Below are 57,671 nucleotides of genomic sequence, written 5' to 3'. Positions count from 1 at the left end.
GTGCTGGCCTGCGCGTTGGGGTCGCTTACGCAAACGGTGATGAATTCCATGTTGGGCGGCGTGAGCGCGGATTTCGGCGTCGATGCCAGCGTGGGGCAGTGGCTTACCACCATTTACATGCTTGCGCTGGGCATCACTGTTCCCGCCGTCACGTTCTTGTCGCAAAAGCTGTCTGTGCGCAACGTCGTGTATCTGGCGCTGTGCTTGCTCTTGGCCGGCGGCATCGTCGATGTGCTGGCGCCGTCGTTTCCCGTGTTGGTGGCGGGGCGTGTGCTGCAGGCCGTTGGCGCGGGTGTCACGCTTCCCGTGGTGCAGTCCATTGCCATGACGCGCTTCCCTGCGGGGCAAAACGGTACGGCCATGGGCATTGCGGGCATTGCCATGGGCTTTGCGCCGAACATCGGCCCGCTTATCGGCGGCGCACTGGTGGATTCGTATGGATGGCGAAGCTTCTTCGTGCTGTTCGATGTGGTGGTGGTTGTGCTGATCCTTGCCACAACGGCCTTGGTCAAGCGCGAGGATGCGCCGTGTCGGGACGCGCGTTTCGAGGTGGTTTCGTTTCTGTACTCGACGCTGGGCTTCGGCGGGCTGCTGCTGGCGTTCTCGAATGCGGCAAGCATGGACATCGCCTCTGCGCTGGTGTGGGCGCCCGCGCTTGTGGGCGTTGCGTGCTTGGTGCTGTTCGTGGTGCGCCAGAAGCGCATCGAGCACCCGCTTATCACCATGCAGATTTTCCAGTTCCCGCATTTCCGCATCAGCTTCATTGCGCAGAATTGCCTGTTCGCGTCGTTTATGGGCATCACGCTGATTGTTCCTTTGTATGTGCAGGGGCTTTTGGGCCTGAGTGCCGTTGAGGCGGGGCTCGTGTTCGTGCCCGCCACCATTTTGGCCGTGGTGGTCAATCCGCTTGCGGGAATCCTGTCCGATAAAATCGGCGCGCGTTCGGTTGTGCTGGTGGCATCTACGCTGCTGACGGTGGGCGCCGTTTCCATGGCGTTCGCGGACGAATGCACGCCTTTGTGGTTGCTGACCCTCATGCAGACGGTGCGCGGCATGGGCGTGAGCGCGCTCATCGGCCCGCTGAATTCGTGGGGCATGAGCGGTCTTCCGGGCCAAATCATGATGGACGCCAGCGCGTTTTTCGCGGCGGTACGCCAGGCGTGCGCGTCGCTTGGCACGGCGGTCATGGTGCTTGCGATTACGGCGCTTTCCGCCGCGGCAGCAACAGGGGCCGTTGGTGCGCAGGTGGCCTATCAGGCGGCGTTCGGCATTTCCGCGGTCCTTGCGGCCTGTGTGTTCGTGGTGGCGGTGACGAAGGTGCGTTAGCGCGCGGCGTGCGTTAACGGGACGTGCAAGTCTGCTGGCCTTGAAATTGACGTTGACGAAGGCCGTGCTTGGGAAGGGCGCGGCCTTTTCGTATGCCTGTTGTGATTGGCGACGACGCGTGCGGTATCTGGTGTGCGGTCAGCACGTCTGATGGGGGTGTGCTCGATTTGTTGATGTCTAACGTTTGCGGTTGTCGCGCGCATGGCGCGCAAGGCGTGTAGCGCTTGCGGCAGCGTGCAGCGCTTGCGCCGTTCGCGGTCGTTTTCGTCACGATGGTTGCCATGTGCGGTCCGTCTGGTATACTGCACTTCAGCACTCTACTGTAGTAAAGTGGAAGAAACGGGAACGCGCCAGGCGAATCGGCGATGAGCGGGCGCAGAAGGGAAGGCACCATGAAGAAGAAACTTCTTGGCCTGGTGGCATGCGCCGCCACGCTGGCGCTGTCCGGCGCGCTGCTTGCGGGCTGCGCTGGCTCGGGCAGCAATGACAAGGCTGCTGACAACAACGCCGCATCCACCGACAAGACCACGCTGACCGTGGGCTTCGATCAAAGCTACCCGCCGTACGGCTTCGTGGGCGACGACGGCAAGTACACCGGTTTCGACCTTGACCTGGCCAAGGCCGTGTGCGACAAGAACGGCTGGAGCTTCGAGGCTACGCCTATCGACTGGGATGCCAAAGACGCGCTGCTGTCGCAGGGCAACATCAACTGCATCTGGAACGGCTTCACCATGGAAGGCCGCGAGGATGGGTATACATTCTCCGATCCGTACATGCTCAACGAGCAGGTGGTGGTTGTGAAGGCCGGCAGCGATATCAGCGATTTCGCGGGCCTGTCCGGCAAGACGGTCATGACGCAGGTTGACTCCGCGGCGCTTGACGTGCTTGAGGGCGACCAGGCCGAGGTTGCCGCTACGTTCAAGGGTGGCGCGGCCCAGACCATCGGCGACTACAACAACGCGTTCATGCAGCTTGATTCCGGCATGATCGACGCCGTTGCGTGCGACCTGTCCATCGCGCAGTACCAGATTTCCGCGAACCCGGGCAAGTACGTGCAGCTGGAAACCCCGCTGTCCACCGAGCACTACGCCGTGGGCTTCAAGAAGGGCAACACCGAGCTGGCCAACCAGGTCACCGAAACGCTGAAGCAGCTTGACGCCGACGGTACCGTGAAGAAGCTGTGCGAGAAGTACGCCAGCTACGGCATCAGCTACGACAACTGGGTGCTGGGCAAGTAAACGGTTTTCCCTGTTCACAGGGGTAGAAACGGTATTCAACGCTGCGCAGGTCGGGGGTGTGCTTCCGACCTGCGCAGCGGTTTGCATGCGTATGGGGCACCGTGAACTAAAGTTGCTTCGACGCAAAGAATGCGCAACGGCCGTCGCCTGATAAGGCGGCGGCTTTCGTGCGAAAGGAGATTCATGGAATTCGGAACCATGATGGGGCTGCTGCTTTCGGGCTTGCAGTTTACGGCCATCATCTTCGTGGTTACGCTCGTAGGCGCGCTGCCGCTTGGCGTGCTGGTGGCGCTTGGCCGCATGAGCAAGTTCAAGCCGCTGTCGCTGTTGGTGCAGTTCTACATTTCGGTCATGCGCGGCACGCCGTTGATGCTGCAGCTGATGATGTGGATGTTCGGCCCGTACTACATTTTCGGCATCTCCATGGGGCCGGATTGGAAGTATGGCGCGTGCTGCATCGGCTTCATTCTGAACTATGCCGCGTACTTCGGTGAGATTTACCGCAGCGGCATCCAGTCCATCCCGCGCGGGCAGTACGAGGCCGCCGAGGTGCTGGGGTACTCGCGCACGCAAACGTTCATGAAGATCATCCTGCCGCAGGTGTTCAAGCGCATCCTTCCCGCCATGGGCAACGAGATTATCACGTTGGTGAAGGACACGTCGTTGGCGTTCGTGCTGGGCATCATGGAGATGTTCACGCAGGCGAAGGCCATCGCCGCAGCTCAGACAAGCATGATGCCGTACGTCATCGCGGCGCTCATCTACTGGGTGTTCAACTTCGTGGTGGTGATGGTGCTTAACCGCATCGAGAAGAAGATGGACTATTATCATGACTAACCCTCTTGTTTCGCTTTCGCATGGTCGTAAGAGTTTCGGCCAGACTGAGGTGCTGAAGGACATCTCGCTGTCTGTTGAGAAGGGGCAGGTTGTTGCCATCATCGGGCCTTCTGGCGGCGGCAAGTCGACGCTGTTGCGTTGCATGACGTTGCTTGAGACGCTTGATGGCGGCAGCTTGTCGTATGGCGACCTTTCGGTGGCAACCGATTCCGGGTCGGGCGCCGTGTATGGCGGCAAGGCCGTGCTTGCGCAGGCGAAAACCCGCTTCGGCCTGGTGTTCCAGAACTTCAACCTGTTCCCGCACTATACGGTGCTGAAAAACGTTACCGACGCGCCGCTTTCGGTGCAGAAGCGCCCGAAGGACGAGGTCATGGCCCAGGCGCGCGAGCTTCTGGCGAAGATGGGGCTTGCCGGGAAAGAAGATATGGTGCCGTGCGAGCTTTCCGGCGGCCAGCAGCAGCGCGTTGCCATTGCCCGTGCGCTGGCACTCAACCCCGACGTGCTGTTCTTCGACGAACCTACCAGCGCGCTTGACCCCGAGCTGACGAAGGGCGTGCTGAAGGTTATCCGCGACTTGGCCGACGAGCACATGACCATGGTCATCGTGACGCACGAGATGTCGTTCGCGCGCGACGTGGCCGACCACATCATCTTCATGGACGGCGGCTATATCGTTGAGGAAGGCCCTGCCGAGCAGGTCATCAACAACCCGCAGCATGACCGCACGAAAGCATTCTTGGCCAACTACGGGGATTAGCATGGACGTAACGTTTTACATCACGCGGCACGGGCAAACCGTGTACAACGTGGCCAGCCGCGTGCAGGGCTGGTGCGACTCGCAGCTTACCGACGAGGGCATTCGCGTGGCGCGCAAGCTAGGCGAGGGTTTTGCGAACGTCGAGTTCGCGCAGGCGTATTGCAGCGATGCCGGTCGCGCCGTGCAGACGCTTAACACTGTGCTGGCGGCGCGTTCGAAGGCGAACCCTGCGGCGCAGCTGCCGCACATCCACGTGCCCGATCCGCGGCTGCGCGAGTGGTGCTACGGCAACCTAGAAGCGGGCCCGGGCGAGGAATTGCACGCGGCCCTGGCGCGCGGCTTTGGCGAGGATTTGCCGTTCGACGAGTTGAACCGCCGGCTGCCGCAGGTGGCAGGCGTGCTGGCCGACCAGGACACTACGGGCCGCGCCGAGCGTTTCGACCAGGTGCGCGAGCGCCTGACCAGCTTCTTCAACGATGCGGGGCAGCAGGCGCTTGCTGCTGGCGGCGGCAACGTGCTGGTAGTGACGCACTCGTTCGTGGTGCGCAGCGTCATGCACCTGCTGGATTCCTCGCGCGTGAACGACCCGCTGAAAATCAAAAACGCCAGCGTCACGCAGGTAACCTACGACGGCGAAACGTTCACGTTGGGCGAAACGGCCTCCACGCGCTGGCTGGGCGAAGAGCCCGAAGAAGCCAACGCCATCCCGTTCGGCTTCAAGATGTAGCGCCGACGCGCGTTTGGCGTAAGGCTGCGTCAAGGAGTCGGAGGCGAGAAACCGCATTTGGCATCGCATGCACTGCAAGACTGTTGCAGGCGCCGTTCGCTTCCGCAAACATAAAGAAGGCCCGCATCGGAATATCCGGTGCGGGCCTTCGTGTTTTAGCTTGCGAGTGCCTAGCTCTCGTGGTATTTCGTGAGCGTGGGCGTGGTAACAAGCTGCAGGTCGCCTTGCACGTCGGCGGGCAGCGTTACGGTGTACGTGAACGTTGCCGTGGTGCCGACGGGCAGCGGGTTGTTCGGTTTCGCTACCATACCGCCGTCGACATCGCATGTGTACGTGACATCAATGCCCCGGTACGTGGCCTTCCCCAGCGTTGCGCCGTTCGATGCGACCACGTCGGAGATGCTGCCGCCAACAGGCGCATAGAAGTACAAGAATGGGTTCATATTGCCGCGGTTCGAGTCTTCGGACATGATGTAGTCGCCGCCGGCAAGCGCCTCCTGTTCAGTGAGGAAGTTCGTGAGCGTGGTGGTGACGTGGTACGTGCGCGAGCCGTCAGAGCCGGCAACCGGGCCGCTGATCTGCGTGTCCATGCCAAGCCACCAGCCAAGCTTGCTGCCCAGCCAGTAGTTGATGAACACGCCGAGCGTCGGCTGCTTCTGCGTGGCGGCCGTCATGGATCCCGAGTAGCCCATATCCTCGATGTTCTGCTGCTCGGTGGGGTTTGCAAGCCAGATCATGACGCGGCGGTCGTCGAGTCCGCCCATCATGACGTTGACAAGCTTCATGAGCGATGTCGCGTTCATGTTGTCAAGCGCGGCGTCAAATGCGTATCCAGCTGCTTCGGAGAACAGCGCGTCGACGATGTCGTTGCCATCGGCCATATTCGCGCCGCTGGAAAGGTATTTCCAGTACAGGTCGTGTTGCAGCACCTCAGTGGCATTCGTGCCGTCAATGTAGGTGCCGTCGGACAGCGTGAAGCTTTCGCCTGTTGCGGCAAGCAGGTCCTGCACCATGGTGGGCGTGATAGAGATGACGCCGTCAACGGCCTGGCCGGATTTCTCTTGATAGGCGGTGGCCCAAATGCTGGCAACGCGCGGATAGTCGGGGTTGAAGCCGTTGTCCCATGAATACTGCGTGTACCACGGGTAGAACAGGGTGTTTTCCTCGTCGGTGATATTGCACTGCGCTGGCGTGTCTTCGACCATCATGTCGTAGACTTTCGTGAAGTCTCCCAGCTCGATCTGGCCGTTGTCGATGGACAGCGTGCCCATGGAGCCGGGGAAGCCGCCCGATGCGCGAATCTCGGCGCTGTTCTGCGCGGCAAGCAGGTACGTGCGGTTGCCGTCGGCACCAAGCAGCGCGCCGATGATAGGCGCGAACGTGTTCGCCTGCTGGAACGTGGAGTTGATGTTTGCGAGCTTGTCTTTTGCGGGGCTGAGCATCTTCTCAAGCTGCTCGATATGCATGGAGGGCAGCGCATTGAGCTCGTCGGCGCAGCGCTGCATGGTCGGTGCGCAGCTTTGGATGGAGCCGAGCAGCGTGGAGATAGCTGCGATGTTCAGCGAGCCGTCTTGGCCGATGCATTCCGAGGGAGGCGTTTGCACCAGGCTTTGTGTCAGTGGCACGATGGCGTTGTCGGAGGCGTCGGTGAGCACGTCTGCGATGGTCTGGGCACTTTTTACGTCTTCGCCGATGACCGGAATCATGCCGGCAACGTTCCATAGGGGCGATGAAAGGGCCTCGTCGAGCGTTTTCGCAGACGCTTGCAACTTGGTTGCGCTTTGGGCGGCGCCGGCGAAGTCCTGACCGGTGATGGCGGTTTGGACTTCGTTGACGGTTGAAAGGATGCCGGAAGCCTGCGCCTTCATGTCCTTCGCCGACAGCGCAAGAGCCGCACCATAGCCGCCAACGCCCACGATAAGGCACACGATGACGACGATGGCAACGATGAGCCCGGTACGCTTCTTCTTGCGCTTTTTCTTCACGCGGATCATACCGTCGTGGTTATGGTTGCTCGGCGGCAGGGGTTGGAAGTTGTAGTCCCTGTTTCCGTAGGCATTGGCGTTGTAGTTGCTTTGCGGCGCGCCGAAATTGCAGCCGTAGGGCTGCTGACCGAATTGCTGCGTCGGTTGCTGCGGTTGGTAGGGCCGCTGCTGATGCGGCTGCCCATACGGTTGGTTTTGCTGTGGTCGCGGCGCCCCCGCGCGTGACTGGCCGGGTTGTTGGCCGAAGCCGGGCTGGTTAGGCCGCGAGTGTTTTCCTTGGTTCTGCATTGCACTCCTGACTCGTTTGTGCGTACGGAGTAGAAGTCTAGCACGCTGGACGCAAGGTTCCAGGGGCTTGAAAATGAAGCCATAAGGTTGATTGAACTGCGCGGATAAACGAAGGAATGCATGTAACGTCCGCCGGTGCTGTAGCGTTTTGAGCACGGCGAAACGGAGGCTTGGGACATGAAAAAGCCCGGAAGGCGGTGCCTTCCGGGCTGGTAAGTCAGCGTGCCTTCGATGCGCTACTTCGTGAAGCGGCTGTAGTCGTAGCCGCCTTCGCCGCCGCGCTTTTTCTTGTTAGCGGGCTTGTTCTGCTTGTAGGAGCCGGCCTGCGCCTTGCGCTCCTTCTTGTGCAGGCGCGACTGGGCGTTCTTCGCGTTGCGGCGCGCGCGGTATTCCTCGTCGGAAAGCCACTCGCGGTTGTTGTCGCGGCCGCCGCGGAAGTCGCGGTTGCCGCCCTTGCCGCGCCCGTTGCCGCCGCGGTTGTCGCGGTCGTAGCGTCCGCCGCGATCGTTGCGCGAGCCGCGGCCCGGACGGTCGTCGCGACCCGGGCGCCCGCCGCGGAAGTCGCGGTCGTCGCGCTCATAGCGGGGCTTGCGGGCATCGCGGCGCTCGTCGGTGTTCGGACGGCGGCCTTCGCGCTCGGCACGCTCCGCGCGCTTCTCGCCCTGACGGCGTGCGCCGGCCGGCTTGCCGCCGCCGCGACGCGTGCCGCCCTTGCGCTCGCCGCGCTTGGGCTTCTCCAGGATGGACGGGTCGGTCTCGTAGCTTTCGATGGTGGTGAACGGGATGTCCTTGCCGATGAGCTTCTCGATTTCGCGCAGCGTCTTCACCGTTTCGCGCGTGACGAACGAGATGGCGAAGCCCTCTTCGCCGGCGCGGCCCGTGCGGCCGATGCGGTGCACGTAGTCCTCGGCCATGTCGGGCAGGTCGAAGTTGATGACGTAGTTCACGTCGGGCACGTCGATGCCGCGGGCCAGCACGTCGGTGGCAACGAGGATGTCGGTCTTGCCGCGGCGGAAGTTCTCCAGGGCGCGACGGCGGCGGCCCTGGGTCTTGTCGGAGTGGATGGACTCGGCGTGGAAACCGTCGGCCTCAAGCGCCTCGGCGCATTCCTCGGTGCGGTTCTTCGTGCGGGCGAACACGATGACGCGCTCGTGGCCTTTCTCGTTGAGCACGGCCTCAAGCAGCTCCTGCTTCTTGCGGTTGGCGATGGGCATGATGTATTGCGTGACGGTTGCGGCCGTTTCGCCGTTGCGAGCGATTTCCACGATGGCCGGGTCCTTCAGCAAATCGCCCAGGTTCTTCTGGATGGAGCTGTCGATGGTTGCGGAGAACAGCAGCGTTTGGCGGTCTTCGGGCGTGTGCTCGACGATTTTGGTGACGTCGGGCAAAAAGCCCATGTCAAGCATGCGGTCTGCCTCGTCAAGCACCAGCACGGACACCTCGGACAGGTCAACGACGCCGCGGTCCATCAGGTCGTTCAAGCGGCCAGGCGTGGCAATGAGCACGTCGGTGCCGCCGCGCAGCTCGCGAATCTGCGGGCCGTAGGGCGTGCCGCCGTACACGGTGGTCACGAAGTGGCCCGTTTTGCGGGAAATCTGCATGCACGTGCGGGAAATCTGCTGCGCAAGCTCGCGCGTGGGGCTGACGACGCACACGCGCGGCGCGCGGCCGCGGCCCTTGACGCGGGGCAGCGTGGACAGCGTGGGCAGCAGGAAAGCCGCCGTCTTGCCCGTGCCGGTGGAAGCGGCGGCGATAACGTCGCGGCCTTCCAGAATGTAGGGGATGGACTGCTCCTGAACAGGCGTGGGAGCGTCGTAGCCCATGCGCTCGACGGCGGCAAGCGCCGCCTCGGACAGGCCGAGTTCTGCAAATGCGGTCATGTGAATCCGTTTCTCTTCGCGGTTGAGAGCGCACACCATTAGCGACGCCCGAACGGACGACGGCAGCCAAGCGCTTTGCAACCTGTACCAATGAATCGCACCCGCCCCAGGCGGCGTGCTTGCGCTTGACGCGAGCCGCTTTCCGTATGTCTTCTGCGGTGCGTTTATGTGAGCGCGCGAAAAGAAACAAGAAAGAATTTCGTGAGAAGCAACCTGTTTATTATGCAGACGATTTCATAAAAGTGAAGCGGATATCCCGCAAAACCGCGCGAATGTGCATGAATCTCCACGGCATTTGGGGCTTCGCGGCAATTTTGGCCCCGAGCAAATGCGGCATACTATAATAGTACGGCTAATGTCCAACACTATGAGAGGTTCCTCGCATGACTTTGCTCGAACTGCTTCAGCTGATGCGCAAGCATCTGAAGCTTATGATCATCTTGCCTGTCGTGTGCGCCCTTGTGGCCGCCGCGGTTTCGTACGCCATGCTGCCGAACACGTATACGGCGTCCACGAGCATGTACGTGCTGGCGAAGCAGACTGCGAACAACAACGACAGCGGGGTTAACTATTCCAACCTCAACGCAAGCCAGATGCTGGCAAACGATGTGTCCACCCTGCTTAAGAGCGACCGCATCGCAAGCGATACCGCCAAAGACCTGCACCTCGATTCGCTGAAGGGCTATTCCACGAAGGTCACCAGCGAAACCACGTCGCGCGTCATCACGCTTGAGGTTACGGGTGCTGATCCTAATACCGCAGCTACCATCTCCAACGAGATGGCAAGCAACGTGTCGAAGGTGGCGCAGGAAGTCATGGACGTGCAGTCCGTCAACGTTATTGACGAGGCGACTGCTCCTACGGCGCCTTCCGGACCGAACCGTCCTATGTATGTAGCCGTGGCAATTTTTGCCGGCCTGTTCATCGCCATTGCCATTGTGGTGGTGTCCGACATGCTGAATACGAAGGTGCGCAACGCCGACGAAATCGAGGAACTGCTGGGCCTGCCCGTCATCGGCCGCATGCCTGCTGTCAAGGGAGGTAAATAAGCCATGGCTCGCAAACCCAAGCGCGGCGACGATTTGGAGATGCAGAACGCCGCTAAAACCCTGATGGCGAACATCCGCTTTATGAGCGTCGATAACCCCATTCGTTCGCTGGTGTTCACCAGCTCCATCCCCAACGAGGGCAAATCCACCGTTGCGTGCAACGTGGGTCGTGCCATTGCCACGTCGGGCATGCGTGTGTGCCTGGTCGAGTCCGACATGCGTAACCGCACGCTGGCCAATATGCTGGGCGTTCGCTCTTCAGGCGGCCTATACGCCGTGCTGTCCGAAACCATGCCGCTGCAGCAGGCCATTGTGCCGGCGGGTGTTGACAACATGTTCCTGCTTGATGCCGAGCCGCATATTCCGAATCCGGCCGACATCCTGGCTTCGAAGCGTTTCGCTTTGCTGGTCGACAAGCTTGAGCAGATGTTCGATTACGTGATTTTCGATACGCCGCCGGTGGGCATGTTCGTTGACGCTGCCGTGGTTTCCACCATCGCGGATGCTTCGGTTTTGGTGGTGCGCGAGAACTTCACGAAGCGTCAGACCGTTTTGCAGGCGTATGACCAGCTGCAGAAGGCGGGCGGCCATGTTGTGGGCGTTGCCATGAACTGCTGCAACGTCGAGAAATCCGACTATTACTATGCGTACTACAACCAGCAGGGCAAGCGCGAAAAGGGAGCGGAATCCGTGCCGCAGGTTGATGCACGCCAGTTCGCTCCCGAGCAGGCTCGCAAGAGCGGGAAGCACGGCAGCCACGGTGGCGCTGCGAACCCCGCGAACTACGGCCGCATGAGCAACAACGGAGTACGCAGGTAAAAAGGTAGGGCGACGTGCTGGATTTGCATTGCCATATTCTTCCTGGAGTTGACGATGGGTCAAGCTGCCTTGGCGAAAGCATTCGCATGCTGCATGCTGCCAATAAAGTAGGCATCACGGAGATTGTCTGCACGCCGCATTGCCGCGACCCGTACTTCGATTTCGAAGGCATGTGGGACGCATTCGACCAGTTGAGGCGTCGTTCGCCTATTCCTTTGCGCATGGGGTTCGAGGTGAACATTCGCAAACTGCGCGAGCTGGGTATGGATTGGGCGCCGCAGCTGTGCTTCCAGGATTCCAGCGTGCTGCTGCTTGAGCTTTCCACGCATGCCACCAAGCGCGACTTCGAGGACTACGAACGTGAAATCTACGAGCTGCAGGGTATGGGGCTCGACGTAATCATCGCCCATCCCGAGCGCTACAACGCCATTCAGGAGGATATCTCCATTGCACGGCGCTTGGTGGATTGCGGCTGCTTGCTGCAGGCGTCGTCGGACTTCATTAAAGGCGGGCGCTTGGGCAAGGAGCGCAAGCCGGCGCTGAAGTTGTTCGAGGCCGGCCTGTACACCTACATTGCCAGCGATGCCCACTGCGTCGAGCATTATGAGGCATACGCGGAGGCCGTGCAGAAATTCGGGCCGAAGCTTCGACCGATGTAGAAACGCTTTATCATGAAAAGCCCGCCTTTCGAAAGGCGGGCTTTTGCATATGGTCGCGTGAGGTCGGGCGGCCTTGCACGCATGGAAAACGAGTTCCCCTTATGTGGGCTGAAAGTTGGCCGCCGCGGGTCGTGCAGCTACCTCTGGCGTTCTTGCGGTGAATATGGTTATATAGGCGCTAACAAGCGAAGCGGGCGTGCCTGACTGGGCGCGCCCGCTTTTCGCGCTAAGCAGGCGAAATGAGGGCGCGTGCTTGGCGTGACATATGGTGGCGAAGCGCCCTGCGCGCAGCGGCTGGCGTCGGGCGAAAGGCTCGGGGCGCGGCGGCGCGGGAGCGCGCTTGGCGGGTGGGCGCGGCGTGGGCGAACGCGCTGGCGTGCGCCGGCCTTGTTCGCGTGCGCTGAAACGAGGTGCAAGATGGAAACGTTGCTGCAAAACCTGTTCGCTGATACGCCCGTGCTGACGGTGCCGTGGAGCATCGACTACTTCAGCGTTATCGCCGGCGTGTTGACCGGCGCGCTGTTCGCGTGCGACCGCAAGCTCGACATCATCGGCACGGTGGTGTGCGGGCTCATCACGGGCTACGGCGGCGGCGTGCTGCGCGACACGCTGATGCAGGGCACGGGCGTGTACTTCACGTCGCACCCCGACCTCATCGTCATCTGCATCTTGCTGTGCGCGTTCGTGTTCTACTTCCGCGGCGTGTTTCGCCACTTAGAGGCTACGGTGTTTTTTGCCGATGCGCTGTCGGTGGGCCTGTTCGCGCTGGCGGGCGCGTCGAAGGCCGTGGCGTTTCAGCAGGGCATGGTGCTCAGCATCATCATGGGCGCCATCACCGCGGTGGGCGGCGGAGCCATCCGCGACATTTGCGTAGGGGAGATTCCCAGCGTATTCAAGCGCAGCAACTATTATGCCGTGGCCGGTTTGGGCGGCGCTACGGCGTACGTGGTGCTGGCGCGCTTCGGCTGCCCGCTTGCGCTGGCGGGCGTGGCCTGCGTGTTCGCCGTGGTGTTTTTGCGCTACTGGAGCGTGTACTTCGATTGGCGCACCACGGCCGAGGCCGATTTGACGCCGCGCGTTGCGCGCGGGCTGTGCCGCGCGGGCGGTGTGGTTGCGGGCGTGTTCTTGCACGGTGGCGACGACGAACGCCGCCGTCGCGACCGTGCAGCGCAGGCTGGCGGGATGAAGCCCGCTGGCGGTGGGGGAGATGACGCGTACGATGAAGGCGGCGAGGCGTCTGGACAGCACGCGGAAGACGAAAGCTGGCCTCAGAATTTACGGTAGCGGCTTGCCCGGCGCTTGGCACCCGTGGGGGTCTTGTTGCGTTTGGTCGCAGCCGCGGCGCGCAGCCGCTTGGCCTGCTACAATGCATCTACTACTGACGAAAAACGAAAGGGCCTTTTCATGGCTGATTACATCGAGGGCAAGCGCCCCGTTATCGAGGCGTTCCGCACCGGCGTGCCCATGCGTCGCATCCTTATGGGCGACTACATGAAGCGCGACCCCATGATCGAGGACATCATGCGCAAGGCGAAGCGCAATGGCGTGAAGGTCATCCAGGTTCCGCGTGCGGAGCTTGACGAGAAGTCGGCGCGCGGCAGCCATCAGGGCGTCATGGCCGAGGCCGCCCCGTTCAACTACGCGGGCATCGGCAAGGTCATCGACGACGCGAACAAGTACGCCGAAGAGCACGACGGCCGCGCGCTGGTGGTGTTGTGCGACCATCTAACCGACGCGGGCAACTTGGGCGCCATTAGCCGCAGCTGCGAAGCGGTGGGCGCATCGGGCCTGGTCATCCCCAACAAGCGCAGCGCGCGCGTTGAGGCGTCCACGTACAAAAGCTCGGCGGGCGCCATCACGCACGTGCCCGTGGCGCAGGTTTCCAACATCGTGCAGGCCATCCAGCGCCTGCAGGAAGAGGGCTTCTGGGTGTGCGCCGCAACCGAACACACCGACGACGTGGTGTGGGACGCCAACCTGAAGGGCAAAATCGCCATCGTGCTGGGCAACGAGCACGACGGCGTGTCCCGCCTGGTGCTCGAGCGCTGCGACTTCTTCGCGAAGCTGCCGCTTGAGGGCGAGGTGGCCAGCCTGAACGTCGCCCAGGCGGCAACGGCCGTCATGTACGAGTGGCTGCGTCAGAACAGGTAGGATTTGGCGAAAGTGCCAAGCGGGCTGAGAGCTCGGCGGGCGCGATGAGCGAACGCCCGCATACGGCTGGGTGCGCCTTCGCGGTTGCCTTTGTGCGATTCGGTTGACGGAGTCTTGGCGGGGCCCATGCGGCCTTGGCGCTGCGCGGGCCGTTCAACGGGCTCAGCAGTTTTAGCAAGTAATGAATGCGAAAGGAGGGATGTGCGATGGCGAAGCAACGCAAACGCCTGTTGCTGGTGGACGGCTACAACGTGCTGCGCTCGGGCAGTCGGTATCAGGAAGCGTTCGCGCATCCCGACTATACCGACGATGCGTTCAACACGGCGCGCGAGCGGCTGATCAACGACGTCATCAACTATGCGGGCCGCGATTACAAGGCCGTCATCGTGTTCGACGGCGCCGACAACGAGTTCTCCACCGGCGAAGTGGAAACTATCGGCGGCGTGCGCATTATGTTCAGCCCCGCCGGCACGTCGGCCGACAAGGTCATCGAGAAGCTGGCGCACGACGCGCGCGTGCGCAATGTGGAAACTCTGGTGGTCACGTCCGATGCCACCATCCAGGACACCGTGTTCGGCTTCGGCATCGACCGCATGTCGGCGAACGGGTTCTCGCGCGAGGTGGGTATGTACTACGAGGACGTGCACCTTGACGAGACGCCAAAAGTGGCGCTGAAACGCACGCTCGGTGACCGGATTAAACCGGACGTGCTCGAAAAACTGAAAGCCATGCGCGACGGCAAAGCATAAAGCGAAGCGGCCGGAAGGATCTCCTTCCGGCCGCTTCGCTACTCCTGCGTGCTGTCGAGGTGCTCCTTGGCCAGGTAGATGGGACGGCGCTTGTTCTCAATGTAGTCGCGTCCCAGGTATTCGCCAATGACGCCCAGCACGGCAAGCTGCAGGCCGCCGAACAGCAGAATCAGGCAGGCAAGCGTGGGGTAGCCGGGAACGTTCGTGCCATACAGTACGTATTCGCCCAGCACGGCAAGCAAGTAGACCACGGCGGCGACGGCGCACAGCGAGCCGATCCAGATGGCAACCTTCAGCGGCCACGTGGTGAACCCGAAGATGCCGGTGGCGGCATAGCGGAACAGCTTCCTGAACGACCACTTGCTTTTGCCGGCGGCGCGCTGCTCGGCTTCGTAGGGCACCTCAAGCGTGTTGAAACCGATCCATGCGAACAGCCCCTTGCTGAAGCGCTCGCGCTCGGGCAGCGCAAGCAGCGCATCGCGCACGCTGCGGCGGAACACGCGGAAGTCGCTGACGTTGGCGGGGATGGCAATGTCGTCGGCCATGCCGTTGAACGTTCGGTAGAACGCGCGCTTGAACAGCTTCAGCACGAAGCCTTCCTTGCGCTGAACTTGGCACGCGGCAACGCAATCGACGTCAGGGCTTTCCATGAGCAGGCGGTACATGCGCAGCGCATCGGCGGGCGTTTGCTGCATGTCGGCGTCGATAAGGCAGATGGCGCCTCCGCGCGCGGCCTGCATGCCGGCGTACAGCGCCGATTCCTTGCCGAAGTTGCGCGAGAACGTGACAGCTTGCACGGCGTGGCGGCCACGTGCCGTTTCGACGACGCGGCGCAAAAGCTGCGCGGAGCCGTCTTGGCTGCCGTCGTTGACGAACACGATCTCAAGCTTCACACCGGCGTTCTCGAAGCATTCCGTGGCCGTTTTGTAGAACAGCGGGATGTTGTCCGCCTCGTTGTAGCAGGGAACCACCAGCGTCAGGTCGTATGTTGCCTGAGCGCCCGGTGCTGTTTGCTGCGTGTTCTGCGCGTCCGTGCTCACTTGAGTTGCCTTTCCTTGTAGGTAGCGTGCTGCCTGGCTTTAACTGCCGGTGTAAATCGGTTTATTCCCTGTTCGCGAAGCGTGCGCAGCGGTTCAGCTACGAAGCTGCCGCGAACTGGCTGCTCCGTTTGCTGCACCGCTTGCGCGCACGTGCTGTCTTACGACGGTGCGGTGCGGTTCGCCGCATCCGCTTCTCGGGTTACTGTTTCGAGCTAGGTTTAGCTTTGTCTTGCCCCCCATGCTACGCTTGCGCACCGCCGCGCGCCATACGCCGAACAGCGTAACGGATGCAATGCTCACAATCGCGCCCGGCACCAGCCCCGGCGTCAGGTAGCGCAGCTCGATGGTGTTCTCGCCTGCGGGCACCCGCACGCCCATCAGTCCCTCGTAGGCAGGTTCAAGCTCGGCGGGCTGACCGTTGACCGTGACGCTCCAACCGTTCTCGTAGGGCTGGCTGATCACCAGCGTCTCGTCCTGCGCGGCGTTAAACGTGGCGGCGATGTGCCCGTTTTCGTACGCGGTCAGCGCGAAGTTGCCGGCAGCCTTGATGCACGATAGCTGCTCGGAAAGCGAGCCGACGTCAACGCTGACCACCTGCAGCAAGTCGCTAGCGTCAACGTCCCAGAAATCGTGCTGCGTATCCGCCGGCGTGCCGTCTTTGTGCTTGATCTCGAATGAATCGTCGCCAAGCGGCACGATCGAAACCTGCATCGGCTGCCCGGCGTGTCCTTCGCCAAGCGTCACCTCGTTGAACGACCCGCGTCTGCCAACGGTTTGCACGAACCGCCCATCGACGTACACGTCGCACATGATGCCGTTGTCGTAGAACAAGTCGAGCAGGCACAGCGTGGGCGCGTACAGCATCACCGGCCCGTCGATTGCCGGCGTGATGGTAAACGTGCGGCAGGTGCCGTCGCTGTCGTTCTCGCTGACGGAGGGGGCGGCGAACACGTCGGTGGCGTTATCGGCAGCCGCGTTGAGCAGGGCGTTTTGGTTCGCGAATGGCTGCCCTTGTTCCCATTCGACGCTTGTTTGCCCGGTGGTGCCCCAGCCAAGCGGCAGCGCCAAGTCGTTACGGTAAAGGTTGTAGGCGCCGCGCAACGTCTCGGTTCCCGCAAGCGTTGCGGCAGCGGGTGCGCTATCGTCGACGATGTGCGTGACGCCCAGCAGCGCATCGGCCACGATGTTTTGGCTGCGGTAGTACGTGCCCACGGGCGAGTATTTCGTGTAGCCAAGCGCGGCCAGCAGCTCCTGGATGCGCGATTCCTGCGTGGACGAATAGTGATCGAACGTGCTGTAGGCCAGCAGCAGCGCCATGTTGTCGGGGCCGTATGCCTTCGTGGAGCCCCAGTACGGCGCGGCGTTCGCCACGCGAGTGAACTCGATGCCGCCGTTTTCGCCGGGCGCGTCCTGCGCCGGAAGCTGCTGGTAGAACGCGCGCATGTTCGCAACATCGCCGGCATAGCCGCTTACTGGGTAGCAACAGGGCGTCAGCTGCAGGTAAGAAGCGTACACTTGCTCGCCGACAAGCAGGATAGCAAGCGCGGCGCACGCAACGGCCGATGCGATGCGGTGCGACGTGGCGGGACCTGCCGCGCTGGCGAGGTTCGCGCCGGGCGTTTTGCTGTCGGCAATGCGGGGCGCGAAGCCCTCTCGCGTGTCCGTTTGCGCAGCCGCCGCCATGGGCTTCGCCACGCTTTGCGCTGCTGTGCTTTGCTTGCCGCCGCCGCTTGCTTTGCGGGAAGCTGCATCGGTTGCGCGACTGCCGTGCGCTTTTGTTGCCGTCGCGCCCGCATGCGCGATTGCCGCTGCAAGCACGGTGAACCCGGCAAGGAGCGCAATCTCAAGCATGGCCAGCTTGAAGCTTGGGAGCCACGTTCCTTTCGCCAGTCGCGTTGCCGCGATGGACGCGGCGAACACGGCGGTCATAGCACCGCCGCCCCATGCGATGGCGCGCACGCGCCGTTCGCGGTCAAGGTCGCCCAGCCGACACATGCCCTCGGCGGCCAGCAGCACCAGCACCAGCAAAATAGCGAATCCGTTGCGGTTCGTGTACGAGCTTTCCACCACGAACCCGCTCCACACCGTGGTCCAGACGGGGAATATCAGCGAGCTGGCCATAACGGCGAACAGGATGCCGCTTGCCAGCTTCGCGCGCTTGCTAACCGCGCCGTTCGCGAAAAACACGCCAAGCCCCACCAGCGCGAACGCGGATATGACGATGGCGGGCGTGTTGCCGTGCGGATTCACGCCGGGCAAGGTACCGATGCAGAACAGGTTGGGCACGGCCAGCGGGTTGTGCGATAGTCCCAGCGACTCGACCAGCGACGAGAGGCCCACCAGCCCGCCGCCTTTGCCGCCCAAAAGCGACAGCGCGGTGGGCAGCAGCACCACAAGGCTTGCGCCCACGACAAGCAGCATGGTGGCGGCGAAGCGCACGCACGTGGCAAGCCGGCGCTCGCGCAGCTGCTCGGCCCGCGCAAGCTCGCAGAAGAAGTACAGCACGCTAAACAGGCATACCATGTAGCCCGTGTACCAGTTGAACAGCACGGCTGCGGTGCAGGACGCGAACAGCCCCGCGCAGCTTCGGCGCTGCACCAGGCGATAGGCGCCCAGCGCTGCAAGCGGCAGCATGATGACGCCGTCAAGCCACATGATGTTGCTGGCGTATCCCAGCACGTAGCCCGACAGCGCGTACGTGCTTGCCAGCGCAACCAGCAACCCGTGCTGCCACCACGGCGCCGCAACCGTGGCGCGCCGCGCGCCGCGCAGGTTGGCCGCTGCGGGGGCCAGGAAACGTCCGCGCAGCAAGGTCAGGCACGTCAGGGCGCAGGCGGGGATTTTCAGCAGATACAGCACGCTGAAGAATTTCGGCATGTCCTCGGGCTGCCAAAAGGCGGCCAGCAGGTTGAACGGGCTTGCCAGATAGTACGAGAACAGGCTGAACATGCCGCCGCCAAGCCCGGCGGCGTTGCTGTACAGCAGGTCGGCATCGCCGCGCAGCACGTCGGAGAACCATCCGAAGTAGTCGACGTATTGCAGCGGCATGTCGTACAGCATCACCGAAACGTCGCCGAACGGATAGATGCCCGAAGCGGCGAACGCGGCCAGCACTACGGCGAAGGGGACAAGAAACGCCAGCGCATACGGCGCGACGGTTTTCGCGAAGAGGTGCTCGCGGTCGGCGTCGGATGAAACGGTGATTGGCAATTGCATGATGATAAGTAGCCCTTTCGGTATGCTCCGCGAAAAGGGGAGCAGCATTCGATACTACTGGTGCTGCCGCTTCAGCACAACTTTGTACGCCCGCGCGCGCAAACAAACTAAAGCATCAACACAAGGAAAAGCGTCAACGCAAGCGGTATCGCGGCAGCAACGTTGCTATTGAAATGTTGCTGTCCCCTCGTCTTCGATTCAGAAAATCTCATTATTGGCCAGTGTTCGCCAAAAATTCGAGAAGCTGAAGGTTTCGCGGCCATATTTTGCCGAAGCTGAATTGCCTTAGTTTCTGATGTCGTCCAGTACGTCATCTCGACCATCAAAAAGGTAACGAAAGGAGGATTTCCGGTAGTGAACGCATAGAAGAATGAGCATGGTGGCGATCGCTCCACATTGCCAAATTCAGGTTCTCGTTTTTTTGGCAAACAGTGGCCACAATTTTGAGAAGTTGAAGAAGCCGGAAGACCCGAGGCGACGTCGCCTAGAAAAGCGACGAGAACGTGCGGCGGGGTAGGGATGGGGCAGCGGCAAGGGCGCGCGTATGCGATCGCGGGCGAGGATTGGTGCGATAAGGGCGGCCCCAATGTTGCCTTCACGCTGCCCGCTGCGCGCTTGGGGCCTTTGTGCGTTTGTATTGCCGTCCGGGCGTGGTAGAATGCCTTTCGGTTGCGTGGGTTGCAACTGCGTTTCCCCAGGTAGATGGGCAAAACAACAAAAAACTTCCACAGTTCGTAAAAATTTTCCTTGACGGGCTTGACCTTTCGACGTATTCTAGCAAATTGCAACTTTTTCGCAGTTTTGCGGATGCACCTGAAGGAGGAAAAGCCTCGTGGCCCAAGACAAAAATGCTGGTCAGACAGTACTTTATCGCAATCGCCGCTCGTTTGCGAAGATTCCTGACGTCATGGACGTGCCCAACCTCATCGCCATTCAAACGGATAGTTTCAAATGGTTCATGAACGAGGGCCTCGATCAAGCGTTCCAGGACATCGCCCCGATCGAGAACAACACCAAGGACATGTGTGTCGAATTCGGCGACCACAAGTTCGGCGAACCCAAGTACACCGTCGACGAGTGCAAGGAAAAGGACGTCAGCTATCAGGCGCCCCTGTTCGTTGAAATCCGTTTCATCAACCGTGAAACGGGCGAGATCAAGGAGCAGGAGGTGTTCATGGGCGATTTCCCGCTCATGACCAACCGCGGCACCTTTATCATCAACGGCACCGAGCGCGTCGTCGTGTCCCAGCTCGTTCGCTCCCCGGGCGTGTACTTCGGCTCCGAGCGCGACAAGACCTCCGACAAGACGCTGTACAACGCAAAGGTCATCCCCAGCCGCGGTGCATGGCTGGAGTTCGAAACCGACAAGCGCGACATCCTGTCCGTGCGCATCGACCGCAAGCGCAAGCAGCCTGCAACGCTGCTGGTGCGCGCGCTTGGCCTGGCCGAAACCCGCGAGGAGATCATCGAGCTGCTCGGTAACGACGAGATGGTGCTGCGCACGCTCGACCGCGACCCCGCCACAACGAAGGAAGAGTCGCTCATCGAGCTGTACAAGCGCTTCCGTCCCGGCGAGCCGCCTACCATCGACTCCGCGCGCACGCTGCTTGAGGGCCTGTTCTTCAACCCGCAGCGCTACGACCTGGCGAAGGTTGGCCGCTACAAGATCAACAAGAAACTCGGCTTCGATCAGGAGGAGTCCACGTGCTCCACGCTGACCGAAGAGGACATCACGAAGACCATGCAGTACATCATCGGCCTGCATGCGAACGCTGATGGCGTGAAGGTCGACGACATCGACCACTTCGGCAACCGCCGCATCCGCACGGTCGGCGAGCTGATCCAGAACCAGTTCCGCATCGGCCTGTCGCGCATGGAGCGCGTCGTGCGCGAGCGCATGAGCATGCAGGAGCCCGACGAGATCACGCCGCAGTCGCTCGTGAACATCCGCCCCATCGTGGCGGCCATCAAGGAGTTCTTCGGCTCCTCGCAGCTGTCCCAGTTCATGGACCAGGCCAACCTTGCTGCAGGCATCACGCACAAGCGTCGTCTGTCCGCACTCGGCCCGGGCGGCCTGTCCCGCGAGCGCGCCGGCTTCGAAGTTCGCGACGTTCACAATTCCCACTACGGCCGCATGTGCCCCATCGAGACGCCTGAAGGCCCGAACATCGGCCTTATCGGTTCGCTGGCAACGTTCGGTCGCATCAACCCCTACGGTTTCATCGAGACGCCGTACCGCCGCGTTGTCGACGGCAAGGTAACCGACGACATCGACTACCTGACGGCCGACGAGGAAGAAAACCACACCATCGCCCAGGCAAACGAGAAGTTCAACCTGGAAACGCGCGAGTTCGGCACCACCGACAAGGACGGCAACTTCGTGCCGGCCACGCGCGTGCTGTGCCGTACGAAGGACGCCGACGGCGTGTTCGGCGAGCCTGGCGAGGTGCTGCCCGAGCAGGTCGACTACATGGACGTTTCCCCGCGTCAGATGACGTCGGTGGCTACGTCGCTCATTCCGTTCTTGGAGCACGACGACGCAAACCGCGCCCTCATGGGTTCGAACATGCAGCGTCAGGCCGTGCCGCTGCTCAAGCCGCACGCGCCGCTTGTCGGCACCGGCATGGAGCACCGCATCGCCGTTGACTCCGGTGAAATCCTCATCGCGCAGAACCCCGGCGTGGTCGACTACGTTGACGGCCAGACCATCATCGTGCTGAACAACGACGGCGAGTACGACGAGTACCTCGTGCCGAAGTTCCAGCGCTCGAACCAGTCCGGCTGCATGAACCATCGCCCCATCGTCCGCAAGGGCGACGAGGTGGCCGCTGGCGACGTGCTGGCCGACGGCCCGTCGTGCGACGGCGGCGAGCTGGCACTGGGCCAGAACCTCATGGTCGCCTACATGCCGTGGGAAGGCTACAACTACGAGGACGCCATCATCGTGTCCGAGCGCGTGGTGTCCGAGGACCTGCTGACGTCCATCCACATCAGCGAGTACGAACTTGATGCGCGCGACACGAAGCTGGGCCCCGAGGAGATCACCCGCGAGATCCCGAACATCTCCGACGACATGATCGGCGACCTGGACGCCGACGGCGTCATCCGCGTGGGCGCCGAGGTGTTCCCCGGCGACGTGCTGGTGGGCAAGGTCACGCCGAAGGGCGAAACCGAGCTGACCGCTGAAGAGCGCCTGCTGCGCGCCATCTTCGGCGAGAAGGCCCGCGAGGTGCGCGACACGTCCCTGAAGGTGCCGCACGGCTCCGGTGGCCGTGTCATCGACATCCACCGCTTCAGCCGCGCCGCCGGCGACGAGCTGGCGCCGGGCGTCAACGAGCTCGTGCGCATCTACGTGGCTCAGAAGCGTAAGGTCCAGCAGGGCGACAAGCTGTCAGGCCGCCATGGTAACAAGGGCGTTATCTCCCGCGTGCTGCCGGTCGAGGACATGCCGTACCTGGCTGACGGCACCCCCATCGACGTCATGTTGAACCCGCTGGGCGTTCCGTCTCGTATGAACGTCGGTCAGCTGCTTGAGAACCACCTTGGCTGGGCGGCGAAGTGGGGCTGGAACGACGACCCGAACTCCGACGAGCCTGTCGAGGGCCCGCAGTTCGTGGCCACGCCGGTATTCGACGGCGCCACCGAGGAGGAAATCTCCGACGCCATCGAGGCCGCTAACCGCAACCTCATCAACTGGAACCACAAGAAGTACGGCGACCTGGCGCGCGACGAGTTCGTGCCGCAGCTGTCCCGCACGGGCAAGACGTGGCTGTTCGACGGCCGCACCGGCGAGAAGTTCCGCGAGCCCATCACCGTCGGCCAGACGTACATCCTGAAACTCGGCCACATGGTCGACGACAAGATTCACGCCCGCTCCACCGGCCCTTACAGCCTGATCACGCAGCAGCCGCTCGGCGGCAAGGCGCAGTTCGGCGGCCAGCGCTTCGGCGAGATGGAAGTGTGGGCCCTGTATGCGTATGGCGCGTCCAACGTGCTGCAGGAGATCCTGACCGTGAAGTCCGACGACACGTCGGGCCGCGTGAAGTCCTACGAGGCCATCGTGAAGGGCGAGAACACGCCCGCTCCCGAGGTGCCCGAGAGCTTCAAGGTTTTGGTGAAGGAAATGAAGTCGCTGTGCCTCAACGTCGAGCTTGAGGGCCACGACCACCAGACCATTGACGTGACGCACGACCCCGATCTGGACGACGTGAAGAAAGACAACGCTGACCAGGCTCTGTTCAACGCCATCGCTGAAGATGCGCGCAAGACGGAGGCCGATGATGCCAGCGCTTTGGATAGCATCGCTGCCGAACTGGGAGAATTGATGGCTGACACGAAGCAAGACGACAACAACGACCTGATCGGCAAGGAGGACGAGCGATAAATGACGACGGAATTCGACGTTAACAATTTCGACGCCCTGCGCATTTCCCTGGCTTCCGCCGAGGACATCCGCAGCTGGTCGCGCGGCGAGGTTAAAAAGCCCGAGACCATCAACTACCGCACGCTCAAGCCGGAAAAGGACGGCCTGTTCTGCGAAAAGATCTTCGGCCCCACGAAGGACTGGGAGTGCGCGTGCGGCAAGTACAAGCGCGTCCGCTTCAAGGGCATCGTGTGCGAGCGCTGCGGCGTCGAGGTGACGCGCAGCAAGGTTCGCCGCGAGCGCATGGGCCACATCGAGCTGGCGGCCCCCGTCAGCCATATTTGGTACTTCAAGGGCTCCCCGAGCCGCTTGGGCTACCTGCTTGACATCCCGCCGAAGGAGCTGGAGAAGGTTCTGTACTTCGCAAGCTCCATCATCACGTCCGTGGACAAGGAAGCCCGCGACGAGGACGTCGAGGACCTGCGCGACGAGCTGGCTGCCGACCTCGAGGAGCTCGACGCCGAGCGCGACCGCCTCATCGAGCAGACGCGCAAGCTGTCCGTGGACTACGTGCCCGAGGACGACGACTTCGTCGACGACATCGATGAGGACGAGCGCCTCACGCCCGAAGATGTCGAAGAGGAAATCGCCGACATCTATGAAGAGTTCAACGAGCGCAAGGCGCTGCGTCAGGACGCGTTCGACCTGTTCCTGAAGATCGAGCCGAAGCAGCTGGTGCCCGACGAGTCGCTGTACCGCGAGATGCGCGCTAACTACCGCGACTACTTCACGGGCGGCATGGGCGCCGAGTCCGTGCGCGACCTGCTTGACGCCATGGACCTTGAGGCCACGGCCGAAGAGCTGCGCGACGTCATCGCCAACGGCAAGGGCCAGAAGCGCGCGAAGGCCATCAAGCGCCTGAAGGTCGTCGACGCGTTCCTGAAGTCCACGAACAAGCCGTCCGACATGATCCTGGACGTTGTGCCGGTCATCCCGCCCGATCTGCGCCCCATGGTGCAGCTCGACGGCGGCCGTTTCGCCACGTCCGACCTGAACGACCTGTATCGTCGCGTCATCAACCGCAATAACCGCCTGAAGCGCCTGCTTGACCTCGGTGCCCCCGAGATCATCGTGAACAACGAGAAGCGCATGCTGCAGGAAGCTGTGGACAGCCTGTTCGACAACGGCCGTCGTGGCCGTCCGGTCACGGGCCCTGGAAACCGTCCGCTCAAGTCGCTGTCCGACATGCTCAAGGGCAAGCAGGGCCGCTTCCGTCAGAACCTGCTGGGTAAGCGCGTCGACTACTCCGGCCGTTCGGTAATCGTCGTCGGCCCGACGCTGAAGCTGCACCAGTGCGGCCTGCCGCAGCAGATGGCGCTGGAGCTGTTCAAGCCCTTCGTCATGAAGCGCCTGGTGGAGCTCGAGTACGCTGCCAACATCAAGGCCGCCAAGCGCGCCGTCGATCGTTGTGCTAGCTACGTGTGGGACGTGCTGGAAGAGGTCATCGTGGACCATCCGGTCCTGCTGAACCGCGCACCAACCCTGCACCGTCTGGGCATCCAGGCCTTCGAGCCCGTGCTTGTTGAAGGCAAGGCCATCAAGCTGCATCCGCTGGCCTGCACCGCTTTCAACGCCGACTTCGACGGTGACCAGATGGCCGTGCACGTGCCGCTGGGCGCCGAGGCTCAGGCCGAGGCCCGCGTGCTTATGCTGTCCGCGAACAACATCAAATCCCCGGCTCATGGCCGCCCGCTGACCGTGCCTACGCAGGACATGATCATCGGCTCCTACTACCTGACGGCAGCCCGCGACGGCTTCCCGGGCGAGGGCCGCGTGTTCATCGACTTCGCCGATGCTCGCAACGCTTACGACGCTCGCGCCGACGTTGACCTGCAGGCCAAGATTCAGGTGCGCCTGACGAAGGACACGAAGGTGGCTTCCGCGTTCGGCAAGTTCGAGGACTGTAAGGCTGGCCAGCGCATCCAGACCACCATCGGCCGCATCATCTTCAACGACTCGTTCCCCGAGGACTACCCCTTCTTGAACTACCAGATGAACAAGAAGGAGATCGGTCGTCTGGTCGAGGACGTCACGAACCGCTACGAGCTGGCCGACGTGCCGGCTATCCTGGACGGTTTGAAGGCCACGGGTTACCACTACGCAACCCGCGCCGGCATCACCGTGTCCGTCTACGACGCCACCGTGCCGCCGAGCAAGGCCGACATCCTGGCTGCCGCCGACGAGAAGGTTGCCGCCATCGACGAGGACTACGAGATGGGCCTCATGAGCCCTGAAGAGCGCCACAAGCAGGTTGTTGACATCTGGACGGATGCCAACGAGGAGGTCGGCGAGGCCATGGCTGCGAACTTCGACCTGTTCAACCCCATCTTCATGATGGCCGACTCCGGTGCTCGAGGCAACATCAAGCAGATTCGTCAGCTTGCCGGCATGCGCGGACTTATGGCCGACACGAAGGGCGGCACCATCGACATTCCCGTTAAGTCGAACTTCCGCGAGGGCCTGTCGGTGTTGGAGTACTTCGTTTCCACGCACGGCACTCGAAAGGGTATGGCTGACACCGCTCTGCGTACCGCCGACTCGGGTTATCTGACCCGTCGTCTGGTGGACGTTGCGCAGGACGTTATCGTGCACGAGATCGACTGCGGCACGAATATCGGCGTTCCGTACCCGCTGCACAATGAAAAGGGCGAGCTGGACGAGAATCTCATCGGCCGCTGCCTGCTTGAGGACGTCAAGGCTGCCGACGGCTCGGTGGTCATGGAGGGCGACAACTACATCACCTCTCTCGATCAGCTGGCCGCTATGGAAGCTGCAGGCGTCGAGGAAGTCACCATCCGCACGGTCATGACGTGCCATGCCGAGCACGGTGTGTGCCAGAAGTGCTACGGTTGGGACTTGGCCACGGGCCGTCCGGTCAACATCGGCACGGCGGTCGGCATCATCGCCGCCCAGTCCATTGGCGAGCCCGGCACGCAGCTGACCATGCGTACGTTCCACGCCGGCGGCGTTGCAGGCGAGGACATCACGCACGGCCTGCCGCGTGTTCAGGAGCTGTTCGAGGCCCGCAAGCCGAAGGGCCAGGCAGTGCTGGCGGAGATTTCCGGCACGCTGCAGATTAGCGCGGACAAGAACTCCAAGACGCTGACCATCCACGACCAGGAAGGCAACTTCCGCGAGTACGTGGTGTCCGCTCGCGCCACCATGCTCCCGGGCGTGGAGGACGGTTGCCAGGTTCGCGTGGGCCAGCAGCTCACGAAGGGCTCCATCAACCCGCACGACCTGCTGCGCCTGACCGACCCGAACACCACGCTGCGCTACATCGTGGCCCAGGTCCAGGACGTGTACGTGTCCCAGGGCGTGGACATCAACGACAAGCACATCGAGGTTATCGCGCGCCAGATGCTGCGCAAGGTGGCCGTGCTTGACGCCGGCGATTCCGACTTCCTGCCGGGCCGCCAGGTCAACCGCTTCGAGTTCGAGAACGTTGCCAACGAGCTTATCGCCGAGGGCAAGAACCCGCCGGTGGGCCAGCCGCTGCTTCTGGGCATCACGAAGGCCTCGCTGGCCACGGATTCGTTCCTGTCCGCCGCATCGTTCCAAGAGACCACGAAGGTGCTCACCGACGCCGCCATCGAGGGCAAGGTCGACCACCTGGTGGGTCTGAAGGAGAACGTCATCATCGGCAAGCCGATTCCGGCCGGCACGGGTCTGAAGCGCTATCGCGACGTGGGCCTTACCTACAAGGGCAAGCCGACGGCGCCGGTCACCGGCGACACGCTGCCGGATTACGCTCCGGACGACCTGCGCAAGATTGAGGACCTGCTGCCGCAGCCGCAGGATTGGTCGCTCGACGGCGAGGGCTATCTCAACATGGGCGGCAACTATGGCAGCTACTACAGCGGCCTGTCGCTGGGTCACCGCGGCCCGCAGCTGTCCGACGAGGACGCGCGCCTGTACATCTACGATGACCTGGGCGTGTCGCAGCGCTGGGCCAACAAGTTCAGCGAGGCCGGCATCGAGACGGTTGCCGACCTGGTCGGCCACACCGAGGACGACCTGCTGCGCATCGAGGGCATTGGTGCGAAGGCCATCGAGGAGCTGAAGGAAGGCCTTGAGCAGCACGGCCTGCTGCATGTGATCGAGGACGACCTGAGCGCGTCTTCCGATGACATGAGCCAGCTGCTTGACATGGTGTTCAGCCCGGACGACACCATCCTCATCGGTGGCGATCAGCCGGCCACGTTCAACACGGAGGGCGAGGACATGCTGGGCGAGGCGCTGCCGCCGCGCAGCTACCACCGCAACCTCGAGGAGCTCGACGAGCTTCTGGGCTCTTCCGCCTTGGGTTTCGGTCTGACCAGCCGTGAGCACGAGGAGAACTCCAACGCCGCGCAGGAAAACGGCGACGAATAGCAACTGCTAGCGAAGGGGCGCGCCGCGGCGCGCCCCTTTCTCGTTGAGGAAGCGGGACAAGGGGACAGTCCCTTTGTCCCACTTTTCGTTACCGAATGGTTACGGGGAAAGTGCAGGCTGCAGGCGGTGGCCCGGCGCTGCTCGGCGGCCGTTGGCGCGGAGCTGGATTGCGCTTGAGATGCCGGTTTCGCAGGTCGGCGCTGCAGGGTTGTGCGTAAACTCGCTTTCGCGTTTTCGCCTGCATTCCGCAACTGCCCGTACATACTTGCTTGGACGTTATCGCTAATGGAAAGAGGATTCATGTCCGAGAAAACTTACATTCCCGCTGGCGAGCAGGGTCAGGCGCCTGCTTCGCAGATTGGCGCCACGCTTGAGGCACTTGCCGGCACCATCCATGCGCGCCGCAACGCGGGCGATGAAAGCTATACGCACCGTCTGCTGACGGGCAATGCTGATTCCCCGCTAAAGAAAGTGGTTGAGGAATCGAACGAGGTTGCGCTGGCCGCGAAGGACGTCGAGGCCGCTCGCGCGCTGCTGGCGGGTGTTTCCGGTCACGAGGGCTCGCATCCGGGCATGGTCGAGGCGTTAGCGAAGCAGGCAGACGCCGCTTGCGACCATCTGCGCTACGAGGCCGCCGATGTGGTGTACCATCTTCTCGTTGTGCTTGAGCGCTACGGCATCGATATCGATGAGTTTGCCGCAGAGCTGAACAACCGCATGACCGACGAGGAGCGCCCTGCCGGCGCTGTTCGCCTACATGAAGAGCACGTGAAGCGCGGCAAGTAGCGCTTCGTTTTCGCAAACGTTTCAACAGCTATCGAAAAGGGGAAAGATATGGCACGTCTTTTCGGCACTGACGGGGTTCGCGGCGTCGCGAACAAGGAATTGACTTGCCAGATGGCCTTCCAGCTCGGCCAGGCCGCGGTGGCCTTCAAGGGCCGCACCATCCTTATCGGCAAGGACACGCGCCTGTCCGGCGACATGCTGGAGTCGGCCGTTGCCGCCGGCGTCATGTCCATGGGCGGCACGGCGCTTCTGGCGGGCATCATCCCGACGCCGGCCATCGCGCTTCTGACGCGCGAGCTGCACTGCGACGGCGGCATCGTCATCTCCGCGTCGCACAACCCGCCGGAGTACAACGGCATCAAGATCTTCGACGGCCAGGGCTTCAAGCTGCCCGACGCCGTGGAGGACGAGATCGAGGCGTTCATGGCCCGCGGCGGCGCGGCGGCCGACGAGCTACCGAACGGCGACGAGGTGGGCGTGGCCGTGCCCGTGGACAACGCCTGCGAGCTGTACATCCAGCACGCCGTTGACACCGTGGCCAAGCAGGGCATCGACTTCGCGGGCCTGAAGGTGGCGCTCGACGTGGGACACGGCGCGTCGTGCATGACCAGCCCCGAGGCGCTGCGTCGCCTGGGCGCCGAAGTCACCGTCATCAATGAGGACTTCTGCGGCACCGACATCAACGTGCAGTGCGGCTCCACGCACCTGGAGCCCCTGCGCGCGCTGGTGGCCGAGTGCGGAGCCGACGTGGGCATCGCGCACGACGGCGACGCCGACCGCGTCATGCTCATGGACGCAGACGGCAACGAGATCGACGGCGACATGGTGGAGGCCGTGTGCGCCATCGACCTGAAGCAGCGCGGCCTGCTTGCGGGCGACACCGCCGTGTCCACCGTCATGGCGAACCTGGGCCTGACGCACGCGCTGCGCGACGCGGGCATCAACCTCATCCAGACGAAGGTGGGCGACCGCTACGTGCTGGAGGCCATGCGCGAGGGCGGCTACGTCATCGGCGGCGAGCAGTCGGGCCACACCATCTTCCTGGAGCACAACTCCACGGGCGATGGCTTGGTCACGGCGCTGCAGTTCCTGGCCGCGTGCAAGCGCGCCGGCAAGACGGCCGGCAAGGCGGCGCGCGTCATGACGCGCTTCCCGCAGACGCTCATCAACGTGCGCGTGAAGGACAAGCACGCCGCCGACGGCAACGCGGCCATCGCCGACGCCGTGGCGGCCGCCGAGCAGGCGCTCGGCGAGGACGGCCGCGTGCTTCTGCGCCCCTCCGGCACCGAGCCGGTGGTGCGCGTGATGGTGGAGGCGCTCGACGCCGCCGCCGCCGAGCAGCACGCCAAGGCCATTGCCGAAGTGGTGGAGCGCGAGATTTAACGCTTCGATTTCAACGAAACGTTGAAATCGGGCGCGATTTTCGGTGAAACGATTGAAGCCGCTGCAGGTGTGATTCCTGCAGCGGCTTTTTGCATGATAGGGCGGGGGACGGACCGAGCGGGTGGTCGAATGCCCTGTGTGAAGTTGACCGCCATCAAACAGACAGAGGTCGGTGTAAACCGGTAACCGAACGATAGGGGGAGGGGCGAGCACCTGCTGCTGAGGGCAAAAGAAATGGGCCGCGCTTGCGTTGCCGTAGAGGCTTGCGAGCGCGGCCCGATGGCTACGGTTACTCCAGCGAAAGCGGCTTGGTGGGGCTTTCGGAATCTGCGGGCGTTGCAGCGTGCGCCGGCTTTGCGGCATGCGCCGGAGCCTTTGCGTGAGCAGGCGTTTCGTCGGCTATGCCCGTAACCTCGGCAAGCCATGCGGCATCAAGCGGTCGCGCCGTCTCGGCTTCGGGCGCGGCGTGCGCGCCAGCGTGGGCCGCCGCGCTTTCGCGCACAACCTTGCGGCGCCAGTACATCCAGAAGCCCAGCGCACCTGCGGCCGCTGCCGCAAGCGCGGCAAGTAAACCGCTTACGACGGGGTTCGCCTGGCGCGCAGGCAAGCCCGGTTCGGGCACGGAAACGCGGAAGTCGTCGAGCGTGGGGGTGTTTGCCGTGTGCTTGGCCGCAGGCATCAGCACGTTGTCAAGCGTGACGCCCTTCTTGGCTTCCTCAACGGGCTTGTCGTATTCCGTCAGGTCGTACGCGTCGATATAAGCCTTCAGCGTGCGGGAATACGAGGTGCTGGTCGCATACCGTCCCTGCAGGTAGTCGCAGGCATCCTCGTAGCTTTGCGTGTTCGACTTCTTTACGGGGTTGTACAGGCTGTTGTTCGTCAGCAGCCCCACGTAGTCCTCAAGCGATTCCAGCATGGTGGGGTATTTGCGGAACTCGGCGACGATGGTTTCCAGATGGCCTTCACCGTCGTCCTCCTGCGTTTTCATGCGCACGCTTTTGCCGTCGTAGCTGCCCTTGATGCCGAACAGGTTGTTGTACGGTTCGCACGAAAGCCCCGACGAACCGGACGCCGACTCCACCACGGCCTGCGCGATCATAACCGATGCGTACAGGTCGTTTTCCTGGCACAGCTTGCGAGCTTCCTCGCCGATTTGGCTGATGAACTGCTCGGTGGTCAGGTTGCGCGAGACGTAGACCAGCTCGTCCTCGTCAAGGGTGGCGCTTTCCTGCACCATGTCCTTGGGGGCGTCCTCGACGTCTTCGGCGGGTTTATCCGTAGAGGAGCCGTTGCCGGTGCTTGCGGACGGGGTGCTGGGCGCGGTGGACTCGGCCGGGGTTTCGGAGGGCTTCGCGGGCGTGACGGGATCGGGCTTTGCCTCGGGTTTTGCCTCGGGCTCGGAGGAGGCGCTCGAATCTGCGATGGCCTTCTGCGTTTGCTTGACCAGTTTCGCCAGGTCGGCGTCTATGGTTGCAAGCGCGTCGGCGTCGATGGCGAGGAAGTCCGCTGCAGCCACGGTTTCGCCGGATAGGTACGCCTTGAGCGGCTTCAGGCCGACGAGCTCGGCAGCCTTTGCCTTGTCGAGGATGGCCTGGTTTTCCGCGTCGGTTGCGGTCCAGTCGCCGGTGTTGGCGACGCTTTCGATGGGCGTTGCCTGTGCCGCGTACGCAACGCCTGCCAAGGCTTTGCCCTGCGTAAGCGTGAGACCTCCCATGGCGGGGGCCGTTGCCATGGATGTTGCCAGCACCGCGGCAAGCGCGGCGTTCGTGAAAATGGTGCCCTGCTTCATTACGCTATCGTACCGTTTCTCCTTGTTCGACCTAGTAAGCCTAGTATAACTTATAATTCCTCCATGTGTCGCCCACCGCGATAATCATCACGCGCGCTTCATTCGATGCCGGTGTGGAAATCGTTCGCCAATCGTCGCGATTCCTTCACGTTTTTCGCCGTTGAACAGGGCAAAACCCGCGAAAATGTTGACTGTTCGCGGAGGGGGGACAAGCACGGTCAAGGAATCGGCGCGTTCCCTTGTGCGACTTCAGCCATTGCCCTTGCATTTTCGTTATAATCATCCGCATCCGCACGAAGAAGCGCGGCTGCCGCTGAACGGGAATGGGAGGTTTAATGGCCGAGCTGCAGATCAAGCCAGGAACGAAGCTGAAAGTGGCTTTCGACACAGCCGTGGGCCAGCAAACCGATTTCAACATGATGGCCACCTTCAAGGGCACCATCGACGAAGCCTATTTCCTTATCAGCGCGCCCATGCTTGCCGGCAAGCCGCTGATCTTGGACGAGAATCAAAAACTCCTGTTCCAGTACACCGAAGGCGGCAACACCTTCATGCTGGCCGGCTACCCCGAGTCCGTGGAGAAGGCGGGCATCCGCACGCTGTGGAAGATGCGCCAGGTGGCCGAGCATCGCACGTTCTTCAAGCGCCGCGACGAGCGCTTCAAGGTGTCCATGCGCCTGCGCTACCTGCGCGACGAGGCCCCCGAGGATCAGCAGGAAGAGGCCATGACCATTGACGTTTCCGCCGGCGGTTTGGCAATGTATTTGAACGACTACCCCGACGTGGGAGAGGCCCTGCAGGTGAAGCTTCCCGCGGTGCGCGTGGACGACCAGCGCTATGAGCTGCCCGTGCAGCTTGGCATCGTGTGCTGGCTGCGTCAGGCGCCGAAAGGCAGCTTGTTCCGCAATGCCTGCGGCATCCAGTTCCGCTACGCCGACGAGTTGGAGCGCGAGGCCATGAAGGAATACATGGAGCACGTGCGCGCCAAGTACAAGATCTAAGGACCATGGCATTGTTTGGCAAGAAGAAAGAAGAAGCGGGTGAGCAGCCTCGGCGCGAAAAGGCGCGTGCCAAAAGCAACCGCGTGGTCCGCGTAAAAGAGCTGGAACAGGCCCTGGCCGAGGACAAGGACATCGATGTCGATGCCATCGTTTCCATGTACATGCCCAAGCGCCGCATGGCCCGCATCGGCGAGGCGCTGCTTCGTTTGGGCACGTTGCAGAAGGTGCTCATCTGCTTGGCCCTGTTCATGGCGGTGCTGTTCGGCATCTCGTTCATGCAGGAGAACATGGGCAACTTCACCATCAACCTGAACCGTTTGGAGCTGTTCAGGCGCGGCGTTGCCATTGCCGACAACAGCCAGTTCGAGGGCGCCACCGCGCGCCTTACCGCCGAAGCGGTTGCCTACGGTACCAACATCGCCGAGGAGGACCTGCCCGATAACCTGGACCAAATCGACGGAAGCCACAACGGCAGAAGCTACGTTGCCTATACCTTTTATATCCGCAATGCCGGCAAGGAAGATTTGGGATACAGCGGCCAGCTGAAAGTCGCCTCCGCGTCGAAGGGCGTTGAAAAGGCCGCCCGCGTGCGCGTGTATCGCAATGGCGAAGCGGTCACCTATGCCGCGCCCGCCTCCGATGGCAGCAATGAGCCTGGGTGCGAGAGCTTCGAATCGGACGATCTGGTGTGCCGTCTTTCCGACGACACCTTCAAGGTGGGCTACGTGGACAAGTACACGGTGGTCATCTGGCTTGACGGCGACGACCCCGAGTGCGTCGACGACATCGTAGGCGGCGCGGTCGAGTTCGCCATGGACTTTGCCGCCGATAGCGCTGAGGATACGAACCTGTTCACGAAGTTCGTGCAGGATATCGGCGACACGCTCACGGGTACCGACCCCATCGGCGCAGCCGGCACCGATGCCCCCGACTACTATCAGAACAACACCGTCACCTGGGATACCCGTCGCAACCAGGAGAACCCGCCCGCATAAACGTAACGCCGCAATCGACTTCATTCGCTGGAAGGGGACGTACATTATTTGCGGAGATACAGTTGAATCAGTTAGTTTACCTGCGATAAGACAGCGTCAGAGCGGGAACACTAGTGGTATAGTGCAGCCAGTAGGTTTGTCTATGGAATCCCGCTGCCCGCTGGGCGTCGATTTCATAAGAGAAGGAAAGGGATCGGGAAAGGATCCGTTATGGAAACGAAGGCACTGAAAAAGCAGCTCGGCGCTGCTATTGCCATGGTGCTGGTGGCCGCCATTGCGCTGGGCGCTGCCACGTTCGCATGGTTCGTGAACAACAATGCCGTTACGGCAACGGGCGTTGACGTAAGCACGTCTTCCTCCGTGCCGAATTTGTATATCACGAGCGCGGGCAAGACGACTGATGCGATGAGCACAAAGGACAACAAGAATCCAAGCAAGCTTTATCCCGTATCCACTAACGATGCTGAAAATTTTTATGAAACTAAGCATTGGACGTCTGGCAAAGATCATGCCCTTGCTGACGAGTATCAACTTGCGATTAAGCGTGACCAGGACAAACAAACCAAGGAATACAATAATGTTTACGCCGATTACACCTTTAAGCTTGGTGTCAGCAACGGTAAGATGAACGTTTACTTTGACTCTTCTAATGCAGCCACTACTTTGGCGGCTAATACCCAGATGGGCACTGCGGGCCGTTTCGCGATTAAATTCGGCGATGGGGCTTGGACGCTCTTTAAGGTTACGGGTACGGCAACTAACAACGGCTATTATACGGATAAGGCAGCAGCGACTGGTGACTATTGGGTAACGGGCGTTGGTGACGAAACCAAGGTTGAAAGCGCTGCTTACGCGAGCTTTGCAGACTATGCTGGCAGTATTAATGCTAATGGCCAGGCTGTTGCCGGCAATAGTTCCCTTGCTACGATTGATAGCACCGTAAATGGCGGCAAGGTAACCGTTACCGTTCGCGTGTGGTATGAGGGTTGCGACAAGGATTGCGTCTCTGAGAATGCTGCAACGGGCATTACTTCTGCAATCACCGGCAACCTCGGCTTTGTGGGCGTTCAGGTCGATTAGCCAACAATCACGGTTCAACATTCGCTAACTGCTTAATACCCTCGGGCTTTGTGCTCGGGGGTATTTTTATGTTGTCGGGGGGATCACCACGTCGGTGCGCTGAGGTGGCTTTGGCGTCTCGTTTTGCGACTTGGGGGATTATCAAGTTTAGGGTTGTTTTGGTTTGTTGCACTTTGGGATACGCCTTGTCTTACATGCTAAAATCCTAGATTGAATAGCTGTCGGAACTGGGCAATGTTTCTCGGCATCTGGGCGGCGTAGCCGCTTCGCTTTAAGGCTGAGAGGGCCCTGACACGGTGTAAGCAGGCAAGGAGGGAACGCGGTCCTTCGGGGCGTCAGAGCAGCATGAAGGCAACTGGCCAACATACCAACCACGAAGAGCTTCACGCAAGCCAAAACGCTGCTGAGGGTTATCGCGCCGTGGCCGACGAGCATGCGCAAACCCTGAAGGATTTCTGGAAGCGTTTCATGGTAAGCGGCTTGTTCGTGGTAGCCGCCCTTGTCATCATCTTGGCCTGCTTGGCATGGTTCCTGAACAACTCTCAGGTGAAGGCCGCCGGCGTTGGGGTGGACACGGCCGGTGCGCGCTTCGCCATCTCCTCCGACGGCACTCAGCAGGGCATTTATGATCAGGAAGCGGGCAAGGCCGGGCTTGATGTGGTCGATTCCATGAACGTAAGCGCTACTAGCAATTTGGTGAACTTGGGCGCTGGCGACGTTCTTGGCCCTGGCTCGTATGGCCAGCTCACCTACACGGTAACGCCGTATGCGAATGATCTTGGTGACGTGCAAATCGATATTTCCCGTGAGCTCACGGGAAAGCAGGGCGCCGCCGTTTCCGATACGGTTAAGGTCCTGGCATCAGGCCATCTCCTGTTCTTCGAATCGCGCGACGCCAATGGTTATTACGAGTCTCCCATACTCGGAAGCCAGCTGATTATCGCCGCAAGCGACTTCCGCGATTCTGGCGCCCTCAAGCCCGTTACTAAAACGCTGTACTGGGTGTGGCCTGAATACGTCCAGAACTTCGTGTATACCGGCAATGCAAACTATTACAAGAATCTTTTCGCAGCCGATAACGATAGCTACAAAGCCATGCAAGACTGCATCAACGCCAATAAGACTTCTTTCTACTCCATAGCGTCCGGTCAAGCGGTTCCCGTCCTAAGCAGCACCATGTCTTCCGCAGGCCTCTCAACGTGCGCTACGGCTTACAACAAGGCGGACGATGAGATCGGCAACGCGGTGGAGTATTACCAGGTGCGTCTTACCGCAAGCGAGGTGACGACCCCATGAGCGGCAACGAAGCGCGGATGACGTCGGCAAAAGATTGGATATACGGGCATCGCGGGCCGATTCTTGCGGCGTTGTCCGTTATCGCCGTCGTTCTGGTTGTTGCGGCGCTCACGCTATCGTGGTTTCTGACCAACAACAGCCTTTCGACGGTTGCCAAGGTTGATTCTCCCGCCGAGCTGAAAATCACCGTGCCAGGCGAGTCGGCGGCAACCCAGCTCGATCTGACCAACGACGCGGACTACGACAAAGTCAAAGTTGCCGAGGATGGCACGGTTACGGTTTACCGTAGCCGTGCTTTCAGCGTGGATAGCGGCGGTAACGCCTTTGAGCTGCAGGTTGCGAACACCACGAACATCAAAGACCTGAGCGTGAAGATTTATCGTGTCACGGTGAACGACCCTTCCGCTTCCGGTGATGTTACGGGTAATGGCTATTCGTGGAGTAAGGGTGCTGAGGTTACGGACTTCACGCCAATCGACGCTGATATAGCCAAATCCCAAACCTTTGGCGACTACGGGAGCATCCAAGCAAATGCCCTTCCCAGCTATCGTTGGAAACGATTCGAGGTAGCCGATCTTGATAAGAACGGAAGCGAAGCCGCTTCCGCGACCAACTTCATCATCGAGTGCTCGTGGCCCCAGGAGGGCAACTACAAGGAAACCGACGTAGCGTACCTGATCGCGAAGTCGTAGAGAGGAGGGACCGTGCTCGGGAACCGCGATGACAACTGCATCAAGCAAGAACGCGAAGGCGAAGGGCGCGGTTCGCTCACCGCTTCGCTGAACGGTATGGTCGATGGCATGGCAAGAACGCCTCAAGCGCGCAGGGCGTTGTGGGCGGTTGCTTTCGTGCTGGTCATTGCGGCGCTGGTGTTCGGCGTCCGTTTGACCTACAGCGCCTTCAGCGCGAACGACCACTTGAAGGCCGTTGCCGTTACGGGTACTTCGCAAAGCCTGTTCGCTTCCGATGTGCTGGCTCCATATTCAACAGCCCCTGATTCCCCTGCAGCCAAAAGCGTTGTGGTCGACACGAGCGGCGAAACATGCTCTTTCACCTTCCGCGTGTATAACTGCATGCTTGACGATCGGAATGTGTTCAATGACAAGGAAGTCGAGTACAAGCTGGACGTGAAAGCTAGCGGCATCAATGGAGATGGAGGGGCTATCGATTCGGGGTGGAGGCTCAGCTCCGTGCCCGAGGGGAAGGGCGAAACCGTTGTGCTTCCCGGTACGCAGGCCAAAATCGTTACCTATACGGTTTCCTTCGATAGGAGGCTGCTGAACAGCATCAAGTTCGCGATCTCTGCAAATGTCGTGAAGGATAAAAGCCCTGGAACCAACTTGACATGTTTGGCGGCTACCGTCACGCCGGCGGAACGTTCCGAGGTCAAGCCCGCTTCCGTCACTGGCGAATGGGCCGATAAGGGCAACGTTGGCGAATACGCCGCCTACAACTATCGCGTCAGCGTTACGGGCAAGCAGCAGACGGTAGCCCTGACGTGGGGCGAAAACGTTGAGCTCGATCCTCATTTCGCCGCGAATCACGCTGGCTGCAAAATCGACGACGCGAAACGTACGGCAACGTTTCCGATGTCGCCGGGTTCCGAGATCGTGAGCTTCTACTGGACCGGCGGAAGCGCCAGACCTTCCGATTGGGGGAATCTTGGCGTTTCGGTAAAGGCAAGCAGTTAGTTGTGAGCAGTTGGGAACGAACGGTCGGCAACTAGCGGCAACGCTCGGCGCCGGTGACAAGCAGATTCGCCCTTCGGGGCTTTGCATAGAACGAGGTTATTCATTGATGAGATCGGTAAAGCGCATACTCGCCGTGTACCTTACCTTCGCCATGGCGTTTCAGCTGTTCGCGCCGACTACCGGTGCGTTGGCGGAGGAGCTGAACGTCGTGTCTGGCGCAATGGCGCAGCAGCCTGGCAGTTCGGAGAGCGCAGACGGCAACGGCGGCGGATCCTCTGCGGATGCGGGCGCTGCTAGCGGCGATGACGCCTCGGCTTCCGGCGATGCCTCTGCAGGTGGAAGCGAAACGACCTCGGATGATGCTGCTTCGAGCGACGCTGCCGCGGGCGATGCCTCCAAGGGCCAGGAGCCAGCTGCGGACGAGTCCGTCAACGCCGGCGATGATGCGGCAGATGCGCAGGACGCTCCTGCAACGGTTGCCGCGGGCGCAACCATTACCACGGTTGCCGAATTGAAGAAGGCCATGGAGGTGGGGGATCATGGCAATGTGACCGCAACAGGCGAAACCGTTACCGCCATCACGTTCAATGACGCTGTGGGTTTGCGCATCATCTCGAATGCGGCTCCTCAGCTGTACCAAAATGCGGCTTTGACCAGAGGCGGGCAAACGGGCGATGCGCTTGATTTGAGTGGTCCCGATGGTGGTTATACGTTTCTAGGTTTTGGCAGCGAAACCCATCCCTTCAAGGGCTCGTTCACTACCGGTGGCACCTCGATTGCTTTGGCGACGTCGTTGTTCAACAATGTTAAGCTGAACTCTGGCATTCACATCCCGAACCTGATTTGGAAAGGGGAGGGCAGCGAACCGGTTATCGCCGCTGCTGTTGAGGGTGGTGGCCAGGACCTTGATGTCACAATCCGGATTGCCGATCCCGTCAGCGGGAGCGTGCAGAAATCAACTGCCGGTATCACCAGCGCGCTGTTCGGTACCGTTACGGGTTCGCTTTCGCTGAATGCAACGTATTTCTTCACGGGAACGCGAAAAGGCCTTGAGGCTACCCCTGATGCTACGGGAAACGTGGGCTTGCTGGCGAATACGGTTGCAAATGGCGTGTTCACCGTCAAGTCCGTTGACTTCTCGAATCAGGTGGTTTCGGGCGGCACCGTGAAAGCGACCAACGGAAACGCCGGCTTGCTGGTTGGCGCCGTCAGCGATGGTGCCTCCTTGTGCGTCGGCTCCTTGAGCGATGTCCCAACTTTGAGCAATGTCCCAACTGCTACGGTCGAGTCCAGCAATGGCTGCGCTGGCGGTGTTGTGGGCGTTGTGGGCAAGGTTGGTTCGAGCGCTGGTGCGACCGTTGAAGTGGCAAGCGCAATCGATCTTTCCAATCTCACGGTAAAAGGCGCCGCTGCAGCCGGTGGCTTCATTGGTCAGGCAACTAAGCTCACGCTGGCTCAGGCCGAAGGTGCTAAGGTCACCTGCCCCAAGACTGTCGGAGACAAGAATAGCGGTAACGTTGGCGGTTTCATCGGCGAAGTGAGTTTCGGCACTTCGGTTGCGTTTACCGGCAATGATCAAATCGATACGGGTAATGGTGTCACGCTTGCGGGTAAAGCCGATGAGTCGAAGGGCGTCGGCTCTGCTATTGGCAAGTTGAACTTCGTTGACCCGGAAACGGCTGTTTCGTTCAATGGCGGCACATTCAAGAGCACTTACGGCAATGGGGGAGCCGCAGCGGTATTCGGCGGCCTTGTCGGTTCGGTGAGGGGATATACCAACTCGAAGCCGCTTCATATCGAGAACGTTACAACGGAGTTTGCGCTCGAAGCTACTTTGACTTTTGCTGGTGGTCTTGTCGGTTGGCTGGGCCGCGATGTGGGCGCGACGCTTGAGGTCAAGAACGCTACAGTTAACTGCACCCAGTTCGCCCAGCCGAATAAGGGCTTCGGCGGCGTTGCGGGCTGTATTGATACCCAGGTTGGGGGCATTAGGAGCATAGCCGACATCAATGGCTTGACCGTTACAAATCCAAATACAGGGACAATCACGAAGGGCGCGGGCATCGCCGCGGAATGCTGGCGGTCCGCGATCCGTTTGGGCGGCGTGACTGACTTTTCGGGCATGAACATCGCCGAAAACGATACCGTTGCGCAGATTGCGCTCGTGCGCGCTGATGCGCCGACGCTGGTGTTTGCGCGTGGAACAGGAAGCGACACGAATACCAGCACTGACGACTGCTGGGTCTATAAGCGTTGCGCGGCAAAGAAAGTCGACGACTTGGGCGGTGCTAAGGGTGCCGGCTGGGGCTATGGGCAAGTAATCAGGCTTGATGGGGACACGCTGAAAAAAGACCTCATCAAAATCAATATGGATGAGCACAAGCTTGAGGGGTCTTCGACGGACTGGAGTTGGCAGGTTGGCTATGATACGAGTAAAAAATGGTCCGACAACAATCGAACGCTCAATATCAAAAGCACGCAGGACTTCGTGTGTCTTGCGCTTTCGGTTCAGTTCGCCAACCTTTGGAATGGGATATATGGCTTAAATCCGGATCAGAAGGCTCAGCTCCTGGGCTCCGATGTAACTATCAACCTTAATGCCGACGTTAATCTGTCGGGCACGGGTGTGGTGGGCCTTGGATTCGACAGCGCTAACAATCTTCAGACATTCAAGGGTACCTTTAATGGCAACAATCACAAGATTACCCTTGCTATCGGTGAGCCGTACGGCATGCGCGGCAACGATGTAGTCGATTCCAATGACCCCGGCAATGGCAAGCTTTATCGTCATACCCGTTTGGGCCTCTTCGCTGCTATTGGCGGTGGCGCGACGGTGAATAACCTTACTGTCGATGGTTTCATTAAGTTCGACAACGGCTTAGGCGTCGACGCGGGCTCGCTTGCGGCAACCATCACGGGCAATGCAACGCTCAACGGCGTTACGTGCGGCTCGGCAATCACCTGCGACGATACGTTCGGCAACGATGTCAACATCGGCGGCGTTGCGGGTAGCGTGTCTGGCGGCGGAACCGTTACTTTCGATAGCAGCAACATGAGTGGTAGCATAAAGGCGCAATCGACCATCAACACGGGCGCTACCCTCAACGGCAACACGCGCATTGGCGGTGCTATCGGCTATGTGGCGGATGTTGCCGCTATTGTCAACGTAGTGAGTCTCGAGGTCGGTGGCGCGACCGCGAACGACAACACGATTACCGCGAGCAACAGTGCGAGCGGTAAGATTGCCCAGGTCGGCGGCTTTATCGGCTGCATCGCGCAGGGTGCCGCGAAAAATACAACCAAGGTTAACATCACGGGTCTTTCGTTCAACTCGTTCAACATGACCGTTGGCAAGAACGGCGACGCGAAGAACGGTGCCGGTGGTCTTCTGGGCTATAGCTGGGGCAATGCCGTTGTAACCATTGGGGATAGCAGCAAAAACACCAGCGACAGTACGTATGCTCTCAAGACGAACAACGCTTCCATAATCGCAAACAATTCAGGTGAACTCGGCGGCCTTGTATACGCAGCCAGCGGTCACTGGATTATCAACGACTACGCCATCAATCTTTCGGGCACAACCATTAACGCCGATAAGGCAAATGTGCTTGGCTTGCTCATCGGCCGAGGTAGCAGGGTGGAGAATTCCGCAACATATGGAGCGGAAACTTATAGTGGCTTGTATCTGGAGAACAGGGCAAGTTGGGATACTGCGTACAAGGTCCATGACGACGCTACAGGCAATGGCGTGGCAATCAATAACACGGCAATAAATAGCAAGAACAGCGCGACTTCGTTTGATGAATGGGTCGGCAACAGCACAAGGCCTGCTTATGGTAATAAAGCTGGCAGCAAACTTATGGACGGCGAATGGAACACGGTTGTTTCGCTGCATACCCAAGATGAGAAGTTGCACATGAGTGATAGCTCGGGAAGCGACAACAGCTATCACAACCGTTCTGATTTCGGCAAGATCCACAACACGAATGCTTGGACGAGGTATTACTACAACCTGGATAGAGCATATAAGAAAGTTGGCAACGATCCCAAGAATAGTAGCAAGACGAGTTTTATGGACTCGCCGGAGTACTTGCTGCTTTGGTGCGCATATTTGTATGCGCCCAGTGGTATTCGGAGTTATATCATTCCGGGAGACCAGCAGATTTTCCTAGGAAACAATATTGGCACGAACGATGGCGCACGCGCGTCTATCGACATGGATGGATATAGCTTCTACCCCAGTAATCCCGCTAGTGGCTCCAAGGTAACGGTGAAAAATGCCGACATCAAGTTCCATTATTCCGAAATCAAAGCTAAGCAAGATGGCAACAAGAAGAATAGCGAAGCGACGCAGCACGAGAACATGCATTGTGGGCTCATTCGAACCCATGCGGGCGACCTTACGGTAAGCAACGTCACGCTTGGCGGTACCGTGGGCTCCGTTGTGAACGATGCGGGAAGCTCGTCCGGCGCACTTGTGTGTCGTTATATTTACGGGTCCTCGGGAGCGGTTAAACAAATCTCCATGGATGGGCTTACGCTCGATGGCTTGACCGTCGATGGCGCGGCCGGTAAAACCTACGCACCTTTGCTCATCAACGAGATGCAGACGTATGTGAATTTGAGCGCGAATAATATTTCGACTACGGGGTACGCAAACGGTACCAAGGCGGCGACGTCGCTGTTCGGCAAGCTTGGTGTGGGCAGTACGGCCGATCAGGTAACGGCGACATTTAGCGCAATCAGCCTTCCCAGCGCAAAGGACAACTCGATATTCACCCGTGCAAGCCTACTCGAGAGCTTCGGGTATGGCGAAGGCAAGACGGGCTCTGCGGTGTATACGTTTGTTAAAGCTGACCAGGATAACAGCAAGGTCACGTTTGGTAGCGAGATTGACTCGAAGGGCGAGTACCCCGGCAAGCAGCTCTGGTACTACGACGAGGATACCTATGAGACCGAAGCCGGTCTTGTATCTGATGGCACAATAACGGCAAATGCGGATACCCCGCAATTTGGCGGCTATCTCCCGTATGTGAAAACGGGCAGGGTGGACAATAACAACGTTAAATACCACGAAATCCAGGTTAACCAGCGCGTGCCTAAACTCACAACAGGCTGCGGCACCTACGGTGATCCCTATGCCATAACCAAGGCTTCCGAGCTCGTTGCGGTAGCCAATTACGTCAATTTGAACAAAGCGGTTGATGGCTGGGAAGTTACGATTGACGCCAAGCCGACGGAGACGGAGCTTTGTCAGCGTCGAAATGGTGGAAGTACCGCCGACAGCGAGATTACGTACGTTTACAAGCAGGCAAATGGTTCGGATAAAAAGTGGGAGAAGAAGACCGGGGAAGGAGCCACTGACCCTAATACCACACTTGCCGACGCCACGATGCATGCCTATCTGCAAAGTGCTTACTACAGCATCGAACCGGTTGACGACAAGGGAGTGAAAATCGACACGCTTAAGCTCGATGCGGCGTCGTTCCAGGGCCTGGGCAATCTTGGCAATCCGTTCAGAGGCGTTATCGTTGGCGATTTGGCCAATGAGGGCCAGCAAGCGACGATCGCCATCAACAACAGCACCAGTGTTTCGAAGGGCTTGATTCCCTATAGCTACGGAAGCGTGGTCAAGAACCTGAAGGTGGTCTATCAATCGAACGTTTCGGGGATTTCGTACACGGGGAAAGATAGCAATGGCGTCCCTGGCTCGTTCTTTGGCGGCGTGATCGGTTGCATCTTGGGCGGCGACAACATCATCGATGGGGTGAGCGTGTCATCCCAAAGCGGTTCTGCTGCGACGATCGCTTCCGCCAATACCTATCCCTTGATTGCTGCGGCGGCAGGTGATACGACCAATGCGCATCTGGTTCCTATCGGTGGATATGTGGGCGCCGTTACGGGCGGTGGCGTAGTCTTCCGCAATACTTCGAATGTAAGTGGCGCCCTCGAAACTTGGCATGTTGCCGGTACCTCGCGTTATGACAACCCCTACGTTGGCCGTGTGATCGACGGCTATGCGTTCAGCGAACTCGGCGGCAATAAGAGCCTTGACAACACCGACCGCAACTACAAGATCAACAACCTGAATACCGATGATACGCAGTGCGTGGAAACGGGCGACACGCAAGGCCGCTATCGGGGGGTTGACAGCAATGATATGGCTATAACCACCACCGTCAAAGACTCGCAGGGCCTACTCGTGCTTTCTGCCATCATCAGCAGTGGTGCGGCTGGCGGTTCGGCGAATTCGAAGACTGCGGATGATGCATACGGGACCTACGCTGGTTCGCGTGCCTATTTGGGCGGCAATACGTCGATGAAAAATCCTAGCTATCAGTTCGGTAATCAGAATTACGGCAAGGTGCGTAATGCGAGTTACTCTGCTGTCGGCAAGCCAACTCAGGCGGGAAACGATTTTACAAAAGCGACCAAGGACGACAGGCTAAGCCCGGGCAGTCAGAACACTGGCGCACTCGAGCAGACCGATGGCAGCCAGGTGAACTCCCCCTACCTGGTGGCGAAGTACGCCACGTGGCAGACGGGCAACATTTGCGCCGCGCAAGCGTCGGGCATGGATTTGCAATTCGTGAACACGAACGACGTGAACACGAACGATGATATTGACTACGACATGACGCCTTACGGCACGGGTTACACGGGGCTTTCGGGTCGCTACTACTCGAATGCGTGCGCATCCACTAAGGGCGCCGATCGCGACCGCATCGTGCCGCTCGTGGCGACCATCAACGGCAATGGTGCGACTATTAAAGTGGGAGACGAGAACGGTACTGCTTATGACATCAAGGAATACACCGACGACGATTACAAGCTCACCGGTGTGGGCGCTTTGTTCAGCACGGTGACGTATACTTCGACAAACGTGGGGGGCAGTGTCGCGAATAACAATGATTACACCGTTCGAAATCTTAACTTCGAATACTGCAATATTTCGCTGACGTACACCAATGCTGCAGGTGCTACGGATGGTTCGGGCGATACGGAAATTGGCGCTGGTCTTCTTGCGGGCACCACGGCCAACAACAGCTCCCTTGCCAATTATGGCAAGTACAGCACAATAACAATGACAAACTGCAAGGTGGGCGGTCCCAACAGCGTTGGTGGCCTACTGGGGTCATCCGGCTATGGAAGTCGAAAGACCGACAAGAACGATATAACCTGGATGGTGAACCGCAACGATATCACGAAAACTGATATACGTTACTCTCCAGCCAAGCTCTATAACTGCTCCTATAGCAACATGGAAATCTCGGGTGTTAAAAACGTCGGCGGCTTCGTCGGCAAGCTGAACAATGGTTCCCAAGGTGGCATTTGGACAACGGGTGACATGGAAATTGCCAAGGATTCAACAATAACGTCAACGGGCGCAAGTGCTCGAACCGGTGGTGTGCTTGGTGTTATTGGCGATCTGTTCTGCGTGAATGTCGATCCTGAGACTAAAGCTACGAACGCAAATGGAACTGCGACGATTAAGAACGTGAATATAACCGCTACTAGCTCCGAGGGCGTTGGCGGCCTTATCGGCAAAGTGGAAAGTAGCGTATATGCGCACGGTCTTAGCGTGTCGGGTTCGGATTCCTCGACCCAGACAGCGTCTTTTGATGCTGGCGGATCATCGTTTGTCGGTGGGCTTGTTGGACGAATAACGGGTGGCGACAGCTATAAGTTTGATAACTGCGTTGTTCAGAACGTTGACCTGAAGGCGAAAAACTGTACAGGTGGCGTTGCGGGTTCGCTATTTATCTCATCCAAGCAGCTAGCATGCAATCAGGTTGAGGTTCGCGGTGTCAAGTTTGGGGGCGATTATTCGGGCGGCATTTTCGGCAATCTAGACGACAGAGTTAGCAAGCCTTCTAATATAGTGGTGACTAATTCCGTGATTGCAAGTAACACCTTTGCGAAACCCCATTCCGCAGGAATATCGGGTGATGGTAAAGGCATTTTTAGGTTGGCAAATGTCCTAATCGACGGAAATAACTTCAATGCATCCAAGCAGGGCGTTCTATTTGGAGATACCGCTACAAACGCAATGTATGAACTCTATGCTGCTGGCTTGGATGTGAAGCCGGCAGATGGAAAGACCAATAAGGATCTACCTGTCTTGATGAATGTTGACTGGGGCAACAAAGTTGAGAACGTAAACAAGAAGAGCTATATCGCTTTCGGCGATTACAACGATACGCATTCTGAATTTGACGGCAAAACGCTCTATAGCGACGACGCAAACGGTGCCACCGAAGCCGCTTCGCCCTACGTGACCACAAGCCCGATGAGCAGCATTGCCGTACGTGTGTCCGACACTGACAACACCGACCGCTACCTCTTCGGCGACGGTGCGAACGTTGACTTGGCTTCGACCATTAAGGGCGATGCGGGCGCAAACGTTGCCGGCCGCTACACCTACACTAACATCGGCGGTCGTGATGACTCGGGCGCATACCAAAACACCAATGGTTACAACGCTACCTCTGCGCAATCGTACAACTCGGAGAACTCGGATGCCTCGAAGCAGGTCGCAAAGGACTTCGAGGTTCTTGAGATCCCTGGTCAGGACACCACAACCGTAACCAATTACCTTAACCTGGTAACCAACGGCGGCTTTTCCGATGCGGTTCGCTTGAACAACGGCTCCGACAAGCAGTACGTGACGGCCAAAGCCGAGAAGTTCGAGCTCAAGGAGATAGGCGGCACCAAGGTCTTCATCAAAAGCAGCGACCCTGCGTCGCTTTCGGTTGTGGGCAACGGCACGAACAGCATGCAGTTCCGCGCATCCTCCAACTGGGACAACGATAAAGGCCAGTTCACGCTGCTCTCCGTGACCTTCAACGATGGTGCCGGCCATACCTATAAGGTTCAGGTCCCCATTGTGGTCAAGCGCTTGTTCGAGGTTAACTTTGCGGCAACGTACACCTATGGCGCCAACTTCAAGGCCGACGACTACTCGAGCAAGAACGCTCATGTGCTCATCGGCGTCGGGGATGCCATGACGGGGTATCTGACCTGGACTTACAACAAGGCTGGTTCTGCTGAAACGGAATACGGTTGGAACACGTATCTGCAAGGCGGTGGCTCCATGAAGTCACCGAACAAGACTCTATTGTTCGGCGGCGACGGCGAAAAGGGAACCTTGCCTGCAGGCACGCAGCTTACGTTGGTGGACACCGCGAACAACAACAAGGAATATCATTACACCGTGGGTCACGATGGAGCTGTTTCGGTTGCTCTGACCGATTTTGCGGATTCCGACGGTCCCGATGCCAAACACTACGAAGAGCAGTGGCTCAGCGAGCTGATGGGGGTCAAGGCTTCCGACCCCACCGCCTCGGGTGCTTGGGTTAAAACCAACGCCGACGACCCCAACGCTGGCGCACGCATCAAGACCGCCACTGGCTACGATTACTTCCGTCCTTGGGCATCCGGGGACGCGGGCGATCGGTACGACCTTGCCCTTGAAGGCGGCTCCGAGCCCCATCCGTCCGAGAGCTTTTTCCTGGTGGTTCGCTCGACGGCAACTGTGAACGGCTATACCGGAACCTCGCTTTCGAGCGGCGTGAACACGCGCATCAACTACGTGAAGCGTTCGAACGAGGGCGAGACGGATAGCCACGATAACACCGCCTCAACGTACAGCGTTGCCTCGGGATACGGCCAAACGCTTGTTGATAATCGCCAGGGCGATGACGGTTCGGATGGCACTCAAGTGATGAGCGTCGATACGGTCAATCGCTTCACGATGGACGTGACCGATACCGTAGACTGCGGCAATAACGAATACAACAGCTCGGACACGCTGTACTACCAGCTGAACTCCTCGCTTGCAAGCTATAGCGGTTCTGACCTTACGGGCGCGAGCGGCTATCCTAGCGGTACTTCCGGCACGTTTTCCTTCTACGTGAAGGTGGGGAACACCTATTACAAGCCCAGCAAATCGATCGATTCCGCGGGCACCGTGAAGTGGACTTGGACGGAGGTTGGCACAGGCGATGCCGATGCAGGCAAGGCCGCGGTAAGCGGCAAGTCATGGAGCGCCGATGGCGGCGACATGCAGCTTGTCCTTTCCGATAGCGAAGGAACGCCTATCGACCTGAGCGGCATCCGCGAGATTGCAAGGGGCGCAACGAATGCAACGGAAGGAAAACCCTCGTTCTCCATCCAGATGAAGGCGGACTTGCAGATGTCGGGCCCTGCTTGCCAAAACGCGATCGCCGCATCGGAAGATGGCTCGGCTTATACGAAGCCTACGTATCGCTCGTTCCTTTCCCCGCATGCGGATACGTTGAGCACAAGCACCATGGCTAAGGATAACGAAGGAAAGATGCGCTACTACCGCAAGGGCGGCGGAGCTTCCACCATTGCCCTTACGGCAACCAAGAAAACGCAGTTGGGCATCAACGTTGACGATTTGGGTACGGCTGACGGCACGATTGCGCTGGCGGCAACTTACGACCTGTCCAAGCTAAGCGGCGCCGACGAGAAGCTGGGCAAGGCGACGAACGCAACCTTCACGCTCACCCTGCAGAAGCGCGGGGAAGGTGGTAGCTACGAAGATGTTTCAGGCATTGAGGATTACCTTTCCGTGCAACAATGCACGCAGCTGGGCATGGACAAGGTGAGCGTCGGTGCCGATAGCATCGTGTTCGCGGATGCCGCTTCCAACGGCATTCTTGCCACCCGAGACGGCAACAGCCCCATCCTCAGGCTCGGCTTTGTGGTGAAGGTGAACACCAACGTTGAGTCGACGCAGCATTTCTATGCCAACTACCGCTTGGTTATGACGGCGCATCTGTCCGGCGAAGGTGTGAACGACACGCCTGTGAACGCTTCCGGGTCGATTGCCGGGTACGCCAACTCGGATTATGTGACCTACACCTTAACCAAGGTGCACATGGAGGGCATCAACCACAGCTAGGCGCAGTGCTCCTCATTCGCTTTTCGGGGCGCTGGCATCTTTGGCCTTTCTGCGGTTCGGTCGGTCGAAGATGTGAGACCCCTGACATTTGACATACAATGGCAAGTTGCTTGGGCTTTGGCTCTCGGTGGTTTTTGCAGGGCGAACGGAGGTGACCCACGTGGAGGAAGCGCATGATTCCAAGCAGTTGCGCAAGCGCTTCAAGCGCATGTTGGCAACGCTTATCGTTGCCGCGCTCGCTGCTGTGATGGTCACTTACGCTTGGTACATTTACAACGCAAATCGCCACATCACCGACGTGAAGATGGCCGCCGGAACGGGCGTGACCTTCCTTATCTCCGATTCCTACGACGGCGACTACAAGTCCAGCGCCGGCCTTTCCTTTCAGGGGCTTTTGAACCCCGTTTCAACGGACAACATATTGAACGGCTTCCAGAAAGTGGTGGGCTTTACGGGCGGGGACACGCAGGATTCGCTGCTTGCCACCTTCTTCGGGCCCGCCCAGCATTCCGACTACTACAAAACCTCGCTCTACTTGGCCACCAGCTCGCTTTCCACCGACGTGTACTTGTCGGACATCCGCTTCGACGACATCGATCCGCAAAACCCCGTTTCCACCGCCTTGCGCGTGGGCCTGGTGGTGCATCAACCTGGCGAAAACCAGCCTGTGGCCGGGCAATACGTGTTCGAGCTCACGCAGGCGCACAACCCTCAGGCGCGTTACAACACCAAGCAGGGCAAAGCGGGCGACGTTCTGGACAGCACCAAGACCGATGGCTCCACGGTTGCGTTCACGCCGCTCAACTCCACCGACTATTGCGAATATGACGAGGAAGAGGGTGTGGTCACCAAGCCCGGTACCAAACTGGCAACGCTTCCCAGCGCCGTCGATGGCGCGAACCACAGCACGCCGGTGCAGGTGGACGTCTATGTGTGGCTGGAAGGCTGCGACGAGGACTGCACCAACAACCTGTGCGGCACCAGTTTGGCATCGCTTGCGCTGCATTTCGCGGGAAGTCGGGAGTAGGGGGTGCGCATGGGTTCTCAGGGAAGCAACGGGCAGGCCAGCTTGCGCAATGCGTTTTTCGCGCGCAAGCGCATGGTTGCGGCCGCCGCTTGGCTGGCGGTGCTTGCGCTGGTGCTCAGCGTTGCCACCTTCGCGTGGTTCTCCGGCTCGCGTTTCACCAACGTGACGCCCACGGCGCATACGGTCAGCGAAAACGGCTACGACCTGCTTATCTCCGCCAGCGAGCAGGGTCCTTTCGCCGAGCAATGCCAACTGGGTTCCGCGGACAAAACCTTGTATCCGGTTTCCACGGCCGATCTTTCCGATTTCTGGCGCGCCACGTTCCAGAATGCCGCCGGAATCACCACCGACTATGCGAACTGCACGTCCGAGCTGGGCGAATATGCCCTTACGGGCACGTTCTACCTGAAGGGGTCCAGCTTGCCGCTTGCGGTGTACCTGTATCCCAGCCAAATGAGCGTTTCGGCCGATTCCCAGCTTTTGGCGGCGGCGCGCGTGGGCTTCATCATCCAAAGCCCCACGGCTACGCAAAGCTACATTTTCCAGTGCGACGACCTGGGCGCCACGTCCGGGGCGGCGCAGCAGCGCACCACCGCGCAAAGCGATGTGGTCGTCAGCGGGCAGGGCTCGTGGAGTTACGTCCCTGATCCGGCGCAGTCCATTTCCGCGTACAGCATGGACGGTTCGGGCAATACGCCCACGGCACGCTCCGGTGCCGCGCCCCTGTTCACGCTGGGTGCCGACGAGGTGGCCAGCGTGCGCTACTTCGTGTACATGGAAGGCTGCGATGCCAACTGCATCGGCGAGGCGCAGTCCAAGAGCATTTCCCTGCAGTTCGCGTTCGCGGGTGCCAAGGCTTAAGGGAGGGGAGGCGCCATGAGCATGGATACCAGAGCAACCAAATACCGGTTCACCCAGGTCGGCGCCGTGTTCGCGCTGCTGGTGCTGGTTGCCGTGCTGGCCGCGGCAACCTATGCGTGGTTCACTAACAACGCGGCGGTGAACACCGATTCGGTCTCGGTTCGCAGCGACGACAGCAGGCTGGTGGTGGAGCTGGGCGACGCGTCCGCCGGCAGCTGGAGCAGCGATGGCGACGTTGCGTTCTCGTCCAACGGCCCCAGCCCGCTTACGCTGTACCCGGTTTCCACGTTCGATTTGGAAGGTTTCGCGGAATGCACGCGCACCGACGAGCAGGGGCGCGCCGTGGGTTTCAAGCAAGCCGAGGACGGTCGGCATTTCTACCACGGTTGGGTGGACATGCGTGCCAGCATCGCCGGATCGGGCGCCTCGAAGGCCACGGGAACGGTGATGCTGTACCTGGGCGACACCTTGGCGCCGGAAGGCGCCGACCCCGAGCTTTTGAAGGCCACGCGCGTGGGCCTGAAGCTTTCCCGCGACGGGCAGGTGCTGCAGAGCCGTTATTTCACGTTGGACGATTCGGCCGGCTCGCATCGCTCGGAGCATCCCGCAACCGCGCCCTCGCTTCCGGGGTATTCCGACGGCATGCTGCTTGGCTGGCAAAACGGCGCGCTGGCCTGCGCGAACGATAACGCCCAGGACTACACCGCATATCTTATGGGAGCCGACGAGTCCGCCACGCGCCCGCAAAACGCGCTGCTGGCCATGGACCTAGGGCAAACCTATCGGCTTGACGTGTACTACTACATCGAGGGCACCGACCAGGACAGCGCCGACTACTTGTACAACGACACGGGCATCCTGCACGTGAATCTGTTCGCCGTGCTTGATGGACAGGAGGTGTAAATGGACCAAGAAGGGCAGCAGGGCCTGCGCCGCCGCTTGACCACCACGGTGGTGCTGGTGTTGTTCGCGCTGGTGGCCATCGCCATGGCGTCGTTCGCGTGGTTCTCCATTGCCGACCAGGCGAAAGCGCGCCAGCTTGCGCTCACCGCCAACGCCGGCAACTCCCTGCGTTTCGACCTGGACGCGCACGACAGCTTCGACCAGTACGTCAGCACGCTGGGCTTCAACCAGATCGCTGCGCGCATCTCCTCGGAGCAGGGCGTGGACATCGACTCCTCGAAGCTGCAGCCGGTAACCACCTCCGACGGGCAGAGCTTCACCTACGAGGATGGATCGCAGGCCCAGGCGCAAACGGGTGCGTATCTGGAGTTCACCTTGCATTTCATCAGCCACAAGGACGTCACCGTGCGCCTTACCGGCGAGGCGGGCCGCAACGGGGAAGCGGGAACGGCGTTCTCTTCGAGCGTGGACGGCTTGCCGCAGGCCATGCGCATGAGCTTCACGTGCGATGGGCGCACGTGGATCTACGACCCGAACCTGGGGTCGAGCGCCTCGAACTCGGGAGGGGTGACAACCTTCGGCATCCCCGCGGGGGCATCGAGCGAGGTGGCGGACATGTTTAGCCTGGTCGCGGAAACGGACAAACCCACCATCATCCGGATTTGGTTGGAGGGAACGGACCCAAATTGCACTAATATGATTAAGGGTGCCGATTACGCGGTCACCATGCGTTTCGAGGGCATCGAGCAACTAGATGAACAAGGTTAGCGGTAGCCGGTAAGCGCTACACGCCGAAGTATAGGAAAGGTCGAAATGAGTACGGTTAAAAAAGCTGCATCCATCGTGATCAGCGTTGTCATGTGGATCATCATCCTGGTTGCAGCGCTGTTCGCATTCACCACGCTCGCCACCAAAGACGACGGCAGCGTGTCAAGCCTTGCCGGGTTCACCCCGTTGACGGTTCAGTCCGAGTCCATGGCGCCCACGTTCGATCAGGACGACCTGATCATCATCAAGCAGTGCGATCCCTCCACGTTGGAGGTGGGCGATATCGTCACGTTCCATGCCATCATCGACAACCAGTACGCGCTCAACACCCACCGCATCATCTCCATCAACGAGGTGAACGGCCTTAACAGCTACACCACCAAGGGCGACAACAACGAGCTTGCCGACCAGCACGTCATCGCAGATGGCGACATCGTGGGCAAGTACGTGGGCAAGATCCCGTATATGGGCAAGGTCATCGGCTTCCTGTCCGGCACCTGGGGCTTCCTTGCGGTGATCGTGCTGCCTATGCTGCTGTTCTTCATCTACCAGGTCTACCATCTGGTGATCGTGGGCATGAACCTCAAGCGCGCCGTGACCGAGGAAGATCGGCTGAAGCAGGCGGAGGCCATCGTCGATAGCGAGGATTCCCAGGCTGCCGCAGCCGATCGCGCCAAGGCCGAGGCTGCGCGCGCCGAGGCGGAGGCGGCGCTTGAGGAAGCCAAGCGCTTGAAGGCCGAAGCGGAGGCCAAGCTGGCATCCGCCAAATCGGCCGACGGCGGCGATTCCGGCGCCGATTCCGGTTCCGAATCGAAGTAAATACACAGTTGTTTGTGCGCACCGGACGTCGTTGCCGGTGTGCACGTTCGCGTGATAAGAAGGAGTTTGACCCGTGAGTGAGTTTCTGAGCTTTGCCTGGGAACTGCTGTCGAAAGTGGTGTACAACATCGTTGCGGTGTTCGCCGCCTTGCTGAATCTGCTCGTCTTCGGATGGGTCGACTACTTCAACATCTTCCTGTCGTACTTCAATGCGTTCAATCCGGTGGGCAAGATCGGCGCGGTCATCCTGTTCGCGCTGCTTGCGGCCATCCCCGTGCTCATCGTCATCATCCTGGTGCGCAGATGGAAGGTGCACCGGGAGCTTTTGCATGACAAATCCGACAACAAAACGCTGTATCGCGAGATCGGGCGCCTGAACAAGCAGGTCCTTGACCTTATGGAGGAGAAGAACAAGCTCCTTGCCATCAAGGTGAACGCCATGGGCGGCACGCAGCGCATTCCCTACATGGGCGCTTCCGCCCTTACCGACGACGTCATTCCCACCGTTGGGAACGTTCTTGGCAAGGGAGCGTCTGCGGGCGGGGAAGGCGAAGCCGTTCCCGGCATCGTCGCGGGTTCCGCCTCGCTTTCGCTTGACGGCGATTCGGTTTCCGACGCCGCTGCGGCAATGGCCAAGGCCACGGTGGAGGCCAGGACGCTTGCCGAGGAGAAGGAGATCTCCCTGGCCAACCGCTTCCCCAAGCTGTCGCTCGTCGACCTGAAGTACCGCGATTGGCAGCCGCCTGTGTACGACGACGCCATCACCCTGGAGCATTTCGTGGAGGGCTACCGCGAGTTCGCCTGCAGCGAGTTGGGCCTGTACTACTCGCCTGAGATCGTGCGCCGCTACGTTGCCGGCATGGCCGCCAGCAAGCTGCTCATCTTGGAGGGCATCTCCGGTACCGGCAAAACGTCGCTGCCATATTCGTTTAGCCGCTACGTTGACAACCCCGCCACCATCGTTTCGGTGCAGCCATCGTTCCGCGACCGCACCGAGGTGCTCGGCTACTTCAACGAGTTCTCCAAGCGCTTCAACGAAACCGAGTTTTTGCGCGCCCTGTACGAAGCGGGCTTGCGTGAGGACCCCAGCTTCATCGTGCTCGATGAGATGAACCTGGCGCGCGTGGAGTACTACTTCGCCGAGATTTTGTCGGTTCTGGAAATGCCCAGCCACGACGAGTGGGTGCTCGAGCTGGTACCCACCGCGTGGGACGGCGACCCGAGGGCGCTTCACGACGGCAAGATCACCGTCCCGGACAGCCTGTGGTTCGTGGGCACCGCCAACAACGACGACTCCACGTTCACCATCACCGACAAGGTGTACGACCGCGCCATCCCCATCGAGCTCAACGAGCGCGCCGACGCGTTCGAGTGCCCGCGCCACGAGCGCGTGCATGTCACCAGCCAGCATCTGCAATACCTGTTCCAGAAGGCCAAGGTGGAGCACGTCATCTCCGAGGACGTGCTGGAGAAGATGCACAAGCTCGACCAGTACCTGCAGACGCGTTTCCGCCTGGCGTTCGGCAACCGTATCATCAAGCAGATGTACGATTTCATCCCCGTGTACGTGGCGTGCGGCGGCACCGAGCTGGGCGGCATGGACTACATCATCGCGCGCAAGGTGTTGAAGAAGTTCGAGTCCATGAACGTCAGCTTCGTGCGCGACGAGATGACCGGCCTTATCGAGTACATCGAGAAGACCTTCGGCGAGGGCGGCCTGCCCGACAGCGTTTCGTACTTGCTGCGAATCCAGAACATGTACTAGGAACCGGCTCGGGCGCCTGGAAGGGCGTTCGAGCATGTTTGCTTGCGGGAGATGTAGATGTCAGACACCATTCAAGACCTGTACGGCAGCTTCGCCGAGCAGATGGGGCCCATCCAGGAAGACGATCGGTATTTCCGCTATCTCTTCGAGCTGGCGCAGGCCTCCGAAACCACCATCGACCAACAGCGCGAAGAGCTTGTCAAGGTGGTCGACGAGGAGTGGATCTCGGTGATCGAGGATTCGCTCGATGCCATCAACAACGTGATCGAGAAGCCGCGGCGCTTCATCACCACCGAGCAAGAGGTGGTGCCGGTTTCGCTGGCAAAGAAGATCTCGGCCGACAGCGTGCGGCATCTTAGCCAGAACACGCAGTTCTTGGCTCCTTCCGACGACGGCGGCGTGCACCCAACCAAGATCTTGAACGTGAGCATGGCCGAAACCTACGACCTGTATGAGAACCGTTTCGTGTATCACCTGATCCAGCGCCTGCTCACGTTCGTGGATAAGCGTACGGACGTGATCTTCTGGTCCACGGGCAACGAGGTGCGCAACCGCTTCACCATGCACAGCAGAATCGGCGACGCGTACGAGGAAATCGAGTACAACGTCGAGATGACGGTGAAGGATCGTCAGAACTTCGCCGAGAACGACGCTGACAACATGGATACCTTCATGCGCATCGACCGCGTGCGTCGCTTGGTCATGGCGCTGCGTGGCAGCTCGTTTTGCCAGCTCATGAAGGGGTGTTCGGTGGTGCGCAGCCCCATTCAGCGCACGAACCTGATCATGAAGGACCCGAATTACCGCAAGTGCTATCAGCTGTGGCAGTTCATGGAGCGCTACGACAAGGTGGGCTACAGCATCCAGGTGAAGGACTCCGCGCTGGCGTTCGACGACGAGTACCTGACGCAGATGTACACCAACCTCATCAACAACTATGCGGTGTTCAAAAGCCTTGTCTCCGACGACCGCAACCTCACCGAGCTTGCCAGCGAGCAGCGCGAGCCGGTGGTGCCGAAGTTCGTCAAGGAGATCAAGGAAGAGCTGGTTGACAGCTGCGACATCCCCGATGTGGAAGTGCGCAAGGTCTTCGTCGAGGAAGTCACCCAGGCGCAACTTGATGCCGAGGCGGCGCTGGAAGAGCAGCGGGGCAAGAACGAAGAGTTGCTGGGCCAGCTGAAGTCGCTTACGGTCGAGGCTCATGCGCTTCGTGATGAGCGAGATGACCTTGCCGGCGAGGTGGACCAGCTCAAGCAGCGGGAAACCGCGTTGATGCAGCGCGCACAGCTTGCCGAGTCGGAGTCGGACGAGCTGCGCGATTCGCTGGAAGACGCCGAGGCGGGCAAGCGCGCCGCCGAGCAGGACGCCGCCCAGGCGCGCTCGGACGCGCAGGCGCAGCTCGAGCGCATGCGCGAGGAGACTGCGGCGGAGGTTCGCGACGCCTTCGATGATGCAGCCGCCAAGGTGGCCGCCGCGAAGGCGGAGGCTGCTGTGGAGGTTGAGGCTGCGAGGGCCGAGGCCGGTTCCGCGGTTGCCGCGGCGCAAGCGGAGGCCGATGAGGCGGTGGAGGCCGCGAAGGCGCAGGGTAAGGCCGCGCTTGCCAAGGCTGCCGCCCAAGCCGCAGCCGATAGGGAGCAGGCGGCTTCCGAGTTTGCAGCCGCCAAGGCCGAGGCGCAGGAGGCCGAGACGCGCCTTGCCGATGCCGTAAAAGCCCACGAAGATGCCGCTTCGCAGGTCGAGCAGCGCCATGCCCAGGAGCTGTCGCGGGCGAAGCAGGACTTCGAGCAGCGCTTAGCCCAGCTGAACGCCCGCTTGGAGCAATCAGAACGCGCAAGGGCCCGTGCGGAAAAGCGAGCCGAGGGCAACAAGCTTTCGAACTACCTGCGTGCCCGCCTGCGAGGCGACGACGCCCCCGCCGTGCCCGGCGATGCTCCCGACGCCGACGGATCCGCTTCCGGTGGCGCTCAGGCCGCCGGTCGCGCTTCTTCTGATGAGATGGACGCATCGTTTGGGGATGGCTGCAAGTAATGAAATACGTTCTTCGTGCTGTCAATGTGCTGGCGGCGGTGATTATCGCCTTTGCGTTGTTGGTACTGCTGCGCACGGTGTTCACGCCGGCGGGCGAGGTGCCCACGCTCGGCGGCTACAGCTTCATGCGCACGCTCACCGGTTCTATGGAGCCGGCCATCCCCGTGCATTCGTTCCTGATCACCGACGATGTCGATCCCGAAAGCCTGCAGGTGGGCGACATCATTACGTTCCGCTCGACGGAGCCGAACCTGGAAGGCGCGCTCAACACGCATCGCATCACCAGCGTGTACGAGGAGAACGGCCAGCTCATGTTCCGCACTAAAGGCGACGCCAACGCCGTGGAGGATTCCGAGCCGGTTGCCGCGGTGAACGTGGTGGGCAAGGTGGTGTTCGTGTCCGCGGCGCTTGGGATTGTGGTCTCGTTGTTCGCGAATCCGTTGGTGTTCCTTTTGCTGATCGTGGTGCCTTTGGTGCTGCTGCTCGGCTTCGAGTTCGCCAAGCTGGTGAAGTCCACCAAGGAGGTGGCGCGCGCCGAGGACGAGGCAGCCCTTCGCGCCGCCGTGGAAGAGATTCGCCGCAAACGCGCCGCCGAGAAAGCGGAAGCCGCGAAGGCCGCTGCCGCGCCGGCTGCCGAGAAGCCTGAGGATTCCCCTACGGGCGAATAGCTCAGGTCCTTCGCCGTTTGAACCGTTACGTCCGCGCCGCCCAAGCCCGTGCGTCCCGGCGGCAGGTCGGCCGGAGTGCGAACGGCGCGGACCTCGACGCACCGCATCGATCCGTAACCGAAATGCCTACTATGTCTAGAGATAACCGTGATATGATGAGCAAGACATATCGGCGCTCACAGACGAGAGAGCGAGGCATCATGCTGGACAAGGATCAATTGAACGACATCGTTGCGGGCATCGCGAAAAACTACAGCGAGCGCGAGGAGATCTTCTTCACCGACCCGAACAAGCATTTCCCGAACAAGCTTGCCATCGTGAACATCGTGAAGGACCTGCGCCGCGTCATGTTCCCGCGTTACT

General features: G+C 60.4%; 35 protein-coding genes (1 of these 35 running past the window's edge). 30 read left to right on the top strand and 5 right to left on the bottom strand.

The annotated features are described in order from the left end of the window. The 5 genes from ACWI6D_RS03535 to ACWI6D_RS03515 all read left to right on the top strand — a co-directional run. Nucleotides 1–1,326: the 3' portion of a DHA2 family efflux MFS transporter permease subunit gene (locus ACWI6D_RS03535; RefSeq protein WP_449133683.1), read on the top strand. It extends 48 nt beyond the left edge of the window; only the last 1,326 of its 1,374 coding nucleotides appear in the window; its start codon lies beyond the left edge, outside the window; its stop codon occupies nucleotides 1,324–1,326. A gap of 392 nt (nucleotides 1,327–1,718) precedes the next feature. Then, on the top strand, nucleotides 1,719–2,564 hold the full coding sequence (locus ACWI6D_RS03530; RefSeq protein ID WP_302938054.1) for a transporter substrate-binding domain-containing protein: 846 nt from the start codon (nucleotides 1,719–1,721) through the stop codon (nucleotides 2,562–2,564). Between the two features lie 183 nt (nucleotides 2,565–2,747). Beyond that, nucleotides 2,748–3,401 (top strand): amino acid ABC transporter permease, encoded by a 654-nt coding sequence (locus tag ACWI6D_RS03525; RefSeq protein ID WP_129424624.1) that lies wholly within the window; start codon nucleotides 2,748–2,750, stop codon nucleotides 3,399–3,401. Continuing rightward, nucleotides 3,394–4,158 (top strand): amino acid ABC transporter ATP-binding protein, encoded by a 765-nt coding sequence (locus ACWI6D_RS03520; protein ID WP_337369424.1) that lies wholly within the window; start codon nucleotides 3,394–3,396, stop codon nucleotides 4,156–4,158. Before ACWI6D_RS03525 ends, ACWI6D_RS03520 begins: the two co-directional genes overlap by 8 nt. 1 nt (nucleotide 4,159) lies before the next feature. Then, a complete protein-coding gene (locus ACWI6D_RS03515; protein ID WP_449133682.1) occupies nucleotides 4,160–4,885 on the top strand; it encodes a histidine phosphatase family protein in 726 nt (241 codons plus the stop codon). Between the two features lie 170 nt (nucleotides 4,886–5,055). Here the strand turns inward: ACWI6D_RS03515 and ACWI6D_RS03510 are convergent, their stop codons facing one another. Together ACWI6D_RS03510 and ACWI6D_RS03505 are read right to left on the bottom strand one after the other, a co-directional pair. Beyond that, nucleotides 5,056–6,870, bottom strand: a complete 1,815-nt coding sequence (locus ACWI6D_RS03510; protein WP_449133681.1) for a DUF4012 domain-containing protein — start codon at nucleotides 6,868–6,870, stop codon at nucleotides 5,056–5,058. A gap of 524 nt (nucleotides 6,871–7,394) precedes the next feature. Next, nucleotides 7,395–9,038, bottom strand: a complete 1,644-nt coding sequence (locus ACWI6D_RS03505) for a DEAD/DEAH box helicase (RefSeq protein ID WP_129424632.1) — start codon at nucleotides 9,036–9,038, stop codon at nucleotides 7,395–7,397. Between the two features lie 383 nt (nucleotides 9,039–9,421). Here ACWI6D_RS03505 and ACWI6D_RS03500 point away from each other — a divergent pair, with 383 nt between their 5' ends. From ACWI6D_RS03500 to ACWI6D_RS03475, 6 genes are all read left to right on the top strand, one after another. Then, entirely contained in the window at nucleotides 9,422–10,087 is a 666-nt protein-coding gene (locus tag ACWI6D_RS03500) for a YveK family protein (protein WP_449133680.1), read from the top strand. 3 nt (nucleotides 10,088–10,090) lie between these two features. Then, nucleotides 10,091–10,906 (top strand): CpsD/CapB family tyrosine-protein kinase, encoded by an 816-nt coding sequence (locus ACWI6D_RS03495; protein WP_449133679.1) that lies wholly within the window; start codon nucleotides 10,091–10,093, stop codon nucleotides 10,904–10,906. 14 nt (nucleotides 10,907–10,920) lie between these two features. Continuing rightward, complete coding sequence (locus ACWI6D_RS03490) at nucleotides 10,921–11,565, top strand: CpsB/CapC family capsule biosynthesis tyrosine phosphatase (protein WP_449133678.1); 645 nt, start codon at nucleotides 10,921–10,923, stop codon at nucleotides 11,563–11,565. 417 nt (nucleotides 11,566–11,982) lie between these two features. After that, nucleotides 11,983–12,849 carry a trimeric intracellular cation channel family protein gene (locus ACWI6D_RS03485; RefSeq protein ID WP_417750937.1) on the top strand — a complete coding sequence of 289 codons (867 nt, stop codon included), beginning with the start codon at nucleotides 11,983–11,985 and terminating at the stop codon, nucleotides 12,847–12,849. A 120-nt stretch (nucleotides 12,850–12,969) separates the two neighbouring features. Beyond that, nucleotides 12,970–13,716: a 23S rRNA (guanosine(2251)-2'-O)-methyltransferase RlmB gene (rlmB, locus tag ACWI6D_RS03480; protein ID WP_129424642.1), complete on the top strand. Its 747-nt coding sequence runs from the start codon at nucleotides 12,970–12,972 to the stop codon at nucleotides 13,714–13,716. Nucleotides 13,717–13,922: 206 nt separating this feature from the next. Next, nucleotides 13,923–14,465 (top strand): NYN domain-containing protein, encoded by a 543-nt coding sequence (locus tag ACWI6D_RS03475; RefSeq protein WP_129424644.1) that lies wholly within the window; start codon nucleotides 13,923–13,925, stop codon nucleotides 14,463–14,465. 38 nt (nucleotides 14,466–14,503) lie between these two features. Here ACWI6D_RS03475 and ACWI6D_RS03470 read toward each other — a convergent pair whose 3' ends face one another. Together ACWI6D_RS03470 and ACWI6D_RS03465 are read right to left on the bottom strand one after the other, a co-directional pair. Next, entirely contained in the window at nucleotides 14,504–15,505 is a 1,002-nt protein-coding gene (locus ACWI6D_RS03470; RefSeq protein ID WP_302717206.1) for a glycosyltransferase family 2 protein, read from the bottom strand. Nucleotides 15,506–15,598: 93 nt separating this feature from the next. Beyond that, nucleotides 15,599–18,721: a YfhO family protein gene (locus ACWI6D_RS03465; protein WP_449133677.1), complete on the bottom strand. Its 3,123-nt coding sequence runs from the start codon at nucleotides 18,719–18,721 to the stop codon at nucleotides 15,599–15,601. Nucleotides 18,722–19,553: 832 nt separating this feature from the next. Between ACWI6D_RS03465 and rpoB the strand changes: the two genes are divergently transcribed. The 4 genes from rpoB to glmM all read left to right on the top strand — a co-directional run bounded on the left by rpoB (nucleotide 19,554) and on the right by glmM (nucleotide 29,687). Then, nucleotides 19,554–23,105: a DNA-directed RNA polymerase subunit beta gene (rpoB, locus tag ACWI6D_RS03460; protein WP_288284778.1), complete on the top strand. Its 3,552-nt coding sequence runs from the start codon at nucleotides 19,554–19,556 to the stop codon at nucleotides 23,103–23,105. Next, nucleotides 23,106–27,518, top strand: a complete 4,413-nt coding sequence (locus tag ACWI6D_RS03455) for a DNA-directed RNA polymerase subunit beta' (protein WP_449133676.1) — start codon at nucleotides 23,106–23,108, stop codon at nucleotides 27,516–27,518. Between the two features lie 300 nt (nucleotides 27,519–27,818). Continuing rightward, a complete protein-coding gene (locus ACWI6D_RS03450; protein ID WP_449133675.1) occupies nucleotides 27,819–28,304 on the top strand; it encodes a phosphoribosyl-ATP pyrophosphatase in 486 nt (161 codons plus the stop codon). Nucleotides 28,305–28,352: 48 nt separating this feature from the next. Then, nucleotides 28,353–29,687: a phosphoglucosamine mutase gene (gene glmM, locus ACWI6D_RS03445; protein WP_449133674.1), complete on the top strand. Its 1,335-nt coding sequence runs from the start codon at nucleotides 28,353–28,355 to the stop codon at nucleotides 29,685–29,687. A 289-nt stretch (nucleotides 29,688–29,976) separates the two neighbouring features. On the opposite strand, the gene ACWI6D_RS03440 is transcribed toward glmM, so the two are convergent. Beyond that, complete coding sequence (locus ACWI6D_RS03440; RefSeq protein ID WP_449133673.1) at nucleotides 29,977–31,476, bottom strand: glucosaminidase domain-containing protein; 1,500 nt, start codon at nucleotides 31,474–31,476, stop codon at nucleotides 29,977–29,979. A 335-nt stretch (nucleotides 31,477–31,811) separates the two neighbouring features. Between ACWI6D_RS03440 and ACWI6D_RS03435 the strand changes: the two genes are divergently transcribed. The 15 genes from ACWI6D_RS03435 to ACWI6D_RS03365 all read left to right on the top strand — a co-directional run bounded on the left by ACWI6D_RS03435 (nucleotide 31,812) and on the right by ACWI6D_RS03365 (nucleotide 57,308). After that, entirely contained in the window at nucleotides 31,812–32,477 is a 666-nt protein-coding gene (locus tag ACWI6D_RS03435; RefSeq protein WP_449133672.1) for a PilZ domain-containing protein, read from the top strand. Between the two features lie 5 nt (nucleotides 32,478–32,482). Continuing rightward, the gene (locus ACWI6D_RS03430; RefSeq protein WP_449133671.1) at nucleotides 32,483–33,472 is read left to right on the top strand and encodes a hypothetical protein; all 990 of its coding nucleotides are present in this window, start codon (nucleotides 32,483–32,485) and stop codon (nucleotides 33,470–33,472) included. Between the two features lie 210 nt (nucleotides 33,473–33,682). Continuing rightward, nucleotides 33,683–34,552 carry a hypothetical protein gene (locus ACWI6D_RS03425; protein WP_449133670.1) on the top strand — a complete coding sequence of 290 codons (870 nt, stop codon included), beginning with the start codon at nucleotides 33,683–33,685 and terminating at the stop codon, nucleotides 34,550–34,552. A 345-nt stretch (nucleotides 34,553–34,897) separates the two neighbouring features. Continuing rightward, nucleotides 34,898–35,848: a hypothetical protein gene (locus ACWI6D_RS03420; RefSeq protein WP_449133669.1), complete on the top strand. Its 951-nt coding sequence runs from the start codon at nucleotides 34,898–34,900 to the stop codon at nucleotides 35,846–35,848. After that, nucleotides 35,845–36,540, top strand: coding sequence for a hypothetical protein (locus tag ACWI6D_RS03415; protein WP_449133668.1), 696 nt, complete (start codon nucleotides 35,845–35,847; stop codon nucleotides 36,538–36,540). The genes ACWI6D_RS03420 and ACWI6D_RS03415 overlap by 4 nt, the downstream gene beginning before the upstream one ends. A gap of 12 nt (nucleotides 36,541–36,552) precedes the next feature. Continuing rightward, complete coding sequence (locus ACWI6D_RS03410) at nucleotides 36,553–37,539, top strand: hypothetical protein (RefSeq protein ID WP_449133667.1); 987 nt, start codon at nucleotides 36,553–36,555, stop codon at nucleotides 37,537–37,539. A gap of 10 nt (nucleotides 37,540–37,549) precedes the next feature. Further along, nucleotides 37,550–48,469, top strand: coding sequence for a hypothetical protein (locus ACWI6D_RS03405; RefSeq protein WP_449133666.1), 10,920 nt, complete (start codon nucleotides 37,550–37,552; stop codon nucleotides 48,467–48,469). Nucleotides 48,470–48,629: 160 nt separating this feature from the next. Then, nucleotides 48,630–49,496: a hypothetical protein gene (locus tag ACWI6D_RS03400; RefSeq protein ID WP_449133665.1), complete on the top strand. Its 867-nt coding sequence runs from the start codon at nucleotides 48,630–48,632 to the stop codon at nucleotides 49,494–49,496. 9 nt (nucleotides 49,497–49,505) lie between these two features. After that, entirely contained in the window at nucleotides 49,506–50,357 is an 852-nt protein-coding gene (locus tag ACWI6D_RS03395) for a hypothetical protein (protein WP_449133664.1), read from the top strand. A gap of 21 nt (nucleotides 50,358–50,378) precedes the next feature. Beyond that, the gene (locus tag ACWI6D_RS03390) at nucleotides 50,379–51,260 is read left to right on the top strand and encodes a hypothetical protein (RefSeq protein ID WP_449133663.1); all 882 of its coding nucleotides are present in this window, start codon (nucleotides 50,379–50,381) and stop codon (nucleotides 51,258–51,260) included. Then, complete coding sequence (locus ACWI6D_RS03385) at nucleotides 51,261–52,028, top strand: hypothetical protein (RefSeq protein ID WP_449133662.1); 768 nt, start codon at nucleotides 51,261–51,263, stop codon at nucleotides 52,026–52,028. 45 nt (nucleotides 52,029–52,073) lie between these two features. Then, nucleotides 52,074–52,847 carry a signal peptidase I gene (locus tag ACWI6D_RS03380; RefSeq protein WP_449133661.1) on the top strand — a complete coding sequence of 258 codons (774 nt, stop codon included), beginning with the start codon at nucleotides 52,074–52,076 and terminating at the stop codon, nucleotides 52,845–52,847. A gap of 73 nt (nucleotides 52,848–52,920) precedes the next feature. Beyond that, complete coding sequence (locus ACWI6D_RS03375) at nucleotides 52,921–54,612, top strand: hypothetical protein (protein WP_449133660.1); 1,692 nt, start codon at nucleotides 52,921–52,923, stop codon at nucleotides 54,610–54,612. A gap of 57 nt (nucleotides 54,613–54,669) precedes the next feature. Then, nucleotides 54,670–56,640 (top strand): DUF2357 domain-containing protein, encoded by a 1,971-nt coding sequence (locus tag ACWI6D_RS03370; RefSeq protein WP_449133659.1) that lies wholly within the window; start codon nucleotides 54,670–54,672, stop codon nucleotides 56,638–56,640. Further along, nucleotides 56,640–57,308 carry a signal peptidase I gene (locus tag ACWI6D_RS03365; RefSeq protein ID WP_449133658.1) on the top strand — a complete coding sequence of 223 codons (669 nt, stop codon included), beginning with the start codon at nucleotides 56,640–56,642 and terminating at the stop codon, nucleotides 57,306–57,308. The genes ACWI6D_RS03370 and ACWI6D_RS03365 overlap by 1 nt, the downstream gene beginning before the upstream one ends. Nucleotides 57,309–57,671 lie beyond the last annotated feature (363 nt).

The sequence above is a fragment of the Senegalimassilia sp. genome (assembly GCF_977052095.1).
The sequence above is the reverse complement of the archived record's forward strand: the minus strand, read 5'-3'. Positions and strand labels throughout refer to the sequence as shown.

Coding starts and splice junctions, on each gene's coding strand:
- ACWI6D_RS03425 (WP_449133670.1), top strand. CDS start 33,683: ATGGAAACGAAGGCACTGAAAAAGCAGCTCGGCGCTGCTATTGCCATG.
- glmM (WP_449133674.1), top strand. CDS start 28,353: ATGGCACGTCTTTTCGGCACTGACGGGGTTCGCGGCGTCGCGAACAAG.
- ACWI6D_RS03395 (WP_449133664.1), top strand. CDS start 49,506: ATGGGTTCTCAGGGAAGCAACGGGCAGGCCAGCTTGCGCAATGCGTTT.
- ACWI6D_RS03530 (WP_302938054.1), top strand. CDS start 1,719: ATGAAGAAGAAACTTCTTGGCCTGGTGGCATGCGCCGCCACGCTGGCG.
- ACWI6D_RS03380 (WP_449133661.1), top strand. CDS start 52,074: ATGAGTACGGTTAAAAAAGCTGCATCCATCGTGATCAGCGTTGTCATG.
- ACWI6D_RS03430 (WP_449133671.1), top strand. CDS start 32,483: ATGGCATTGTTTGGCAAGAAGAAAGAAGAAGCGGGTGAGCAGCCTCGG.
- ACWI6D_RS03475 (WP_129424644.1), top strand. CDS start 13,923: ATGGCGAAGCAACGCAAACGCCTGTTGCTGGTGGACGGCTACAACGTG.
- ACWI6D_RS03435 (WP_449133672.1), top strand. CDS start 31,812: ATGGCCGAGCTGCAGATCAAGCCAGGAACGAAGCTGAAAGTGGCTTTC.
- ACWI6D_RS03390 (WP_449133663.1), top strand. CDS start 50,379: ATGGATACCAGAGCAACCAAATACCGGTTCACCCAGGTCGGCGCCGTG.
- ACWI6D_RS03505 (WP_129424632.1), bottom strand. CDS start 9,038: ATGACCGCATTTGCAGAACTCGGCCTGTCCGAGGCGGCGCTTGCCGCC.
- rlmB (WP_129424642.1), top strand. CDS start 12,970: ATGGCTGATTACATCGAGGGCAAGCGCCCCGTTATCGAGGCGTTCCGC.
- ACWI6D_RS03420 (WP_449133669.1), top strand. CDS start 34,898: ATGAAGGCAACTGGCCAACATACCAACCACGAAGAGCTTCACGCAAGC.
- ACWI6D_RS03515 (WP_449133682.1), top strand. CDS start 4,160: ATGGACGTAACGTTTTACATCACGCGGCACGGGCAAACCGTGTACAAC.
- ACWI6D_RS03465 (WP_449133677.1), bottom strand. CDS start 18,721: ATGCAATTGCCAATCACCGTTTCATCCGACGCCGACCGCGAGCACCTC.
- ACWI6D_RS03415 (WP_449133668.1), top strand. CDS start 35,845: ATGAGCGGCAACGAAGCGCGGATGACGTCGGCAAAAGATTGGATATAC.
- ACWI6D_RS03365 (WP_449133658.1), top strand. CDS start 56,640: ATGAAATACGTTCTTCGTGCTGTCAATGTGCTGGCGGCGGTGATTATC.
- ACWI6D_RS03450 (WP_449133675.1), top strand. CDS start 27,819: ATGTCCGAGAAAACTTACATTCCCGCTGGCGAGCAGGGTCAGGCGCCT.
- ACWI6D_RS03500 (WP_449133680.1), top strand. CDS start 9,422: ATGACTTTGCTCGAACTGCTTCAGCTGATGCGCAAGCATCTGAAGCTT.
- ACWI6D_RS03370 (WP_449133659.1), top strand. CDS start 54,670: ATGTCAGACACCATTCAAGACCTGTACGGCAGCTTCGCCGAGCAGATG.
- ACWI6D_RS03495 (WP_449133679.1), top strand. CDS start 10,091: ATGGCTCGCAAACCCAAGCGCGGCGACGATTTGGAGATGCAGAACGCC.
- ACWI6D_RS03520 (WP_337369424.1), top strand. CDS start 3,394: ATGACTAACCCTCTTGTTTCGCTTTCGCATGGTCGTAAGAGTTTCGGC.
- ACWI6D_RS03385 (WP_449133662.1), top strand. CDS start 51,261: ATGGACCAAGAAGGGCAGCAGGGCCTGCGCCGCCGCTTGACCACCACG.
- ACWI6D_RS03440 (WP_449133673.1), bottom strand. CDS start 31,476: ATGAAGCAGGGCACCATTTTCACGAACGCCGCGCTTGCCGCGGTGCTG.
- ACWI6D_RS03455 (WP_449133676.1), top strand. CDS start 23,106: ATGACGACGGAATTCGACGTTAACAATTTCGACGCCCTGCGCATTTCC.
- ACWI6D_RS03485 (WP_417750937.1), top strand. CDS start 11,983: ATGGAAACGTTGCTGCAAAACCTGTTCGCTGATACGCCCGTGCTGACG.
- ACWI6D_RS03525 (WP_129424624.1), top strand. CDS start 2,748: ATGGAATTCGGAACCATGATGGGGCTGCTGCTTTCGGGCTTGCAGTTT.